Raw genomic sequence first — 55,595 nt, forward strand, 5'->3', positions numbered from 1 at the left:
TCCGAAGATGGTGGCAAAGCTTATTTCAATGACCTGTTTTCGCGCTGCGCGAAAGTGATGATGTCGATCCAGTCCCTACCCCAGCCCGTCATCGCACAGGTCCACGGCATTGCAACCGCCGCCGGGTGTCAGCTGGTAGCCACCTGTGACATGGCCGTCGCCGCGGAAGGCACAAGGTTTGGGGTGAACGGCGTCAATATCGGTTTGTTCTGCTCGACACCAATGGTGGCCCTCAGCCGCAATATCCCCAGAAAGCAGGCATTTGAAATGCTGACGACTGGTGAATTCATATCAGCCGAACGTGCGGCTAATTTGGGTTTGGTCAACCGCGTTGTCCCCGAGACGCGTCTTGAACACGAAGCCAATGCGCTGGCAGAACTGGTTGCTTCCAAGCTGGGATCCGCTGTCAAAATCGGTAAAGAGGCGTTTTATCAACAGCTTCTTATGCCGCTGGATCAGGCTTATGCCTATGCCGGTGACGTAATGGCGCAGAACATGCTGTACCGGGATACAGAAGAAGGCATTTCAGCCTTTATCGAAAAACGTCCCCCAAATTGGTCCCAATAATGCAATTGTTTTGCACATTTTTCGCCACTGTTTTGAATTTTGCACTTTCCAAAAGGGCGACACTGTGGCAAAGCTGGGTCGAGGCCAAGGCCTCAGGACACTTTTGGGTCGCCGTGGGCGGAAGGTCCCTCCAGCTGGTCTCTCTCACCAGCGCTGACAATCCCGCAGCGGCGACCCCAAGACCCCTTCTATAAAATTCGTGAAACCGCTTTGCCTCAGTTGCGCCCGATTGTGGTCTGCCCTATGTGGCATCGCATGACACAAGTTTTGCATATTGTAGGCGGCGGCATGGCCGGGTCAGAGGCGGCCTGGCAAGTTGCTGAAATGGGCGTGGATGTTGTGATCCACGAAATGCGTCCGACCATCGGCACCTTTGCACATCAGACCGGCAATTTGGCGGAAATGGTGTGCTCGAACTCGTTCCGCTCGGATGATGATGAGCAGAACGCAGTGGGTCTGCTGCATTGGGAAATGCGTGCCGCCAATGGGTTGATCATGACAACAGCCGATGAACACCGCCTGCCAGCCGGTGGCGCGCTGGCTGTGGACCGTGACCCGTTTGCAGAAAGTGTGACCACAAAACTTCGCGCCCACCCACGCGTGACGGTAACCGACGAAGAAGTGACGACCCTGCCCAGCGATGGCCAGTGGATATTTGCGACCGGCCCCCTGACGTCGCCCGCGCTGGGTCAGTCCATCCAGGCCGAGACAGGGTCTGACGCACTTGCCTTTTTCGACGCCATCGCACCGATCGTCTATGCCGAAAGCATCGACATGAGCAAAGCGTGGATGCAATCACGCTACGACAAGGGCGAGACCGAAGAAGAGCGGACGGCCTATCTGAACTGCCCGATGGACCGGGATCAGTACGAGGCCTTCATAGACGCGCTTCTGGCAGCAGAAAAAACCGAATTTCACGAAGGCGAGGCAGCAAGTTACTTCGACGGCTGTCTACCCATCGAGGTTATGGCCGAACGCGGTCGCGAAACGCTGCGCCATGGTCCGATGAAACCGGTCGGGCTGACCAACCCGCATGAGCCCGGCGTGAAACCACATGCAGTGGTGCAGTTGCGCCGCGATAACGCATTGGGCACCTTGTTTAACATCGTGGGTTTCCAGACAAAGATGAAATACGGCGCCCAGACCGACGTGTTCCGTATGATCCCTGGGTTGGAAAATGCCAGCTTTGCCCGGTTGGGCGGCATTCACCGCAATACGTTCATCAACTCTCCCACGCTTCTGGATTCGCAAATGCGGTTGAAATCCAAACCCAACATTCGGTTTGCTGGACAGATCACGGGTGTGGAAGGCTATGTAGAAAGCGCCGCGATGGGGTTGCTGGCTGGTCGGTTTGCCGCTGCTCAGATTTTGGGGCGTGACCTGCCCGCTGTTCCGCAAGACAGCGCAATGGGTGCTTTGATTCACCACATTACGGGTGGTGCCGAGGCCAAGACCTTTCAGCCGATGAACGTGAATTTCGGCCTGTTTCGCCCCGTGGATGGCCTGAAAGGCGGGCGTCGGGGTCGTAAAGACCGGTACAAGGCCTATACCGACCGGGCCAAAGCTGAATGGAGTACCTGGTTGGAACATTGCTGACTGGACGCGTAATGCGGACTCGGCCTAGCATGCTGGAATGAACGACACGTTTCTGAACAGCACATACAACCTCGGCACGCCTGAAGCGACTGAAGCGCACTATCAGAACTGGGCTGCAACCTATGAAAAGGAAGTCGGTGAACACGGTTACGCCACGCCGGGCCGTGTAGCAGCGGCTTTGTGGTCTTTCGCACCGAAGCCGCAGACCCCAATTCTGGACTACGGCTGCGGCACCGGGTTGTCGGGGCTTGCCCTGCGCGCTGTTGGCTTTGAAGTCATCGATGGGATGGACCCAACAGAGAACATGCTTCAGGAAGCCGCCAGCAAGGGCGTTTATCGAACACTGACCGGATTCGATATCGCCAAGCCCGCGCCGTTGAAGCGTGGGGAGTACACGATGATTACTGCCATAGGAGTGATCGGAAAAGGTGCTGCCCCGCCCGAGACACTGGATTTGTTGATGCACGCGTTGCCCAAGGGTGGTTTGCTTGGCTTTTCGCTGAACGATCATGCGTTGGCGGACCATAAATTCACCTGCCGTCTGACGGATTGGGTCGACATGGGGGCCGCACGTTTGTTATTTCGTGAACACGGCCCCCACCTGCCCGGTATCAACCTTAACTCTGACGTGTATGTATTAGAAAAAGCGTGACTCTCGTAACGCGCTTTGCGCCATCCCCAACAGGCCCCCTTCACCTTGGGCACGCATATTCTGCGCTGGTTGCCAGCGATCGGGCTGCTTCTGAAAGCGGCCGGTTCCTGCTGCGAATTGAGGATATCGATCAATCCCGCTCGCGACAGCTATGGGAGGATCAGATTTACCACGACCTCAGATGGTTGGGGCTGACATGGCCGGAGCCCGTGATGCGCCAATCGGATCGTTTGGGCTTTTACCACAAGGCGCTGGATCAGCTATGGGCGCAGGGTCTTTTGTATCCATGCACGTGTAATCGCAAAGATATCGCCGCTGCAACCAGTGCGCCGCAGGAAGGCGCACCTATGCTTGGACCCGACGGGCTTGTTTACCCTGGGACTTGTCGAAAAAGGTTTGTTGGCAAAGATTTATCGGAACTTCCTCGTCCAACTCAGGACCCATTGCGATTGGACGTGGTCAAGGCGTGTCAGGCGGTCCGCAACCCCGACAGGTATCAGTTTCTTGAGCTGGGTTCGGGTCCGGGCGGCGAAACCGGCATTGTCACCTTTTCGCCTGATGAGTTGATTGCCACCATAGGTGATGTTGTTCTGTCCCGCCGTGACATGGGGACGTCGTATCATTTGTCCGTCGTACTTGACGACGCGGCTCAGGGTATAACACAGGTGGTACGGGGACGGGACTTGTTTGACGCGACCCGCATCCACGTTCTGTTGCAGGTGTTACTGAACCTGCCGACACCCGAGTATTTCCACCACGACCTGATCCGCGATGATGCAGGCAAACGGCTGGCCAAACGCGATGATGCCCGCGCGATCTCAAAATACCGGGCCGAAGGGGCTAGCCCGGGCGACATACGCCGAATGGTTGGGCTTTGACCCCTACTCCATTGGCGCCATCAGTTCAGCCTCGACCCCATCCCGAACGGCGGTAAAAAAACAGGTTCGTCGGTTGGTATGGCAGGCTGCACCGGTTTGACGGACCAGAACCAATAGACAATCCCGGTCGCAATCGATCCGGAAATCCACCAGTTCCTGCACATGGCCCGAGGTTTCGCCCTTGATCCAGAAGGCCTGCCGGGAGCGCGACCAATAGGTTACCCGCCCGGTTTCGAGGGTCTTTTCAACCGCCTGCACGTTCATCCAGGCCATCATCAGAACCTCGCCTGATGCTTCATCCTGCGCAATCGCCGGGATCAGACCCGCCGCATTAAATCTCAATTTAGAGGGGTCAAACACGACTGGGTCGGACATCTGAAAAACCTTTTGCATCCGGTGGGCTGGCCACTATGTATGGGTAACACACGACGAGGGAAAGCCATGAGCGGCGAGAACGATCTGATTAAGCTGTATTCCGGGCGCATTCTGGCGCTGGCTGCGGATATTCCGCATCTTGAGCGACTGGAAGATCCCGACGCAACCGTCAAGAAACGCTCACCTTTATGCGGATCGACTGTAACTGTCGACATCAAGGTTCGCGACGGTCAGATCAGTGCCTTTGGTCAGGACGTCAAGGCCTGTGCTTTGGGGCAAGCGTCTGCCTCGGTCGTTGGGGATGCAATAATTGGCGCGTCGCGGGCGCAGGTCGAAGCTGCGCGCGATCAGTTGGCGGCCATGCTCAAGAATGGCGGTCCTGCACCCGATGCACCTTTTGACGGGCTTGAGGTGCTGATGCCCGCTCGGGATTATAAGAACCGCCATGCGTCGATCCTGCTGGTACTGGATGCCACGGCTGAGGCCATGGCGAAGGCTGAACAGGCAAACTGCGCCTGATTATAGCTATTTGGCGGAAACCCGTTTACCCTCTGCCAAGATTTCAGGAGGGATGGGTTTGAATAATTTGCTCGAGCATTTCGTGACGCTTTGGGTCGTTATCGACCCGATTGGAACAATTCCCGTTTTCATCGCCGTTACTGCGGGATTGGACGCGGCAGGCCGGCGGCGGACAGCGCTGTTAGCAGCCGTGATAAGTGCTGCCGTATTGCTGTTTTTCCTTGTATTTGGTCAGGTGCTGATCGAAGCGCTGGATATCGGGCTTAATTCGTTTCAGGTCGCTGGCGGCATTATCCTGTTTCTGTTTGCCCTGACGATGATCTTTGGTGAAAGCAAACAAGAGGTCGAACAACGGCAAGCCGAAGAAGATCGTGAAGACGCGTATCACCAGCAGAACCCGGCGATATTCCCGCTGGCCGTGCCTTCACTGGCATCCCCTGGCGCGATGCTGGCAATCGTTATCCTGACCGACAACCACCGTTACAGTATCGCTGATCAGGGTATCACAGCGCTTGTCATGCTTTCTGTATTGCTGGTTGCGTTTGTACTGATGCTATTGGCCGAGCCCATCATTCGGCTGATCGGCCATTCAGGCGCGGCGATCATCAGCCGTGTAATGGGGATGATTTTGGCCTCGGTTGCTGCCAACTCAGTCCTGTCCGCACTGTTGGAAATCTTCAAAACCGGCCAATTGTAAAAAAAGCCGCCGCGCTTTCCGGGCGAAAGGGCGGCGGCAGGTATTGCGTGTCTCGCGTGGGGTCCGGTGTACCGCGCGGGGCCGAGGCATGGCCCCTCAAGGGGTTTGGGACAGGCAGGTCACCCTTGACTGAAATGGGGATGACAGCGCGGATATTTCGGCACGAGATCGCAGGCAGAAAGGCTTAGAAACCAACTGGCAGGTGAAGGGCCACCATCAGCATCACGACCAAGGACAACACGCCAACGGCATCTTGCAGGATGGTCGATTGCGCGCGGCTGAAAGCGGTCTTGATCTGGGTCAGCATAGGGTCACCTCCGGTCAGAGTTTTAATCCTTTGTTGACCTTTTGTTCTCATATTTCCAAGCGCAGGTAAAGAACTTTTTGAGAACATTTGTGAACCTTAGAGAACATTACAGCTAACCCACTGAAATCAAACGGATCGCCTGATCCTGTTTCATCAACCACAACAGTACGCGTGCGGCCCGTCCCCTGTCCGAGGTCAGTTTGGGATCGGTCGTTAGCAGCGCCCGCGCATCGGATTGGGCGACGGCCATCAATCCTGCCTGACGTTCCAGGTCCGCGATATGGAATTTTGGCAACCCGGATTGCGCAGTCCCGATCAGATCGCCCGCGCCTCGCATGTCAAGGTCAGTTTCCGAGATTCGGAAGCCATCTTCTGTCTCGCGCAGAACCTCCAGCCGCTTGCGCCCTCCCTCGCTGAGCGGTGGTTGATACATCAGCAAACAAGTGGATTCCGCATCCCCGCGCCCGACGCGCCCCCGCAACTGGTGCAATTGCGCCAGCCCAAAGATCTCGGCCCGTTCAATGACCATGATCGTTGCGTTGGGTACGTTCACGCCGACCTCGATCACCGTCGTGGCAACAAGGACCTTTGTTTGCCCGTTCTGAAACGCGCTCATCGCGGCGTCTTTGTCGGCGGGTGGCATCTGTCCGTGAACCAGTCCCACCACTCCCTCGCCTAAAATGGCCCGCAAACGTTTGAAGCGTTCCTCGGCCGCCGTCAGGTCCGAAACTTCGGATTCGTCGACCAGAGGGCACACCCAGTAACACTGTCGCCCTTCATCAATCGCTCGCCGCAGGTGGGCGATGACTTCGTCCATGCGCTGTGTGTTGACAATCGCCGTTTTGATCGGTTTTCGCCCCGGAGGCTTTTCATCCAGCACCGAAACATCCATGTCGCCATATTGCGCCAGCGCAAGACTACGTGGGATCGGAGTGGCGGTCATTACCAGAACATCGGCCCCCTTGCCTTTTTCCGACAATTCCATTCTCTGCCGCACGCCAAACCGGTGCTGTTCGTCGACGATGGCCAATCTCAGCGCCTTGAATTCAACATCACTTTGAAACACTGCATGTGTGCCAACCAGAATGTGAATATCGCCTTGTTTAAGTGCCTCAAGCTTGGCACGCCGCTCAGCGCCCTTATCACGTCCGGTAAGCAGTTCCAGAACCACTCCGGCCTGCTCGGCCAGTGGGCGCAACCCTTCCAGATGCTGGCGTGCCAGAATTTCGGTCGGGGCCATCATCACGCCCTGCCCGCCTGCCTCAACGGCGATCAGAAGCGCCATGAAGGCCACCAGCGTCTTACCGGCGCCGACGTCGCCCTGTAACAGTCGGTTCATTCGGGCGTCAGACGCCATATCAGCCGAAATCTCATCAATAGCGCGCGTTTGTGCATCAGTCGGGCGATAGGGAAGGCTTGCCAGCACTTTAGATTGCAGTGCCCCGGTTCCCACGCTGACTATCCCCCGCGACTTGCGCTCTCGCTGCCGGGCCAGAGCGAGCGTCAGCTGATGCGCAAACAATTCGTCATACGCCAATCTCTGACGCGCAGGGGCAAACGGCGCGACATCATCAGCGCCGCGCGGATTGTGACCGGCGTGAATGGCCGCAGACCAGCTCGGCCAGTTTTGCTGTGACACCTGCGCCGGATCGATCCATTCCTCTAGCTTGGGTGCGCGTGCCAATGCGCTGCGGCTGGCCTTGAACGCTGTTTTCTGGGTCAGCCCTTGCGTCAGGTGGTAGACCGGTTCGAATTCCGGGATATCTCCGGCTTGTTCAACGGGCAGCATGTGGTCAGGGTGCACCATCTGCGCCATGCCGTCGAACAGTTCCAACTTGCCGGAAACCACGCGGCGAGATCCTTGCGGCAAAACTTTTTTCAGATATTCACCACGTGCGTGGAAAAAGACCAGCTGGAAATCGGCCTGACTGTCTTCGACATGAACGCGATAAGCCCCTCCCTTGTTGTGAGGCGGCCTGTGCGGGCCGACTGTCACTTCCACGGTCAGAGTGGCTGGCAGGTCCACCCCCTGAATTGTATCCCGCCTGCGCCGATCCACCACGGCATAAGGCAGGCTGAACAGAACATCGCGCGGGGATTCCACCCCGGTCTGCGCCATGGCCTGTGCCGTCTTGGGGCCGACGCCATCCAACGTTTCCAGCCCCGCAAATAGCGGGAAAAGCTGTTCGGGGCGTCCGCTCATGCGCCTTCTATCAGCTGAAGCCAGCCATCCTCGTCCAAAGTTTCGATCCCAAGTTCCGCCGCCTTTTTCGCCTTTGACCCTGCCCCGGGCCCCGCGACCAGAATATCGGTTTTCTTGCTGACAGAGCCAGAAACCTTAGCGCCCAACGCCTCGGCTCGCGCTTTGGCTTCGGCGCGGGTCATCTTTTCCAGCGTTCCGGTGAACACTACGGTTTTACCCGCCACCGGACTGTCCGAGGCTGGCGCGTCGGGGGCGATAACCGTCAATTCGCTGCGCAGCGTGTCGAAAGCCCGTCGTTCCTCTTCATTGGCAAATGCTTCCGACAGTGAAAGGCCAAGCGTTGCGCCAATTCCGTCTATGCCGATCAGCTCTGCCCAGGCGGCATTGGCATCGGCTGCGACATTGGCGTCCGCGATGGCTGCGTCCCGCACTTCTTTCACGCGCGCGCGACGCCCTTCAAGCTGCGCTGCCGCACGCTCTGCATCTTCCGCCTCATCGGCCTGCCGTTGGGCCAGCGCGGCCGGGCGCGCAGTGTCCAACGCGAGTGCCATCGCATCCCAGTCGCGGTAAAAAAGCGCCAGATCGCGCGCACCCACTTCGCCAACATGCCGAATGCCCAGTGCGAACAACAAGCGCGCAAAGGGAATTTTCCGCTTTTCATCAATGGCTTCGAACAGGTTCCTGGCGGATGTTTCGCCCCACCCGTCCCGGTTTTTTAACCGCGTCAGACTGGCTGCGTCCCGTTGTTCCAGCGTGAAGATATCAGCTGGCGCATTGATCGGAAGGGTTGGATCACCATAGAACATTTCAATCTGTTTTGCACCCAGCCCTTCTATATCAAAGGCTTTGCGCGACACGAAATGTTTCAGTTTTTCAACGGCCTGCGCGGGACAGATCAGGCCGCCGGTGCACCGTCGAACCGCGTCGCCTTCTTCGCGGATCGCATCACTCCCGCATTCGGGGCAATGTGTCGGAAAGGCAAAGGGGCGTGCATCGGCGGGGCGTTTGGACAAGTCGATATCCGACAGTTTGGGGATCACGTCGCCAGCGCGATAGACCTGAACCCAATCGCCCACTCGGATATCTTTTCCATCACGGATCGCGCCGCCTTTGGCATCGCGCCCTGCGATGTAATCTTCGTTGTGCAATGTGGCATTGGAGACGACCACTCCGCCAACCGTTACAGGATGCAACCGTGCCACGGGGCTAAGCGCCCCTGTTCGACCAACCTGAATGTCAATCGCCTCCAATCTGGTCCAGGCCAGTTCGGCTGGGAACTTATGCGCAATTGCCCATCTTGGCGTCGTTGAGCGGAAACCCAGACGTGCCTGCAAAGACAGATCGTTTACCTTGTAGACGACCCCATCGATGTCATACCCCAAGGTCGCACGCTGCGCTTCGATATCCCGGTAATGAGCGATCATGTCCTCAGTCGTGGCACATAGGCGCGTCAAGGAATTCGTGGGAAAGCCAAGGGTCGCAAGACGCTCAATTGCTCCAATCTGAGTATCTGCCAAAGGTTCTGACAGTTCACCCCATGCATAGGCGAAGAAGCGCAATGGGCGGGAACGGGTAATTTCCGAATCCAGCTGGCGCAGTGACCCTGCCGCTGCATTGCGCGGGTTGGCAAAGGGTTTGCCCCCCCGTTCAGCCTGCCGCTCATTCAACGCTTCAAAATCGGAATGAGACATGTAAATCTCGCCCCGGACCTCAAGAATTTGGGGCGCGTTCTCGATCAGCTGTGGAATATCAGAGACTGTGCAGGCGTTGGCCGTCACGTTCTCGCCAACTTCACCGTCACCCCGCGTCGCGGCCTGAACCAGCTGTCCGTTCTCATATCGCAAGGACAAAGACAGGCCGTCAATCTTGGGTTCAGCTGTGAAAGCCAGTCGCGCGCCTGCATCAAAGCCCAGATATTTTCGAATCGAGATGTCGAAATCGGCAATGTCCCCATCGTCGAACGCATTTCCCAGTGACATCATTCGGACGGCATGAGTAACTTTTGAAAACCCGTCCGCCGGTTTGGCCCCGACTTGCTCTGTCGGGCTGTCAGCACGTTTCAGGTGGGGGAAACGCGCCTCGATCTCGGCGTTTCTGCGTTTGAGGGCATCATAATCCGCATCCGACAACTCGGGCGCATCTTCTGCGTGATACAGAGTGTTGGCTCGCGACAGGATGTCCGCCAACCGCGCCAGTTCGGCACGCGCCTCATCATCCGTCAGGTCTGATATGGGAATGGAATTGCTCATGGCCTCGCCCTGTCACGCGTTCTTGGACCTCAGTGATAGGGCGAGGCCATGGCCAGGTCCAGATGTGCTGAGCCGTGAGTGCAAAGTGCCGCCCTGGACTACCAGCGACACAAACGGTTCAATTTAGAGGCCGACCGCCATTCGCGTCTCGTCCAATGTGTTGCTTTGCGGGTCGCGCAACACGTAACCCCGGCCCCAAACGGTTTCGATATAATTCTCACCACCGGTTGCGTTGCTGAGCTTTTTGCGCAGTTTGCAGATGAAGACGTCGATGATCTTCAGCTCGGGTTCGTCCATGCCGCCATATAGGTGGTTCAGAAACATTTCCTTGGTCAGAGTCGTACCCTTGCGCAAGCTGAGCAATTCCAGCATCTGGTACTCTTTTCCTGTCAGGTGTACGGTTTTTCCGTCCACCTCGACGGTTTTGGCGTCCAGGTTAACGGCCACGCGACCTGTGTGGATGATGGACTGCGAATGCCCTTTCGACCGGCGGATGATGGCATGGATACGGGCCACCAGTTCTTCACGGTGGAAGGGCTTGGTCAGGTAGTCATCCGCGCCAAACCCGAAGCCTTTGATCTTGCTGTCCGTATCATCTGCACCCGATAGGATCAGGATCGGTGTTTCCACCCTGGCAATCCGCAACTGGCGCAACACTTCATGCCCGTTCATGTCCGGCAGATTTAGGTCCAGCAAGATCAGGTCGTAATCGTAGAGCTTTGCCAGATCGATACCTTCTTCTCCAAGATCCGTTGCATAGACGTTAAGGTTCGCATGCGTCAGCATCAGTTCGATGCTTTTGGACGTGGTCGGATCATCCTCGACAAGAAGTATACGCATTTTCACTGCTCCAATTCGGGTCAATAATTCCAATTAAAATTAAACCTGACCAAGAATGGTTAATCTGACGTTACCGTTGAATCATTTTTTCCCGCTCACCTATAGGTTGTCTATACTTTTTTAAGGCCGTGGCTTTCAAAGCCTCGACACCGTGTTCTGCGACCAGGGAAACCCAGCCGTTGAATTCTTCGTCGCTGATCCCGTATTTCTGTTTTGCCTCAGACAGGCTGATCAGCCCGTAAAGTACCCCACGCACGACCAGAATCTTGCGCGAGGCCACCCACCGCCTTGTGCTTGACGGCGGCAGATCGGCGCGTGTCAGTATGGACCCATCCGGCAGAGAAACAGACCTTGGCCCTTCCACTTTGTGCAAATACATCGCTTTACCCTCTTTGCTGCATCAAAGCTGGCACCAGCCTACTTAAGGTCGTATGAAACCGCCTCTTGAGAGTGTGTAGAATTTTCCTATATTCTGCCGGTCTTTCTTAACCCGGACAGGAACCGCCAATGGCCCTCGACACCGAGCCCCCGCTGAACTCGCTTGGCTTTGCCAAACCGCCCTCGGAAACGCGGGTGGTTGTGGCCATGTCGGGGGGCGTCGATAGCTCTGTTGCCGCAGCCTATCTGGCCGATCAGGGCTATGACGTGGTCGGTGTGACACTGCAACTCTATGATCATGGAGCGGCTCTGGCCAAGAAAGGGGCGTGCTGTGCCGGGATCGATATCCACGATGCGCGCCGCGTGGCAGAAGAGCGTGGGTTTCCCCACTATGTTCTGGACTACGAAAACATCTTCAAGGACGCGGTGATCGATGAGTTTGCAGAAAGCTATCTGGCAGGCGCAACACCCGTACCCTGCATTCGCTGCAACGAGCGGGTAAAATTCAAGGACCTGCTGGAAACCGCCAAGGATCTTGAGGCTGACTGTATGGCCACCGGGCACTATATCCAGCGCAAGATGGGGCCAAACGGCCCGGAACTGCACAGCGCGGAAGATGCCAACCGGGATCAATCCTATTTCCTGTTCTCGACAACGCCGGAACAGCTTGATTTCCTGCGCTTCCCGCTTGGCCACCTGCCCTCAAAAGACGCGACCCGCGAAATGGCGGCTCAATATGGGTTGTCTGTGGCGGACAAGCCTGACAGTCAGGACATCTGCTTTGTGCCCGATGGCAATTATGCCAGCGTTATAGAAAAGCTGCGCCCCGGTGCTGCAGAGCCGGGCGAGATTGTTCATGCCGATGGCCGCGTTCTGGCACAGCATAACGGTGTGATCCATTACACGATCGGCCAAAGGCGCGGCTTGGGCATCGGCGGTCTGAGCGAACCGCTTTATGTGGTCAAGCTGGACGTGGACAAGAAACAGGTCGTTGTCGGCCCCAAAGAGATGCTGGCAACGCGTGTCGTCCCCGTGCGTGAGATCAACTGGCTGGGCGATGAACCCTTCACTTCTCGCGAAGAATGGCACCTGTCAGTCAAGGTCCGTTCGACCCGCCCCCCGCGTGAAGCCATTATTCGACCGCTGTCCGACACCACTGCTGAGGTTGAATTGCTGACACCCGAAGAAGGCATCTCGCCCGGTCAGGCCTGCGTCTTCTATGCCTCAGAAGGCAGCCGCATCTTTGGCGGCGGTTGGATCTGGCGCGGGTACTAGGCTGAAACCGGTTCAACCTCCGGTTCGATCTGGATCTGAAGCGCATCGTTGAACCGGTTGAATGCACCGCACAAAGCGATGCGCCAGGTTAACTCGACAATCTGGGCATCGCTGAACCAATCCCGCAAGTTGGAAACCTCGGCGTCGCGCATGCGGCCTGATCGTGTCGTTACCGCCTCGGCGTATCGCACGACGGCCTTGTCGCACGCGTCCAGCTCGGGGTGGTTGTCAACATCTGGCAAACGCGCCGCGCCTTCGGGGCTGAGACCAGCAACTGTCAACAGCGGAGTATGATGCGAGACGCAGTAGTCACAGGCGTTCAGTTTGGAAACCGTCACCATGGCCAGTTCCAGCGCACGACGCGGCAAGGTCTGCTGTTCCCGTAACGCTGTTAGCATCCCTGCGACATGTTCCAGAACCGGTGGACAATGTGCGGCGACCCGGGCCCAATTGTCGAACGGACCATAAGCGCCCAAAGCCGCATGAGACGCGCGTGTCTCGTCTGCCATCTCGGCGTCTGACAAAGGGGGAATGCGGGTCATGATGAAAGCTCCTTTTTTAGAGAGGATACTTTAAGTCCGCACCGCTGCAACAGACGGTCGCGGATCACAAACCCGAGACGGAACGCCGGAACAAATTTCTTACAGGGCGTCCGTAGGCGAATTGAAGAGGATATAGAGCCCAACGCAGACCATGATATATGGGGCGACCCTATCCATTCGGGCGACGCGTGGCCCCAGGCTTTTGGCCCGAGGGGCGCCCCAGGCGGCGGTAAAGACCAGCACGGAAGCGGCCAGTGCTGCGCCAATCAAGGCGGCAACGCGGTATGAGGGGGTAGAATCCGCCAATAACGGTGTCATGACCGCGAAACTGTCAATCGACAGGCTCAGGAACAGGGTAACCACCGAGGTCACGGCCCCTTTTGCCTCGGTTCCTTCAGAATTGGCCCCGAAAAGCTGCCTCCAGATACCGCGCAGACCAAAGGCCAGTGGCACAAGACCCAGAAACCCGATCCAAAACGGCGCGCCGCTCTGGTCAACGCCCAAAGCGACGGTCATGGCCAATGTCAGAACAATTGTTTGCGCGACGGCAAAGCCAATGATGGCGCGGCGCTGCTCGATCACCAGTATCAAACCCAGCAAGACGGCCAGATTGTCCAGATTGGTGGAAATCATGGCAATCCCGGCTGAAGCGGCGAACAGCGTGTGATCAAGCATGCTCAATCTGCATTCTGTCCAGCACAGCTAGTGCCGCCCGCAATCCCGGAGCTTCTCCTCCGCGCCCCAACCTTTCCATTGTCAGGTTCATCGCAAGTTGCTGAGCGTCGGGGGCATTGGTCACATCATGCAGGGCCTTGGCGATCTTTTCTGGCTGGCAATCGTTCAGCAGGCATTCAGGCACGGCGCGTGTTTCAGATACCAGGTTGACCAATGTAACAGTGTCCAGCTTGACCATGCGTTCAGCCATTTTCTGGGTCAGCCAATTGAGCTTGTAGGCGATCACCATGGGTGTATTCTGCGCGGCCAGTTCCAAAGATACCGTACCCGAAGCGGCCAGCGCAATACGTGCTGTGCCAAAGGCCGCGCGTTTTTCGATGGTGGCTTGCCCGGCCCCGATTTGGCGCGGGTCGAGCACTATTGGTGCGCCCGGCCAGTTTTGCGTCATATCGTTGACCAGATCAGTTGTTGCACCTACGGTTGGAACTACGACGCGATAACTGGGATGATCCGTCAAAAACAGCCGCAATGCCTCACCAAACGTGTCTGCCAGACGCTCGATCTCACCCCGGCGCGATCCGGGCAGAGCCAGCAGGACTGGTGCATCCCCTAGGTCGTACCTGCTCCGGATTGCTGCAATCTCAGCCTGTGTTGCCGTCGGTTCGCTGGCAACTGGATGGCCAACAAAGTCACACTCCATCCCTGCCCGCTCCATGTATGGCGGCTCGAACGGAAGCAGTGCCAGCACATGGTCGATGACCTTTGCCATTTTATCCGCTCGCCCCGGACGCCAGGCCCAGACACTGGGCGCGACGTAATGCACGGTGCGGATATCACTGGCGGCTTTGACGATTTTGGCGACACGCAGGCTGAAATCGGGGCTGTCGATGGTTATCAGAACGTCCGGCCGCGTGTCCAACACTGCTTGCGCGGTCTCCGAGATTCGACGCTTGAGGTGGAAAAACTTCGGCAGAACCTCGATCAAACCCATCACCGAAAGTTCCGACATCGGAAACCGGCTGGTCAGCCCCTGAACCGCCATCAAAGGTCCGCCCACCCCGTCGAATTCAATATCGGGGATCAGGGTCTTCAGCCCCTCCATCAACGCGGCGCCCAGCCGGTCGCCCGAAGGTTCACCGGCGACCAGAAAAACACGCATCAGACCGCTCGCTCGCGGATATACAGGAACAGCCCAAGACGGTTACATTCGGCGATGACCTGTTCTTTTTCCAAAACCAGCACACCGCCCTTTTCCAGAACGATGCCAGACAAGCCTGCCGCGACCGCATCCGTGACGGTGTCGGGCCCGATGGCAGGCAGATCAGCACGCCGATCTTGATCGGGCTTTGGGCCTTTGAACAGTATGCCGCCCCCCGCATCCGGGCGTTGTGTCAGGGACTGAAGCATCCAGGCGGTTCCAAAGATGCCTTCGATTGCCAACACCTGCCCTTTTGAGACTGCACAGGCCTGACCAATATCCGCAGCCCCCATGGCCCGCAGAATTCCGGCAGCGCGGTCTGCATCTGCCATATCACTCTCGGATGGGTGCACATCAGTCAGACAGCCCAAAGGCGGCAACAGGCCAGGGGCGATTTCATGCGCGGCGCACACCCGCAATCCTGCGCCTTCCAACAGGCCAATGACAGCCCGCAAGGCTCCGTCATCACCCGACAGCATGGCCTGCTGGATCACCGGAACCAATGGCATCGTTGCCGCGTCAATACGTTTAGGATCAACCTTCGGGCGCCGAACTGCGCCGGCCATGCAGATCTCGGTCACGCCCTTCGCCTGAAGCCCGGCGATAAAACTGCCAAGCTGTTCAAGCGGAAACACGATATCTGCGACCAGATCATCCGGCAGGAAACCTTCCATCGCGCAGATCAGCGGACGTTCCGCCAATTGGGCAACCAATTCGGTCGGCAGCGCCCCGGTTCCCGCAATCAACGCAAGCATGTTCCTATTTCCTCGGTGTCAGGAACGACCGATCGCTGTGTCCGGTGACAAAATCAACGATCCGCTGCACATAGTCGCTGTCGTTACCCTGACCAAGACGGTAGGCGCGATCCATGAACGTTCCTTCGCCTTCAGACAACTCCTTGAACGCGGCACGCAGTGCAGAGATGTCTTCGCGCGAAACACCTTTACGCTTGAGACCCACGAGGTTCAGACCTTCAAGCTCACCCCTGGATGCTTGTACCAGTCCGTAGGGAATGACGTCTTTGGGCACCATGGTGAGCGCACCGATGATAGCCCCACGTCCAACGCGCACCCATTGGTGCAGGCCCGAAATGCCACCGACGATTACATCATCCTCGACGATACAGTGACCAGCTGCGCCCGCGTGGTTCACCATGATAACCCGGTTGCCGATCTGTACGTCATGGGCCACATGAACACCTGCCATAAGCAGGCAATCATCCCCGATCCGGGTTACGCCACCGCCGCCTTCGGTTCCGGTGTTGATCGTTACATGCTCGCGAATGCGGTTGCGCTGACCGATTTCAAGGCGTGTGTTTTCACCGCCGAATTTCAGGTCCTGAGGAATCTCACCGATCACCGAAAAATTAAAGATCACGGTGTCTTCGCCAATCGATGTATCACCGGTCACAACGACATGAGACTTCAACTCGACCCGATCAGCCAGTTTTACATTGGCGCCCACATAGCTGAAAGGACCGATGATGCAATCCTGCCCGATCTGCGCTCCGTCTTCGATAATCGCGCTGGGATGGATACCGCTCATGTTGTTTTTTCCATATCCCAATCGACATAGGCCGAGAATTCTGCCTCGGCGGCCACTTCACCATCAACAGTTGCGCGGCCGTTGAATTTGAAAAGCTTGCCACCCTTTTTGCCGCGAACCGTTTCGACATGCATTTCTAGCACGTCGCCAGGAACAACTTTCCGGCGGAATTTACACTTGTCGATGCTCATGAAATAGATCAGCAACTCGGTGTCGATGACATCCATACCCACGCCCAGCATCACGCCTGCGGTCTGCGCCATCGCCTCAACGATGGTAACACCTGGCATGATCGGAGTTCCCGGAAAATGCCCCTGGAAATGCGGCTCGTTCATGGTGACGTTCTTGATACCGCGGGCCGATTGATAGCCAGAGATGTCAACCACCTTATCGACCAGCAAAAACGGATAACGATGCGGCAGGATCCTTTGGATCAACTGAATATCGGCGCTTTTGGGTTCCGTTGTCATGATGCAGGTATCCCGTTCTGAATGTTTCTTTTTCAGCGTGGTTAGCAATACAGCCTCGTAAGGGCAAGCGAACCTATTCGCTCTTGTCTTTTTGCAGCCCGCTGCCATCGCCAATTGCCGTGTTTACACGGGTTATCGCAGCTTCTGTGATATCTGACGTGCTTACAACGACATTGGAACGTTCGATGATCACGCTGGCCCCAAAGTCGCGCAGCAAATCAACAAGGATCGGACGAACTATTTCAAAGAACGTCTGTTGCGCCTCTTCGCTGCGACGCGCCAACGCGTCAAGCTTTGCTCTTTGCCCATCACGGTGGGACTGCACCTTGACATCGAACGCTTCGGCCAGAGGTCGAAACTCTTCGGCTGGCATGGTTGCACGCTTTTCAGTCAGGTCTTTTTCCTCGCGGCTGAGTTCCGCGACGATCCGTTCATTTTCTTCCGCAAGCATCGCGCTTTCTTTTTCGATCTCGCGCAAAACACGCTGCCCGAATGCCGAATTCTTGAACAGCTGCTCGCCGGACAATGTGACCACGCTGGCTTGCGGAACACCCAGTTGCTGTGCTTCAGCCGAAGGGGCCTGAAACAGCATCAAAAATGCACACAGGGCCCAAAGCGGGCCCTGTATCAAGGTAAAGAACCTGTTCGTCATCGCAGATCAGAACCGTGCCTGAATGGTCAGGTCAAAGTTCTGTTCCTTGTCGAACGTTTCCTTTTTCAGAGCCTTCGAGAAGTTGAACTGCAAAGGTCCAAACGGTGTTTCCCACAGGACCGAGATGCCGATTACGTGACGAATGGACCCGTCTGCACCAACGATATTTGCCCCTGCGGTGTTCACATCGTTGATGTTGTATAGGTTTCCAACATCATAGAACAGACCGCCCCGCAGGCCCAGCTCCTCGGGCAGACCCAAGGGGAAATCGGTTTCAAAACGCGCGACCCAGTAATAGTTGCCACCGATTGCATCATCCTGGCCATTGGACAAATCACGCGGGCCAATACCGGCCGGTTCAAACCCGCGGAAGGTACGAGGCCCCAAAACAAAGCGGTCAACAGCGCGGCTGAAACCATCGCCAGTCCAATTAAACGCACCCAGTTCCAGTGTTGCACGCAGAACGACTTCTTCGTTCCAGACCCGTGTTTGGGCGATCCCGCGAGCGGTGGTTTTGAAGTATTTGTTATCGCCACCAAGACCCGCCGCGTCGACGCCAACCTCGAACAGAACGCCTGAATTCGGGTCCAGACCACCGATCCGGCTGTCATAGATGTATGACAGTCCCAGCGAGCTGGATGTCCGTTTCCCCTGCGCAATCTCAGACGCAATCACCGCACCGCTGACCTGATCGCTCTGCTGGGTCATCTCGCTGCGGTCCCAATCATAGCGCAACCGAAGAGCAGATAGTTCGCCGATTGCATAGGTCAGTTGAGGTGTGAAAAACAACGAGCTCGTGTCGTAACTCGCAAAGCCGGAATTGGTTGCCGACAGACCCAGTCCAAGGTCGAAACGCAGCTTTCGGCCCAGCAAATAGGGCTCGGTAAAGTTAATCGTGTATTGTTCTGAATCCTGTGCTGTCGAGATGGACACACCAAGATTCTGACCGCGTCCCAGGAAGTTCGCCTCGTTCAGGCCGATTGCAATCCCGAAGCCGTCTGTGACCGAGTAGCTGCCGCCAAGGCTCAGAGAGCCGGTAGGCTGTTCTTCGACATCCACATCCAGAATGACCTGGCTGGGTGACGACCCTTCCCGAGGCTCAACTTCCGCAACCGCAAAGAACCCAAGCGCATTGATGCGTTCCGCGGCCTGACGGATTTCACGCGGGTTGAACGGGTCACCTTCGACGGTGTCGAATTGACGACGGATCACACGGTCCAGCGTGGTGGTGTTGCCCTCGATATCGATCCGCTCAACAAAAATACGCGGACCCTTCGTCAGAACAAATTCGACGTCCAGGGTAAGATCTCGGTCATTGCGCGTCACACGCGGTTCAACACGCAGGAAATCAACGCCCTGCTTCAACCCAAGGCGCTCTTGCCGCGCGATCGAGTTTTCCACCAGCGTCGGCGTATAGGTCACGCCAGGTTTGATTTTCAGCGCATCCTGATACGGCGCCGCATCGACACCGGCGATTTCGCTAACCGTCGTTATCTTTCCAAACGAGAATTTTTGGCCTTCGGTGACGTTCATCACCAGAAAGAAGGCATCCCGTTCGCGGGTAAATTCGACGTTGGCGCTGTTCACACGGAAATCGATATAGCCCCGCGACAGGTAGAAATCGCGAATGACTTGTTTGTCGAATTCGATGCGGTCGCCGATAAACGTGTCGTTGCGGAAGAATGTCCGCAGAAACGTTGCCTGTTTGGTTTCCAGTACCCGGCGCAGCCTCCGGTCCGAAAAGGCGCGGTTGCCGACAAAGCTGACGCGCTCGACCTCAATGGTCGTGCCTTCTGCCACTTCAAAGACCAGATCGACCCGGTTGTCGCTGCGACGGATGATGCGAGGAATGACAGTTGCCGCGACACGACCCTGGGCCGAATACACTTCGGCGATCGTGTCAGCATCCGCTTCGGCAGCCTGAGGCGTAAAAACCCGGCGTGGTTGCGACGAGATCACGTCCAGAAGAACGTCGTCTTTGACGCGAGCATTCCCTTCAATGCTGATCTGGTTGATCGTTGGGTATTCCTGAACCTGAATGACCAGAGTCGTGCCGCGCGGTGTCAGTTCGACTGTTTCAAATACACCACTGTCAAGCAAACGCTGATAGGCATCGTTAAGCTGTCCGGCCGTTACGGTCTGGCCCGGTTCGATTCCGGTACGAGCGATGATTGTCCCGGTTTCGATCCGGCGATTCCCCTCAACATCAAACGAGTTGATCGTGTAGCTTTGCGCCGATGCCGCATGTGGAAACGCCAGTAAGCTTACCGCAACAAAAAGGAAAAAAACCGTTAGCGCCTGCCACAAAATATTGTTTATCGGCTTATGCCCCCCGCAGGATGTGCCTGCGTCTCGCCTGTCAGTCATTTTATGCTCTACCCAGAATTTTGAGACTTTAATGCTGAGTAACGGGATTGAATGAGCTTGTCAAAAGGCGATATCGAAGCAGTCAGGCAGACAGCCACGGGACAACAGACCTACGATTTTCCCGAGAATCACATTCCCGCCAGATAGGCGGCCCCAGCCATTGCCAACGCTGTAACGGCAAAGCTCAGCATAACGTCCCAATTCAACATGAACAGGAAGCTAAAGCTTTGATACGATTTTTTCAGCGTTTTGGACATGACTGTTCCCTTTTGACGGGAATACTGTAGCGCTGAAATATGGCGGGAATGCGGCCGGAATTTGCTCCAGCCGCCACATTCAGCAGAACAGGTCGTTGCTGACCGAAAACAGCATCAGCGTCAGAATGATCGCAATTCCAATGCCCATGAGTATGCGCAACGCCCGGTCGCTGGGTGGTTTCCCGGCAATGGCCTCGTAGGCGTAGAAAATCAGATGCCCGCCATCCAGCGCCGGAATGGGAAACAGGTTCAACAAGCCTACGGCCGTCGAAAGGACAGCAATGAAGAAGATAAAGTTCTGCGCCCCCTGGCTGGCCATCGCCCCCGAGGTTTCGGCAATTCCGATTGGCCCCGAGATGTTGCAGGTGCTGATTGCGCCCGTCACCATGTGCCACATGCCGGACAAGGACCCTTCGATGATGCGGCCTGTCTGGATGACACCGCCCTTTAGGGAATCGAAAAGACCAGCCGGTACCGTAGCAGGCTCCAGCATCATGCCACCGACGATTCCGATGCGCCAATGGGTGACAAAACCACCATCAGGCTGCGGTTCATCCGTGCGCCGGGGCGCTAGGGCAAATTCCAACTCGGACCCATCCCGCCAGACTTCAAGCAGCAAGACGCGGCCGTCCGATCCTTCGACATGATCCTTTAGCTGTTCGAAGGCAAAGATCGGTTCACCATTGACCGAGGTGATGACATCCCCTTGCTTCAGTTGGATATCCATAGCCGCGCTGCGCGGGGCAACCTGACGGATCAGCGGCGGAAGCATCCAGGGGGCCTGAACCTCAAGGGGGTGGCCATCGCGGATCACGGAATAATCCAGAACCGGTTGAACAGGCAGTTGGTCGATGAATTCCTTCCATGCGACTTCTTCGTCATAGTCCGGTGTCGGACGACCGGCGATAGCCGTAATCACATCTCCCTCGCGCAATTCCTGCACGGTGCCTGGCAAAGGCTGCAACGCGCCAACGGTCAGGGGTTCACGCGAAACGCCCTGTGACCAGAAGATCAGGCCAAAAACCAGAATGGACATGGCGAAATTAAAGACCGGGCCAGCCGCGACAGTTGCTGCCCGTGCCCATAGCGGGGCGCCGTGCATGGTGCGGCGCAACTCCTCAGGACTTTGGGTCGCGATGTCTTCCATCGCCTCTTCATCCTTGCCCGAGGCCGCATTGGCATCGCCCAGAAACTTTACATATCCACCAAAAGGCAATGCTGCGATCTGCCACTTGGTTCCGCGCTTATCCTTGCGGCTCCAGAGCACCGGCCCGAACCCGAGCGAGAAGACTTCGGCATGGATACCCGACCACCTGCCCACAATGTAGTGGCCATATTCATGCACGGCCACAATGACCGACAGCGCAATAACAAAGGCAACAATCGTCCACAGCAGATTGCCGAATTGCGGGATCAGGGAAAGTACGTCCAAAATTCTATCCTGCTCGTTCCATCACAGTGTTATCGACCCACTGACGTGCCAGATGGTCGGTTTGCTGTACGTTATCAAGTGTCATCGGGGCATCAATAAGGCCACCCGTTGCGTCAAACCTGTCCAATACGGCAGAAACGGTGTCCGCCATATCAAGAAAGCCGATCCGGCGCGCAATGAAGTGATCCAGCGCGCGTTCCTTGGCGGCATTGAATACCGCGCCGGCCAGCCCACCGCGCTCCATTACGTCCCAAGCAAGTTTTAGGGCTGGATAGCGTGTGAGATCCGGTTCGTTAAAGCGCAGCTGAGCCAGCTTTGCCAGGTCCAGCCGCTGAACCGGCAGCTTCTGCCTTTCCGGCCAGTGCAACGCATACCCTATGGCATGGCGCATATCGGGGGCGCCCATATGTGCCATCATTGCGCCATCTCGAAACCCGACCATTGCATGGACAATGGATTCAGGATGAACCAAAACTTCGATTTGATCCGGAGATACTCCGAAATATTCTTTTGTTTCTATTACTTCCAACGCCTTGTTGAACATCGAGGCACTGTCGATTGTGATCCGCTGTCCCATATCCCAATTCGGATGGCTGGACGCTTGTTCGACGGTGGCGTTTGCCAGATCCTTCAGCGGCCAGTCGCGGAACGCTCCGCCACTTGCGGTGATAATCACGCGTTCGACCGTTTTGATATCTTCGCCAACCAGCGCCTGAAACACGGCAGAATGCTCACTGTCGACCGGAAGCAAACGCGCGTCATGGTTTTTGGCAGTTTCCAGAACCAGTGATCCGGCGCAGACCAGTGTTTCCTTGTTGGCCAAGGCCAGTGTCGTCCCTTGTTTCAGGGCTTCGATCCCAGGCGCAAGGCCCGCTGCCCCAACGATTGCTGACATGACCCAATCCGCCGGACGCGCGGCAGCCTCGGCAATTGCGTGCGGCCCGGCCGCCACTTCGACCCCACTGCCTGCCAAGGCGACGCGCAGGTCCTCCAACCTGTCTTCGTGTGCCGTGACAGCCAGATCGGCGCGCAACCGACGAGCGTCATCGGCAAGTTGTTGAATATTCGCACCGCCGGTAAGCGCCACCACATCATAGCCTTCGGGATTACGCGAAATCAGATCAAGCGTGTTTTGCCCGATCGAACCCGTGGCGCCAAGAACGGAAATCCGTCGCATTACATCTCACCCGGCGTGTACAGAAGCCCTGCGATCAGAACAAACACCGCAGCCCCCATCATGCCGTCGAATCTATCCAGAAAGCCGCCATGGCCGGGGATCAGGTTCGAACTGTCCTTGACCCCGAACTTACGTTTGATCGCGCTTTCGATTATGTCACCCGCCTGGCTGGCCATTGATGCGAAAACGGAAACAACAACAAAGGCAAATCCGAAACCCGCGTGGCTTGCGAAGGCGATACCGACACAGGCCGCGGCAGCCCATCCGCCTGCCGTTCCAGACCATGTTTTCTTGGGGCTGACCTTTGGCCAGAACTTGGGCCCTCCGACCATTTTGCCCACAAAATAGCCCGCCACATCCGTGGCCACCACCACCGCTATCAGCCAGACCATCCAGCCAAATCCCGAGTTTTCGCGAATGGAAATGAATCCCAGACCAGCCGCAACAATCCAGACCGCGAACAAGCCGTATAAGGTTTTCGAACGACCGATCTGTCCCATACCCACCAAAGCTGGCGCAAGCACGACAGGGAGCGTGTATAGCGCCGGCAGGTGGTAGCTGAGGATAACGGCAAACGCAGTCAGAACGCCCAACTGCACGGCCACACCCTGGCTTTCAGGGTCAATCATCCGGACCAGTTCCCAGGTCATCAGGCCACAAGCAGCTGCAATGAAGACCTCGAACCAGAGACCGCCAAGCCAGACTTCGATGGCCCCTATCGCAACCAGAACGGCGGCAGAAAGGACCCGGCTCGTCAGATCAGACCACCGGCCATCACTCATGCCAGAACCGCCCCGTACCGGCGCTCTCTGGCCCCATAGTTGCGACATAGCCTTTCGAGTTCTGCCGCGGTGAAATCCGGCCACAACGTATCTATAAATTCATACTCGGAATAGGCGGACTGCCACAGCAGAAAATTTGAAATCCGTGCTTCGCCACTGGTTCGAATGACAAGGTCGGGATCCGGAAGAACGCGTGTATCCAGATACTTAGGCAACGTTTCTTCATCCACATCCTCGGGTTTAAGCTGCCCGTCGGCCACATCCCGCGCGAGACGTTTGGTGGCGCGCGCTACCTCGTCCCGACCGCCATAATTCAGGGCGACCGTCAGATGAACAAGGTCGTTGTCCTTGGTTTCTTCTTCCAGTGAATCCATCAATTCGATCAGTTTTGAATCCAACCTTACCCGATCACCTATGAACCGAACCCGGATGCCATTATCTGCCAGGGTCCGTGTCTCCTTGATGATGTAGCGCCGAAACAGGCTCATCAACCCGGCCACCTCAACCTGCGTTCGCTTCCAGTTCTCGGTCGAGAATGCAAACACAGTCAGGTACTTGATCCCCAGATGTGGACAGGCCTCGACAACCTCGCGAACACGCCGCGCACCGGCATGGTGCCCAAACAGCCTGGGGCGACCACGCGCCTGCGCCCAGCGGCCATTGCCATCCATGATGATAGCGACATGGCGCGGGCCGCAGACCGGATCGGTTTGGGGATCTTTCGGCATCAGACCAGATCAGACCTGCATGATTTCAGTTTGCTTGGTTTCAAGCGCCGCATCTACAGCCTTGATCATCGCATCCGTCAGATCCTGCACTTCGCTTTCCCACAGCTTCTGGTCGTCTTCAGACATACCGTCCGCTTTTGCCTTCTTGATCTGATCCATGCCGTCCCGGCGCACATTGCGGATCGCGATCCGGGCGCTTTCCGCATATTGGCCAGCGACCTTGCCCAGTTCACGGCGACGCTCTTCGTTCAACTCGGGAATCGGCAGCATTATGATTGTGCCGTTCAGCTGCGGGTTGATGCCCAATCCGCTTTCGCGAATGGCCTTTTCAACCTTTCCTACCAATGACTTATCCCACACATTTATAGTGACCATGCGCGGCTCTGGGACGTTGACGGTGCCCACCTGGTTGATCGGTGTCGTCGAGCCGTAAGCGTCTACCATAATAGGCTCAAGCATCGAAGCCGAGGCGCGCCCGGTTCTCAGCGAGGCAAATTCGGTTCTCAGATTGGCCATTGCGCCATCCATGCGGCGTTTCAGGTCATCGGTGTCCAGTTCGAAGTCGTCAGACATGCTGCTCACTCCCCGTATTCAGGTACTCTTTGGATGGGTCTTACGCCATCACATTTGGGATGTATAGCAATCATGAGGCGGTTTTGTACCAATGGCCAGAGGTGTTGCGATCATTTTGTACCAAACGCGCCTTCGCAAAACCCGACACGGCATCGTATCGGGTTTAGGCTGTCATCTGCGCTCAGGCATTCACATCGACAACAACGCGCCCTTTGACCTGCCCTTTCAGGATATCGGCACCCAGTTGCGGAAGATCAGACAAGGCCGCCGGTTGAACCATCGACTCGAGCTTGTCCATGGGCAGGTCGGTGGCGATCCTTTTCCAGGCACGAACCCGGTTTTCATAGGGCTGCATGACACTGTCGATGCCCAAAAGATTCACACCGCGCAGCAGGAAGGGAATCACCGTTGCAGGCAACGCCGCACCGCCCGCCAGACCCACGGCCGCGACCGAGCAGCCGTATTTCATTTGCCCAAGCACACGCGCCAGCATCGCACCGCCCACAGCATCCACGCAGCCTGCCCAGGTTTCACTTTCCAGCGGGCGCTTGGTTGTCTCATTCAGCTCATCACGGGGCACTATTGTCGTTGCACCCAGCGATTTCAGATAATCTCCGGTTTCGGGTCGCCCGGTCACGGCAGCCACCTGATAGCCGAGATGACCCAGAATGGCAGTGGCCACCGACCCGACACCACCGGCCGCCCCGGTTACCAGAACCGGGCCGCGATCGGGGGTCAGCCCGTGATCCTCCAACGCCATCACGGCCAGCATCGCGGTAAACCCGGCGGTACCAACAGCCATCGCCTGCCGGGTATCAAGCCCATCCGGCAGAGGCACAAGCCAGTCCGCTTTGGCACTGGCTTTCTGCGAATAACCACCCCAATGCGCCTCGCCTACCCGCCACCCGGTCAGAACAACCTTGTCACCCGGCTTGTAACGCGCATCGGTCGATGCCTCGACAGTACCGGCATAATCAATTCCGGGGACATGCGGATACGCCCGCACCAAACCGCCCCCCTTGGGGGACAGACACAGACCGTCCTTGTAGTTCACTGTGGAATATTCAACCGCGACCGTGACGTCGCCATGCGGCAGATCATCCAGCGTGAGTTGCCTGACCGACGCGCTCGCCAAACCGCTTTCTTCGTCCTTGTCCATCACAAGTGCATTGAACATCTCTCAATTCCTTTCGTGTTTCTGTAACCGGCCCGTTGCTTCACCTGGCCCCAAATATCCCGGGGGAGTCGCGCAGCGACGGGGGCAGCGCCCCCAAAACCCCCCTTTAAATCCAGAAATGCGGCTGCACGGTCGCGCGGCGCATTCCATCTGGTGTTTCTACGTCCAGCTCCGTTCCCGCATCCCAATGGCTCAGGCGTACCATGCCAATGGCGACGTTGGTGTTGAAATCGGGTGACCACGCGGCCGAGGTCACCTGCCCCACACGCTTGCCGTCCGCGTAAAGGCCCCATGGGCGGTCGCAGCCCGGTACAGGATCGCCGGCAATGGCGACGGGGCGGATTTGCTGAACAGGCCCTTCCTTGGCCACACGCAGCAACGCGTCCCGACCGATACAGCCAATCGCGGTATGTGTGTTGCAGAACTTGCCCAAACCGCACTCATGCGGGGTGTTGTCGTCGGTCATGTCATTGCCATAAGACAAAAGGCCGCCTTCAATCCGTTCGATCACGTTCGGGCATCCGGCGCGCACCTGCAAATCTTCCCCTGCTGCAAACAGGGCGTTCCACAGGGGCATGCCGATATCGCTGCCTTCCACATAAATCTCGAACCCGCCTTGTTTGGAATAGCCCGATCGCGCCACAGCCAGATCGCGACCTTCAAACTGGAACATATCGAATTTGAAGAACCGGATGTCGCGCACCCGGTCGCCAAAGACACGCGCCATCAGGTCGTCGGCTTTGGGACCCTGAACAGCAAGAGGTGACACATCCGGTTCGTCCACCAGCACATCCAGACGATATCCAACGGCGATTCCCTTGACCCACAACAACAGGTCGCTGTCAGCGATTGAAATCCACCAGCGGTCTTCGGACAGTTTTACCGCAACCGGGTCATTCAGCATGCCTCCGGTTTCGTCCACGATGGGGACATAGAAACATTGCCCCGGCAACATCCCCCGTAAATCGCGCGGGGTCAGCATCTGCATCAAGCGCGCGGCGTCCGGTCCGCGCAGCTCGATCTGCCGCTCGCATGCGACATCCCAGACCTGCACATGGGATTTCAGATGCCGGTAATCGGCTTCGATGCTGTCGAAGACCGTGGGTAACAGCATGCGGTTGTAAACCGTGTATCCCTTGACCCCTGCGGCCTCGACCCCTTCTGAAAACGGTGTGCGCCGCAAGCGGCGAGAGGCGGAAATCTGCGGCATTCAAACCTCCTTGGGCATAAAGACGATGTCGCTGACGGGCGTTTGCGAACCAACTTCGGTCAGCATTTTGTGCAATTGATCCCGGTGGTGGGTCTGATGGTTGAAGATATGGATGACACAGTTTTCGTAAGACATTGTGATGTCGACCTCTTTTACGACTAAGCACCTTTTGATTGGCCCAATCAACAGTCAGTTTCTGATGCGACAACTATTGCAGAAACTCGGCCAACTGCGAGTTTTGCCAGTGATTTTACCGCGCCATCTCTTGCGCAAGCGCGCCTGTGATCATCACTTGGGCCCGTGCCAATCGATCGGACAGATTTCAGCGGACTTGCCGCCAAAATCCCAAACGCGCCCGTAGTCGCGCACTTTCGACTTGGTGCCGCGCGCCACGATGATGTCAGGACCCATCCAGTATTTGGAGTTTGAAACCATCACGGGATGTTCGGGGTCTTTGCCCGCCAGCATCTCGATCTCACCCTGAATCTTGCGGCCGATCATGATGCGGCGCTTGGTGCCGTCACGCTCGATCTGAACCGGTGCCCGTTCGGCCCCGATGATTTCGCTGACGAGCATGGTGAACAGACCGGTGGTACCGCCCGCCTGCCCGCTGAAGATTTGCAGCAGCCCGTTATAGGCTTTGCCGCTGGCGCGCTCATCTACGTAAGCCGCCACTTTCCACTGGCCTTCGCCCATCCGGCCGGGAATATCGACCAGAAGGCCGACATTCAGACCCGACAGGTCCTCGCCCTCGTAATGGCCCTCATCAACGACAATACCCATCCAGGCATGACAATGCCCTTCGGTCGGAGGGTGCGCGCCCAGTGAAACGACGCAGGGACAGAACACATCACACGAGCAGTTCAGGATCAACTCACCCTTGATGGCCCAGTCCGTCGGGCTCATCTCGCGCCGTTTCGGATTAGGCACCCGGCTGTCGATACGCTGGCTGACAGGCAACCGGTCGGCATCTGGTTTTCTGTTCTTTGCCATCGGCTTATCCTCCGTAGTTAATAGGGTAAACGAGCAGGACAAGACCGCCCGCAATCAATACAATTCCCACCGGTCGGGTCACGGCGTGCCCGATCTGGGGAAGTTTCTCCAAAACCATGAATAGGGTCGCAAGACCCATCCACAAAAGGCTCATGACACCGCCCACAAAACCAAGCGCCATGAAACCCCAGCAGCATCCGACGCAGAAGGCACCAAGGCCCAGCCCCATGCGAACACCGCCCGCAAATCCGGTTCTCCAATGGCCTAGGAAATAGGCCATAGGGGCGTGGCACACACCATGGCAGACCTCTTTGGCGCGCGAGAACTGAAACGCGCCAACTACGATCATCAACCCGCCCGCAACCCAGCCGGACCTGGCAATGCCCAGCATATCAATCACGCCACCAAACAGCAGGGCCCGCTGCGTTCCCGCGATCACAGCCGCAAACCCGACCCAAACCAACGAATACCCTGCAAGTACACCCAGCCAACCGGCACGGGTGCCATTGGCACCGTGGATCAGGTCGTCATAGCTGCGCAGGGTTGGCACAAGTGTCGGCAGCATCATGGCCGCCATCATGATCGCCCACATCCAGAACAGCGTGCCAAACTCGGCCATCGGCATGTACATATCCATGCGCGGGTCCATCGCAGCCATCGCCTGCCCCATGGGCCCCGGACGACCAATCAGGTCAAGGTCCATGTCGCGGCCCATCGCGAACATGACCCACCATGCCCACAGGATCAGGACATAAAAGCCCAGCCACATTCCGCTGCGCAGCCAAGTACGACTCACTTCGGCCTCCCGACTCAACTCTCTTGCTTTTCAAATGTCAGACTTTTAAATGTCAGACAAATAAAAATTTGCTCAGGGTCTTCTGAACATGAAAACCGCACCTCGGAAAACCGCCGACCTGTCTGCCCAGATTGCGCAAGCCATCCGGGACGCGATTGTTTCAGGCGAGTTGATCGTGGATGCGCGCCTGCCCTCGGAAGCGGAACTTTCCGAGCAATTTCAGGTCTCGCGCCCAACGGTGCGTGAGGCTTTGAAACGACTGGCGGCGCAGTCCCTGATCCGCACGCAGCGTGGCGCTACCGGAGGTGCGTTCGTGAACCGCCTGAGTTTCGAAGATGCCTATTCGCAGCAGATCACAACCTCGACCCTGCTGCTGTCGATGAACGCGGTCAGCTTTGATACGGCCTGCGAGGCCCGCTATGCGCTGGAGCGCGCCTGTGCCCCCCTGTCTGCCCAAAGACGAACGGCGGATCAGCTTGCCACGATGCGGGCGGAAATTTTTCGCCAGTCCCAGCCCGGCCTGACGGATGAGGCATTTTGTGCCTCAGACGTCACGTTCCACAGGGCCCTGGTGGACGGGGCCGACAACCCGGTCCTGTCCTATCAACTGGCTGGCGCGGTCGAGGCGATGCAGCCTTTGATGAACATGATTACCTTCACGGCACGTTCGCGCGAAGAAATCATCGCATTGCACACCAGAATTGCAGACGCGCTTGAGGCCAGAGACGCAGATACCGTCGACGCCGCGCTGGTCGATCTGGAACATTACACACAGCAACTGGCCCACGATGTGGCCGAACGCAAACGGAAACCGGCCTGAGGGCTTAAACGGAAACAAACTTTCAAAGGCAAAGGTACGAGCAGGCAGAATGTCATCCGGCGTCAAGACCGGAACTCTCAATAAGAATTGAATGACAATGATTTACGGGAGGACGTTATGAACAAAAGACCGGACCCAACCTTTTATCCGTCAGCCAAGCTGGCAATGGAAGGCCCTGCTGAAACGCTTGCTTTCACGCTGATGCTCAGCCCCGACTTTTCGCAACCTGACGGGCTGGCAGTTGTGAATGTCAATCCATCCTCGGCCGATTTCGGGAAGATCGTGCATCAGGTGATCATGCCCGAAAAAGGCGACGAGTTTCACCATTTCGGTTGGAATGCCTGTTCCTCATCGCTGTCACCGCTCAGCGGTCATGCGTTTCTGGAACGTCGCTATCTGATCATCCCCGGTATCCGTTCCAGCCGGATATACATCATCGATGTAAAGAACCCGCTTGAGGCGAAGATTCACAAGATCATCGAACCCGAGGAAGTCTTTGATAAAACCGGGTATTCACGACCGCACACGATCCATTGCGGGCCGGAAGGCATCTATGTCAGCACGCTGGGCGGCGGCGGCGAGGACGGCACGGATGGTCCTCCGGGTATTTTCATCATGGATTGTGAAAGCTTCGAGATCATCGGGCGCTATGAGATCGAGCGCGGCGTGCAGGACAAGCATTATGATTTCTGGTGGAATCTGCCACGCGATTACATGGTCAGTTCCGAATGGGGCCTTCCCCCACAATTTGAAAACGGGCTGGTGGCAGAGGATCTGCTTTCGAACAAATACGGTCATCGCATCCATTTCTGGAACCTGCGCAACCGGACCAATATTCAGACCATCGATCTGGGCGAAAACCACCAGATGGCGTTGGAAATCCGGCCCGCGCATGACCCGGTCAAACAACACGGGTTCTGCGGCGTTGTCGTTGATACCACCAACCTTCAAGGCGCAATCTTTACGTGGTGGCGCAATGACGACGGCACGTTCGAAGCCAAGAAAACGATCACCATCGACCCGCAACCCGCTGATCCAGATGATCTTCCTGATCTTCTCAAGGGGTTTGCCGCCGTACCACCACTGGTCACCGATATCGACCTGAGTCTGGATGACAAATACCTCTATGTCGCCTGCTGGGGCACCGGCGAGATGCATCAATATGATGTGTCCGATCCGATGAACCCGACCCTTGCCGGGAAGGTCGAAATCGGAGGGATTGTCAAAAAGACCAAACATCCGAACGGTCAGACTTTTGGCTATGGGCCGCAAATGGTCGAGATCAGCCGCGATGGTAAACGCGTCTATTGGACCAATTCGCTTTATTCCACGTGGGACGATCAGTTCTATCCCGAAGAAGGCGGTGCGGCCATGGTCAAGGCGGATGTGGGCGAGAATGGCGGGCTGGTTTTGGACCCGAAATTCTGGGTCGATTTCCCCAAAGGATATCGCAGCCACCAAATCCGGCTGGAGGGCGGAGATTGTTCAACCGACAGTTTCTGTTACCCCTCGGTCTGAATTGGAAACCCTGATGACATCAACGGCTGGCCTTTGGCTGGCCGTTGTTCTGAGCGGCGCGTATCACGGGCTGAACCCCGGGATGGGCTGGCCGCTGGCGGTTTCCTCGGCCCTGATGGAGCAGCGCCAATCCGCCCTGTGGCGCGCACTGGCGGCCTTGGCCGGTGGGCATTTCGTTGCCATGCTGGGTGTCCTTCTGCCCTTTGCGCTGATGGCCGTTCTGGTCGATTATCAAAAGGAAATCCGCATCGGGGCTGCGTTGATTGTCATCGCGATGGGGCTATACATTGCGATCACCCGCCGTCATCCCCGTTTTCTGTCGCGCATACCGCCCAGCAAACTGGCGCTGTGGTCGTTTCTGGTGGCGCTTGCCCACGGGGCCGCCCTTATGCTGGTTCCGATCTATCTTGGTCTGTGCCAGCTGGATGAACTGGATGCCGGTCATCAGGCGATCTCCAAAATCATGACAACAAACGGTCTGCTGGTTCTGGGAGTTGCGGCCTTGCACACCGCCGCCATGGTTCTGGTCGGAGGGTTTCTGGCCTTCGCTGTTTATCGTTGGCTGGGGCTGCGTTTCCTGTCCCGCAGCTGGTTCAACCTTGAACTCATCTGGGCGCTCAGCCTTGTTTTAGTTGGTCTTTTGGGGCTGTGGTCGGCGGTTTAATCGCTTTCCTTTGGGCCGCAACACACTATCCTCAGGTGCTGATATTACAATTCAATGAGGCCCGGATGATCACGACCCTGAATGTCATTGCCGCGTTGCTGACAATCGGTTTTGGCCTGTTCGGCTTTCTGGCGCCAGTTCATACCGCCAACGCGCTGGATCTGGCACCCACCAACAGCACCATGGGTCTGAGCGAGCTGCGCGCTTCGGTCGGAGGGCTGTTTGTGGTCTCGGGCATTGCTGTCATCTGGCTGAATGCTCCGATGGCCTACACGATGCTGGGCATAGTCTATGCGGGTGCCGCATTGGGCCGCTTCCTGTCACTGGCGCTGGATAACCCGCCTTTTGTGAAGGCAGCAACCTTTGGTGGAATCGAACTGGTGCTGGCGATATGGTTGATCGCCGCCAACTTCAACAGGGACGCGTAACGCTTTGTAATTAAAGCTAACAAAGATGTGCATTCCGGGTTTGCATCCGCAGCTCTCCTCACCTATATATGAGGTGTCCTTCGGGACTATGGACATAAACGCGCTCGTAATAAGCGGATCGGACCCGGGGGCGGTACCCGGCGGCTCCACCAAAATCCTTCGTTTGAGGATCACGGGGCCGAAACAGGATCGACGAACGTCTAAAGGGGTAAGCTTTGTCTCGGCTGTCTGCCACCGTTACCGGCGAAAACAGTACAATTGCAAACGACAATCGTGCTCCGGTTGCAGTTGCTGCGTAAGCAGTAACAAGACCGAAACTTAAGCCCTTGCGCCTAGCCGCGTAAGGCGGGGTTCGCAGGTACCTGGCAACAGAAACCTGCACTTCCCCCCAATATGTCTGATATTTATACCGCCTTTGCGCAGATTCAGAGTTTGTTCATTCCTTTTTGCCATCGTGTTCGCAGTTGGACAGGAGCGTTGGGATGACGAATTCAGAGATACTCAGATCCTGGTATTCTGAGGTTTGGGAAAACGGAAACACCGAGGCAATCGATCAGTTCTTTGCGCCCGAAACCATGGCCGAGGGGCTGATCCCCGAAATGCAGGTGGGTGCAGACGATTTTCGAGACCTCGTAACGGCGTTTCGTCATGTCTTGGGGGATATCAAGGTGGATTTGCCCAAGATCATCGAAAATGGCGATTGGGTATCCGCAATCCTGCATGTGCAGACGTGCCGGGCCGATAACGGTGCCCCTTTGGAGGTGACCGGTCAGGTCATGGCCCGGTTTAAAGACAATAAGATGGTCGAAGCGTATAATCATTTCGATTTCATCTCGTTCTTTGAGGAGATGGGCCAGTTTCCCGCCGACACCCTTCCCGTGTGTATGACCGGTCAGCGGCTCGACTGGGCCTGACGGTACAAACCGCAAACTTGACCACCTATGTTCTTGCGCGGTAGCACTGGCTCAGGGGGTCAGCTTGCGAACACCCCGTGAGGCGTCAGCCCAAGCTTCGCATGGATCCGAATGACTAAAGGAGACATGCTATGGCTGCCCTTAACGCCATCACACTGACCCAATTGAGCCGGTTAATCGGAACGCCTCAGGCGCCGGGTCTGATCGATATACGCACCAATGCGGATTTCAGCGACGATCCGCGGCTGATTCCGGGGTCAATTCGCTGCCCGCACACGGAAATCGACGCAATAAGCCGTCTGATTGGCAACGACCCTTGTGTAATTATTTGCCACAAAGGCAAAAAGCTGAGTCAGGGGGTGGCGTCCTGGCTGCGCGGGAAGGGCAAAAACGCCGAACATCTGGAAGGCGGGTTTGAAGGGTGGCACGAACAGCGCGAGGCGCCGTTGGTCCCACAGTCGATTCTGCCGGCGCCCATTAATGGCAGCACATTGTGGGTTACGCGCCAAAGGCCCAAAATTGACCGTATCGCCTGCCCCTGGCTGATCCGCCGGTTTGTTGATCGCAATGCACGGTTCCTTTTCGTCGCGTCGGAAGAAGTTCAGGGAGTCGTTGATCACTTTGGTGCCACCCCCTTTGACGTTCCGAATACATTTTGGACGCATCAGGACAGCGGCTGCACATTTGACACGATGATCCGGGCATTTGACCTGCGAACCGAGGCGCTTGAGCGTATGGCCCGGATCATTCACGCTGCAGATACCGACCAGCATGATCTGGCCCCGGAAGCCGCTGGGTTGCTGGCGTTCTCGGTCGGTTTGTCCCGCCAGTATCGCGATGATCATGCTCAGCTTGAAGCCGGATTGCACCTTTATGATGCTCTGTTTCGCTGGGCACGCGACGGGTTTGATGAAAAGCATGACTGGCCATCGGGTCATGGCGCATGAGACCTTCGGCACTGGACCTTTTCAAGGTATTCGGACGGATCGGCCTGTTGTCATTTGGCGGCCCCGCCGCCCAGATCTCGCTGATGCATCAAGAACTGGTCGAGCGCAGGCCCTGGCTGGATGAACAGACCTATCTGCGCGCGCTTTCCTTGTGCATGTTGCTGCCCGGTCCAGAGGCAATGCAATTGGCAACCTATGCAGGCTGGCGCTTGCGCGGTGTCGTGGGCGGGCTGATTGCGGGCAGCCTGTTCGTTTTGCCGGGGGCGTTTGTCATTGCTTTTCTAGTCGCGCTTTATTCAGCATTTGGCGACGTTCCACTGGTGCAATCCGCATTTACCGGCATCAAGGCGACCGTCATCGTGATCGTCCTGCAAGCCCTGCGCAAGCTGTCAGGTAAGGCGCTGACGGATATGGAACATCGTGTCATCGCGGGCCTGTCGTTTCTGTCGATCTTTCTGTTCAACCTGCCCTTCCCGCTGATCATTCTGATCGCGGCCCTGTGGGGGTATTTGCGTCATCAAGGACCCACTGAGGCAGCCACGGCTCAGGACACGCCGCACCTTGCCCGCTCGGCCCGGACGATAGCGATCTGGTTGCCGCTTTGGCTGGGGCCGCTTGTTGCGTTGACACTCAGCGGGCATCAATTGCTCAGCGATTTGGGGTGGTTCTTTGCCCGTCTGGCCGTTGTGACCTTTGGTGGTGCCTATGCCGTTCTGGCCTATATGTCGCAAACCGTTGTGGATCGGTACCACTGGATCAGTGCAGACCAGATGATCGACGGATTGGGGCTGGCGGAAACCACCCCCGGACCATTGATACTGGTTACACAGTTTGTCGCCATGCTGGCGGGGCAGATCAACGGTGGATTCTCACTGGCGCTTGCTGCGGGCGCTGTCGCACTATGGGCAACGTTCGTGCCCTGCTTTTTGTGGATTTTCCTGACGGCCCCCTATCTTGACCGTTTGGCCACGCGTCCCCGCCTGTCTGCCGCCCTTCACGGCATCACCGCCGCTGTTGTCGGAGTGATTCTCAACCTTTCCGTGTGGTTTGCCCTGAATGTTCTTTTCGAATCGGTGCCAGATATGAATTTGGGTCCGGCGGCAATACCCGTGCCCCGACTGTCCTCGCTCGATATCCCGGCGCTTGCGTTAACCTTTATTGCTGGAATATTGATATTTAGACTAAAATTGGGGATCGGTACGGTGCTGGTTCTGATGTCACTGGCAGGGCTGGCTGCGCATAATATCTGACCAATCCGATCATACCTGCCCTTTCGTTTCCGAACAAAACCCCTATGCTGAGCTTAACCACTTTTGAGGATGACACATGTCGCAAGGCATCGACTATGGCAACCTGATGCACACCGCCATGCGCGGGCTTATCAAGACTGTGCTGACGGATGTATCGAAATCCGGTCTGCCCGGAGCGCATCACTTTTTCATTACCTTCGACACACGCGAAGATGGCGTGGACATCGCGGATTGGCTGCGCGACCGGTATCCGGAAGAAATGACAATCGTCATGCAGCACTGGTTTGAAAACCTCGAAGTCGGAGAGAACGGATTCGCCATTACTCTCAATTTCGGGGACGCACCGGAACCGCTCTATATTCCTTATGGCGCGATCAAGACCTTTGTCGATCCATCGGTGGAATTTGGACTGCGGTTCGAAAGCCCGGACGACGAAGATGATGACGATTATGTTGCAGATGACTTGATCGAGGTCGAAGAGGAAGAAGAGGCACATCACGACGCCGATGTCGTGTCGCTGGACAGCTTCCGCAAATAAGCCTTTGAGCCCCGCCCGGCGCGGGGTTCAGCGTTTCATCAGAAATGTTTCGACTGATCGGGATTTCTGGCCGTCTATGAAGCGTGAAAATGACAGGTTCAGCCCGTCTTCGGCTAGTGTTCGGTCGAACTGCTGCAATTCATATCCGCCGTCCACGTCGATGAACAACGAAAACACGGTCAGTGTGTCGCCAACGATACGTCCCCATACGAAGGGTTCACCTTTCATCGGGTCCAGCGGAACCTCATGACCGAACACATTGCGTTTCATCGCGGCCGAGAACACATCCGGGCGGTCCGAGGGCACGAAGTCAATCGAGAACTGCTGTTCTTTTACCCGCCCGTCTAGCTTGTAGGTGGTGGTTTGCCAGCTGACGTTGAACCCGTTTTTGGTCTCGAAAATTGAAACGCTCATATCCCTTGGAGTTGAGGTTCCGTCCGCATCCACGACATTTGCCGAGCCCACATAATCCCCCAGGAACGGGGTAATGTCCGCGGCGCGCGCAGATGCGCCCAAAACGGACAGCCACAAAGCACAGACAGCAAATAACACGATCGCTTTTTCAAGCGTAATGCGATGGAAATTCGACATCTTGTCCTCCAAGGCGGCTACTAACCTATTGTAGCTGAGAGGGGGCCGCGCACAATGGCACATTCCCCGACGATAACAATAAAAGTGACGCACCCCGCGCCTATACCTTTGACGCCCTTGGGTTTAAGGTGCGCGCAACTGGCCGATTGCGTCACGGCTTAGCTGCGGCTAAACGGCATACAACAGCATACCAGACGGAGTGACAGATGTCTCAGACCCGCACCGAATCCGACAGCTTTGGCCCGCTCGAGGTTCCTGCCGACAAGTATTGGGGCGCGCAAACGCAGCGTTCAATCATGAACTTTCCGATCGGTTGGGAAAAACAACCCATTGCCATTGTGCGTGCGCTGGGCGTGATCAAGCAAGCCTGCGCGATGGAGAACAAGGCAACCGGCAAGCTGGATTCCAGAATTGCCGATGCCATCATTCAGGCTGCGGGTGAGGTGATCGACGGCCAGTTTGACGACAACTTTCCGCTGGTCGTCTGGCAGACGGGTTCCGGCACCCAATCGAACATGAACTCGAACGAGGTCATCGCGAACCGCGCCATCGAAATTCTGGGCGGTGTCATCGGTTCAAAAGACCCCGTGCATCCGAACGATCACTGCAACATGGGTCAGTCGTCGAATGACACCTTTCCAACTGCGATGCACATTGCCACGGCGATGAGTGTTCGTGACGTCCTTCTGCCCGGGCTTGAAAAGCTGGCCTCTGGTCTTGAGCAGAAGGCTGATGAGTTCAAGGACATCATCAAGATTGGCCGGACCCATACACAGGATGCAACACCTCTGACACTGGGGCAGGAATTCAGCGGTTATGCCCACCAGATCCGTCAGGGGATTGCACGCGTTCACGCAGCGCTTCCCGGCATCTATGAGCTGGCGCAGGGCGGCACCGCCGTAGGCACCGGCCTGAACACCCAAAACGGTTGGAGCGAAGCTGTTGCGGGTCATATGGCGCAGATCACCGGCCTGCCCTTCGTGACTGCGCCAAACAAGTTCGAAGCGCTGGCCGCTCATGACGCCATGGTCTTTATGTCCGGGGCTTTGGCGACCATCGCGGGCAGCTGCTATAAGATCGCCAACGACATCCGTTTCCTGGGCTCTGGCCCGCGTTCGGGGCTTGGCGAACTGATCCTGCCCGAAAACGAGCCCGGTTCCTCGATCATGCCCGGCAAGGTGAACCCGACCCAGGCCGAGGCTCTGACACAGGTTGCTGCGCATGTGATGGGCAACAACGCCGCGATGAATTTTGCAGGCAGTCAGGGCCATTTCGAGCTGAACGTCTATAACCCGATGATGTCCTACAACCTGTTGCAATCGATCCAGCTGCTGGGCGACGCCGCCGACAGCTTTACCGAGCGGATGTTGCTGGGCATCAAGGCCAATGAGCCGCGCATCGACAAGCTGATGAAGGAATCGCTGATGCTGGTGACGGCGCTGGCCCCGACCATCGGCTATGACAACGCCACCACGGTCGCCAAGACCGCGCATAAGAACGGCACAACCCTCAAGGAAGAAGCCATTGCGCTGGGGTTTGTGGACGAGGCAACCTTTGATGCCGTTGTACGCCCCGAACAGATGATCGGCCCGAAAGACTAATGGGCAAGCCGGTCAACCTGAACCGGTATCGAAAAGAAAAGGCGCGGGCCGAGAAGAAGGCCCGCGCAGATGAGAATGCCGTCGCCTTTGGGCGCACCAAGTCCGAGAAAGCAATTGTCAGGCTTCAGCAGGACAAGCAGAAGCGTGACCTTGACAATCACGAGCTGGATGAATGAGCGGTCGGCCGATAAAACGTTCATTGACCCTCAAGGGCCACCGGACATCTGTCTCGCTTGAAGATGAATTCTGGCGGGCATTTCTCGACATTGCGAAAGAAAAAGATCAGCCAATCAATTCACTGGCCGCGCAGATTGATGTTGACCGCGACCCGGAAACCGGATTGGCCTCGGCTATTCGCGTGTTTATTCTGAACTGGTACCAAGACAAGGTTTAACACTTGTCAAATCTTGGTCGTTGGGTGTAACGTCCCCGAGGAACAAAAGGGGTACATTCATGAGCAACACAGTATTGGGGCCAGACGGTCAACCTCGGTGTTCCTGGTGCCAGGCCGCGCCGGAATTCTTTGACTATCATGACAACGAATGGGGCTTTCCGGTCTCGGATGATCAGCGGTTATTCGAGAAACTGTGCCTGGAAAGTTTTCAGTCGGGTCTTAGCTGGCGCACGATCCTGAACAAGCGCGAGAATTTCCGAGAAGCGTTTTATGGATTTGATTTCTACAAGATGGCCGAATTCTCTGAAGTTGATGTTGAACGTCTGCTGCAAAATGATGCGATCATTCGCCACCGAGGCAAGATCGAGGCGGTGATCAATAACGCCCGCCGCGCGCAGGAACTGGTGGCGTCGGAAGGATCGCTGGCAGCTTATGTCTGGCGGTATGAGGCGGAAACCCCGCCGCCCCCGCAATCGGCATCCACATCGCCCGAGTCGGTGGCGATGTCGAAGGACCTCAAGAAACGGGGCTGGAAATTTGTTGGCCCCACGACGGTGTTTGCGTTCATGCAGGCCATGGGACTGGTCAATGACCATGCCGAGGGCTGTATCAGCAGAAAAAAAGCGGCACAGTTGCGCCGCTCTTTCACGAAACCCGTCTGAGGATCAGACAGAGGCTTTGAAAATCTTGTCGATATTGCCGCCCAAAGCGGCGTTGAATTCGGCGTCTGACTGCTGTTTCGAGAGACCTTCGGTCAGTGCGCGAGAGAAAGACGCGATCATTTTGCCGTTTTGACCCAGCAGGTTACAGGCCTCTTCGGTCGAATACCCGCCTGACAGCGCGACAACGCGCAGAACGCGCGGATGGTCGGCCAGTTCGTCATACAGGTTTGCCTGTGTCGGGATCGTCAGCTTCAGCATGACCTCCTGCCCTTCGACCAGCTGGTCGAGGTTCTTCAGGATTTCAGCTTTCAGAATCTCCTCGGCCTCGGCTTTGGTTTCTGAATGAATGTTGACCTCCGGCTCGACGATTGGAACCATCCCGGCTTCAGTCACTTCACGGGCTACGTCGAATTGCTGGGCGACCACGGCCGCGATGCCTTCGGCATTAGCCTCGTGGATGACCGAACGTTCCTTGGTGCCGAATACGCCTTCTGCCTTTGCCAGCGTGTCGGCCAGACCGGGGATCGGCTTCATCAGCTGAACGCCGTTGGCCTGATCCTCGAGGCCCTTGTCGATTTTCAGAAAAGGCACGATGCCTTTGACCGACCAAAGGTAATCTGCGACCTTGCGGCCCTCGATCTCTTCCCCGAGGGTGCGTTCGAACAGGATCGCACCGATGACTTTGTCCTTGGTGAAGTCATTTGCCAGAATGATCCGCGCGCGCATCTTTTGTATTTCACCGAACATCTCAGCGTCCGAACTGTAGGTCGACGCGTCAACGCCGTACAACGCCAAAGCTTTCGGGGTCGAGCCGCCGCTTTGATCCAATGCCGCGATAAAGCCTGCGCCGTTGATCATCTGCACGCGCTGTTCTGCTTTGGCCATAGTGTTTTCCCGTTCAATGATGATTCCGATGTCTCCCCCCGCATACATCACAGTCAGGACCGATGGTAGTTTGTTAGCGCTCAATCAGCCGCAACCATATGCCATCCCTGGATCGAACGGTCAGGTGGGCCACCGGAACCGGCGTTTTGCCGCTGATTGTTTCGAATTTGAAGTTTCGCACCAGCATCGACAGGATCAGCGGCCCTTCGACCATGGCAAACCCGGCCCCGGTACAAACGCGGGGACCTGCGGAGAAAGGGATATATGCTTCGCGCTGGCATGTCTTGCCGTTTTCACTGTTCCAGCGAGTCGGGTCAAAGCCGTCGGGGTTGTCCCATAACCGTTCGTGACGGTGCAGGTGCCAGGGGCTGATTACGATTTGTGACCTTTTGGGAACGTCCCTGTTTCGAAAACGGTGTGGGCCCGTGGCCTCTCGCACCATCATGGGAACCGGTGGGTAAAGGCGCAGTGCCTCGCGAAACACGTCGCGGCTGATCTTGAGTTTGGAAACCGAGGCAAATGTCGGATCGTCCAGAGCGGCAGATTCGTCAGCAATCCTTTCCTGCCATTCGGGATAAATTGCCAGCAGATACAATGTCCACGCCAGAGCCGATGCGCTGGTCTCATGGCCTGCCAGAAAGAAGATCGCGACCTGATCAACCATCTCCTCGGGCCCGAAAAACTGGCCGGTTTCAGGATCAGCGGTCGTCATGATCTTGGTTGCCAGATCATCGGGGGCGGTTCCGGCCTTGATCGCCTCAGCCCGCTCATGGGTCAGGTCAGTGATCAGGTTACGAATATCTTCGGCGTTTTTCCGTGTCGTCCGGGAGTGAAACCGAGGCATCCATTTGGGCAGCGGAACGAAGGCTGCAAGGTTCAGCAGAGGTTGTTCGCGCTGGTAGTTGCGGAACTTTTCAAACACCTTGCTGGCTATGGCGTGGTCAATTGGCACCGAAAACAAGGTGCGAAAAATCACATCCGCTGCGGCGTGGCTTGTTTGTTCTTCGACTTCGATCTGTTTGCCGACATGGGGCCGCAACCGCTCAACACATGCGTCTGCCGCGGCCAGCATGGCGGGAAACGTGTCTTTCAGCCGCCCGCCCTCAAATGCCGGGTCAATGATGCGCCGCTGACGTTTCCACGTCTCTCCATTGGTTAGAAACACCGAATTTCCAAGCAAGGGGCGCAGGCCTTCGCGGATCCGGCCCGATTTAGGGAAATCTTCGGGGCGTTTCCTGAGGACGGTGTCAATCAGGTCCGGTTGATTGATCAGGAAAGATCGAAAGAAGGGTGTCCTGAATTCGGCCATCCACGCGCGATAAAGGCGCGCTGGCTGCGCAGACAGCAGATCCTGACGAAACAGTTTCAGATAGCGCAGTAGGGAAACCTTGTCTGCGCGTGGCTGGGGCTTGGGCGGGGTCATAGGTGCACTGACGTGTATTTGGACACTGGCGTCTCAATCCGGCTGCGCGAGGGTGTGCGCCCAAGGAACCGCTGTTTCAGCGTCAAAGGGCCTGCCGTTATCCGAAAATAGTCGTACAGACCCGGCTTATCGAAGGCGCAAAGGTACTGAAAATGCAGTCGGAAGAACCGCCAGCGCAGGGCTTTCCAACGTTCAGGCGCCAGGGTTTGGGTAAAGGCGGTTGAAAGGACAAGCGGCCAGCGTTTGTCCGGCCCGGCCACCCCTGTGACGGCCACCGGATCACACAGCGCAAATGCGCAGCCATCCCCGGGGGCCGAGACATCGACCCACGTGATGTCTGAACTGGAGGACAGGAATTGAAGGTCGGACCGAAGGCCATGCGCATTTGGCAGAAAGGATACCATAGGCATCACCTGCCCCAGGCTTAGGAACGACAACTCTGCCCCCTGTTTCGGCACAGCCCTGTCGCGGATCAGGTCGGCCAGAACAGACACCCCCATATGCGCGCCCGAACTGTGGCCCACGACCAGTACCTCATCCACACCGGATATCAGAGCGGCTTCAATCGCCTTGCGGAATACGGCCAGTCTGTCCTTCAGTTTAAGCGGAGTTTCCCCCTTCAGCTGCGCTGAATAGGCGTAATCATGCATCAGGTAATAGGCAAACAGCCGGTTGTCGATCTTGCGGAACCACAGCATCAGCGCAACCGCAACGGCGATACCCGGAAACAGACCCCACCAGCCAGCCATCGCCACACATGCCCACACGACTGCAAACGCAACCAGCAGCTGAGACACCAACATCGCCACCGGATAGAGCGCCGCAATCACCGGGCCCTTGCGCAACCGCATCAGGCGCCACAAAGCGCCGGTCGAAATGTATATCCACGCCGTGTGGGCCAACTGCGCGTAGGTTGCAGGGATCGACGCGGACATGCTGTCGCGCACGATGTCTGACCAGACCAGAACTTCGATTTCTGTCTCAACAGACGCACCGTCCTGCAATGATGTCACGGACCAGCCGAACAGACCTTTTGCGGACTTGGGGGCCATGGCGATCTCATATCCCGAGATCCGGGCCTGCGCCTGCGACTCGGTTCGGTAAAGCTCGCGATATCGTCGCGGCGGCATCGGGTCATAACCGGGGATGTAGAACACCCGGCGTTTGCGAACCTGTGACTGATTTCTCTGACTGCTCATGCCTTTACCTTCTGCCGCGCAGGTTAACGCAGGCTTTAGGTCAAGGTAAGGGGGGCAGACGCTCAGCCGAAATTCGCAAGCGCCGGGAAGGTTTCAAGCAACCACCAGCTGAAGCGGGTGAACAGGCCTGTGATCAGCATGATGCCCACGAACAGCAGCAGCCCTCCCATGACCTTTTCGATCACGCCCATATAGGGCTTGATCCGGTTCATCACGGTCATAGAGCGGTTGAGAAACATGGCTGCCAGCAGAAACGGAATACCCAATCCGGCTGCATAAACACCCAGCAACAGCGTGCCGCGCGCCACCGAGGCCTCGGTTGCCGCAAGGGACAGGATCGCGCCCAGCTGGGGGCCGATACAGGGCGTCCAGCCGAAAGCAAAGGCCAACCCAAGAATATAAGCACCAAAGACCGAGCCACCGGAATCGCCGGTTTCGATCCGCGCTTCGCGGTCCAGAAAGGGGATGCGGAAGACATTCAGGAAATGCAGACCAAAGACAATGACAACGGCACCGGACAGTTTGGCAAAAAGAACCTGATTTTGCAGCACGAACACTCCAAAGGCAGATGCGGTAAATCCCAACAGCAGAAAAACCGTCGACAGGCCCAGCACAAAGAACAGCGCTGACATGGTTGCCTTGCGCCGGGCGCGGGCCTCATCCTGCATTTCGTTGATCGTGACGCCGCTCATATATGCCAGATAGGGCGGCACGATGGGCAGCACACAAGGCGACAGAAAGCTAATCAGGCCACCCAGCAGGGCAACAAACATGGCGGGCAGCAGCCCCGCGTCTATGATTTCTATTCCGAACATGTCTAAGCACATAAGTGATGAATGGCGGTCCGTCACGGGGCCAATGAGTCACATCCTCGTGCTTGGAATCTGGACAATATTACAACTTCGCCCTATCCCGAAAATCATGTCAGAGATTACAGATACGCTGGATGCGCTGGGCCTTCTTTGCCCCCTGCCCGTCCTCAAGGCCCGCAAACGGCTGAAATCCATGCCGCAAGGTTCTGTGTTGCGTGTACTGGCTGATGACCCGGCAGCCATCATCGATGTCCCGCATTTTTGCGCCGAAGCTGGCCACACATTGCTGTCTCAGGATTTGGATGGCGAACATCAGGTCTATCTGATCCGAAAAACCGACTGACTTTGTGATATAAAAAAGGCGGGCAAATCTGCCCGCCCTTTCATCAGTTGCCCAGCGACCACCATCCGCGCCGTTTGGGCCTGTCGGATTCTGGCTCAGGTTCATCTGCCACAGTTTCAAGCACCGGTTCAGGTTCTGCTGCCATGGGTGTTTCTTCCACGGGTGCGTCTTCGATCGGCTCATCGGCAGATTGAACTTCAGGTTCTTCCACCGCAACGATCGCTTCAGCTTGTGCGACTTCCTCAGTCTGCTCGGCAAACTCTGTTGCTTCCGGCGCAGCGTCAACAGCCTCAGCGGCTTCGCTTTGCTCGGCGACAGCCGCCTCGGCAGGTTCGGCTTCTGCGTCTGAGGCCGCCTCTTCAACCGCCGGTGCATCGGCCCCGGCATCGGTGTCCGGTGCTTCCGACTGTTCCGCACCCTCTTCTGCTACCGCATCTTTCTTACGACGACGCGGAGCGCGCTTACGCTTGGGCTTGGCGGGTTTTTCCTCTTCCGTTGCTTCGGCTTCGGTTGTCTCGACAGCGGTTTCCGTTTCAGCGGATTCGCCTACGGCATCCTCCTGCTCTGACCCTTCGCCGTCATCCGCGCCCTGTTCCGCCGCGTCACCGTTGCCCGCGCCTTTCTTGCGACGACGACGGCGGCGCTTGCGCTTGGGTTTGGTATCATCTTCAATCGACGCGATATCCTCTTCGGCTTTCTCCTCTTCCGAAGAATCCACCAGATCCATCAGCGAGGCATCGACCGACACGACAGGAGCTGTCGCTTCGGGAACAATGCGGCTGGCGGTCTTGAATTTCTCCATCGAGAAATCCGGGCTGACCAGATGCACATCGCCTTCGATCCGTACAGACAGGCCATAGCGCGATTCGATCTGGGCAATATGCTCGCGCTTCTGGTTCATCAGGAAGTTCGCGATACTGACCGGGCAGCGCACCAGAACCTCGCGCGAGCGGCGGCGCGTGCCTTCTTCTTCGATCTGACGCAGGATCGACAGCGCCATGTTGTCGTCCGAACGGATCAGGCCGGTGCCATGGCATGCCGGGCATGGCTGCGTGGTCGCCTCGATCATACCCGGGCGCAGCCTCTGACGGCTCATCTCGAGCAGGCCAAAACCCGAAATCCGGCCGACCTGAATGCGGGCACGGTCGGTTTTCAGCTTGTCCTTAAGACGCTTTTCAACCGACGCATTGTTCTTGCGCTCGTCCATGTCGATGAAATCGATGACAATCAGACCGGCAAGGTCACGCAGACGCAACTGACGCGCCACTTCTTCCGCGGCTTCCAGATTGGTTTTCAGCGCCGTTTCCTCGATCGAGCCTTCTTTCGTGGCCCGGCCCGAGTTCACGTCGATTGCCACCAGCGCTTCGGTCACGCCGATCACGATATACCCGCCAGATTTCAGCTGAACGGTCGGGTTGAACATCCCCGCCAGATAGCTTTCCACCTGATAGCGCGCAAACAGCGGCAGCGCGTCCTCGTACCGTTTCACATTCTTGGCATGGGACGGCATGATCATCTTCATGAAGTCCTTGGCGATGCGGTATCCGCCCTCGCCCTCGACCAGAACCTCGTCGATATCGCGGTTATACAGGTCCCGGATCGACCGTTTGATCAGATCGCCTTCTTCATAGATCTTCGCAGGCGCAATGGATTCCAGGGTCAATGCCCGGATCTGCTCCCACAGGCGTTGCAGGTATTCATAGTCGCGCTTGATTTCCGATTTTGTGCGCTTGGCGCCTGCAGTCCGGATAATCAAACCCGCCCCTGTCGGAACATCAATATCCGCCGCGATCTCTTTCAGCTTTTTGCGGTCAACTGCGTTGGTGATCTTGCGGCTGATCCCACCGCCACGCGCGGTGTTCGGCATCAAAACACAATAGCGACCGGCCAGCGACAGATAGGTCGTCAGGGCTGCCCCCTTGTTGCCGCGTTCTTCCTTGACGACCTGCACCAGCAGCACCTGGCGCACTTTGATCACTTCCTGAATCTTATACCGGCGTGGGCGTGGCTTGCGCTGAGGGCGGATGTCCTCGCTGTCGTCTTCCTCGGCTACGGTTTCAATCGTGTCATCTTTCGCGGCTGCGTCAGCGTGTTCCTCATCCGCATCGCCATCATCTGCGTCCGGGTCATCCTCAGACAATTCAGACAATTCAGACGCTTCATCGCCATCGTCAGCGATTGAAGCATCCGCCGCGTCATCAGAATCCCCTGCTGCATCGTCTTGTGAAGACACAACCGTTTCAGCCTGAGCCTCGTCTTCCGAAGCCGTTTCCTCAGCAGTGTCATCTGACACAGCTTCCGGCGCTTCGTTGTCCGCAGGCTCCTCAACAGGTGTTTCACCGACGATTTCCATAGGCGATGTCCCCTCGGGCACCTCCATGTCGGCATCGTCAAGGTCGATGGTTTCCATACCGGTCGGCTCGGTCGAAACTTCCATCGTTTCGACCAGATCGTCCGATTTAAGATCCGCAGCCTTTGATCGGGCGCGCGAACGCCGCTTTTTCGGCTTGCCCTCGTCGGCCTCATCCCGCGCCTTCATGGCCTCGGCATAGGCGCGATCTTCCTCCATCAGCGCCTCGCGGTCGGCGATGGGGATCTGGTAATAGTCCGGGTGAATTTCCGAAAACGCCAGGAAGCCGTGCCGGTTCCCGCCATAATCCACAAAGGCCGCCTGGAGCGACGGCTCAACCCGTGTTACTTTTGCAAGATAGATGTTGCCAGCAAGCTGGCGCTTGTTTTCGGATTCAAAATCGAACTCCTCGACCTTGTTTCCGTCGACCACCACGACGCGGGTTTCCTCCGCGTGGGTGGCATCGATAAGCATTTTCTTAGCCATGAGTCCTTGGTGCACCGCGCCAAACGCGTTGTCCTGACCCGTCCAGGTGGACAGGCACATTTGGGGAGGTGTCTTGTCAGGGCGATATCGGACGGCGCGCGGCAGGGTCTGGCGCTGTGGCCCCCTGCCCGGTCACTCAATCGTTGCGCGCGCGTCATCGCGGTTCTTCTCCGACAGGCGCGTTAGCCGCAGCCTGCCCATTTATTCCTTTCGCCCAGACGTTCCGGGCTCAGGTACTACATTGCCCCGAAAGGGGCACAATCGGTCTGCTTTGCGGCGAATAATATGTCATCACCTTCAGCAAAGCAGCGAAACTCAATGATTCGGGGCTTATGGACACAAAACTGGCCCGGCCCGTCCGGACACAATAAAAGCAGTCCTGTGGAAAAGACAATGGGCAAACTGCACCGCCCCCAACCGTGGCATGCGGGATCGCCTTCATCTGGCCAAAAATATCCCGGGGGAGTCGCCAAAGGCGACGGGGGCAGAGCCCCCGTCACAAAGTTTACAGATAGTCCGACCGCTGGAGGCCGTATTTGGCCATCTTTTCATTCAGCGTTCGGCGCGGCAGGCACAGTTCATCCATCACAGACGCGATAGATCCTTTGTGCCGCCGCATCGTGTTGTCGATCAGCATCCGTTCAAAGGCTTCGACATATTCCTTCAGCGGCTTGCCTTCGGTGGTCATGACCGGCTGCATTTCCTCGTGATCCGACATCAACAGCGAGGCGATCGTTCCGGACCCACGGCGCGATTGCAGTACCGCGCGTTCGGCAATGTTGATCAACTGGCGCACGTTCCCCGGCCAGGGCGCCTGCAACAGCTGCGCGGCTTCCTGAGCGCTTACCTGAGGCGCATCACAACCGTATTCTTCGGCGAACTGCTCGCTCAGACGGGTAAACAGGGTCAGGATGTCCTCGCCCCTCTGGCGCAGGGGCGGCATGGTGATGCGCAAGGCGGCCAATCGATAGAACAGATCAGGCCGCAAGACATCTTCGGAGGTTTTTCCGGCCTCTTGCAGGTTCGAGATCGCTACGATGCGTGTCTCGGCCGGCGTGCCCTGCTCGTTCATCACGCTGAGCAGCTTGGCTTGCAGGGAATCGCTGAGCGCTTCGACATCTTCCAAAACCAGCGTTCCGCCCCGCGCCTCTTCGATGGCGGGCAATTGGGCGTCTTCAGGCATCATCGGCCCAAACAGACGTTTGGCCAACGCGTCTTCCTCGTGCGCCGCGCAGGACACCAGCACGAATTTCTTGCCGGCACGGCTTCCAACCGCATGCAGGGCGTGTGCGACAAGCGTCTTTCCGGTCCCTGTCTCTCCGTCGATCAGCACATGGCCATCTGCCTGACCTAGATCGAGGATATCCTCGCGCAGGCGTTCCATAACCGGGCTGGCACCGATCAGTTTGTTCATGATCTGGGTGCCGCCGGACAATTCCCGGCGCAGCGCGCGGTTGTCCAATGTGAGACGCCGCGCATTGCTGGCCCGTTTGGCCAGTTCAGACATGCGGTCGGGGTTGAAGGGTTTTTCAAGGAAATCGAATGCACCGACACGCATCGCCTCGACAGCCATCGGAACATCGCCGTGACCGGTGATCATGATCACGGGCAAGGTGCTGTCAGCGCCCATCAGCTTTTTGAGAAGCTGAATGCCGTCCATTCCGGGCATCTTGATGTCCGAAATCACTATCCCCGGATAATCCGGACCCAACACCTTGAGCGCATCTTCCGCGCTGGCGAAGGTTTCCGTGTCATAGCCGGACAAAGCGAGCCACTGGCTGATCGATTGGCGCATGTCCTGTTCATCGTCAACAATGGCAATTTTCATGGCTTGTGCCATAGTCATTCCTCGTTATTCCGCGGCTTCAAGGCCGTCGCTTCCCAGTGCAGGCAACTGCATTTCAAACACCGCACCGCCATATTGGCCGTTGCGTGCAGTCAGCCGTCCCCCATGGTCGTTCACGATCCCTGACGAGATGGCAAGCCCCAGACCAACACCGTCTCCGGGCTGTTTGGTTGTGTAGAACGGCTCGAACAGGTTTTCGATATCCTCGATTCCGTGCCCGTTGTCGCGTACGGTCAACACAGCCGTGTCACCAGCTGCCAGGATGATTTCCACATCCGGCTCCGCCACTGATTTGGTGGCGTCCAGCGCGTTTCGCAAGAGGTTGACCATGACCTGTTCGATGCGCATTCGGTCCCCCATCACGATCACGGGTTCCTCTGGTACGATCTGTGTGATCTTCACGTGTCGCTGACGCAGTTGCGGCTCCATCATCGACAGAGACGAGGCCAGCGCTTCACCAAGATTTACTGGTGAAAACGCATCCGCACCCTTGCGCGCATAAGACTTGAGCTGCCGGGTAATTGCCCCCATCCGTTCGATCAGACCATCGATGCGGCCAAAGCTGGCAAGGGCCTCTTCCGGGCGGTTGCGGCGCAGCAACAGGCGGGCCCCGGCCAGATAGGTTTTCATCGCCGCCAGTGGCTGGTTCAACTCGTGACTGACCGCCGCCGACATCTCGCCCAGGGCAGCCAGTTTCGAGCTTTGCGCAAGAGTCTGTTCGGCCAAATCCAGCGTCTTTTCAACCCGTTCACGTTCAGCGATTTCCCGCTGCAGCCGTGCGTTCAATGCGCGAAGCTCTGCCGACTCGCGCTGGAACAGGGTCATGCGCAACGTGGCACGGCGGCTCAACGCATAGAACGCAAGCGCCAGAAGAATCGCAAACCCCATGATTTCCAGCGCCAGAACGCTGTTCACCTTTTCCCGGATCGAGGCATAGGTCGTGAACGAGGTCATCTGCCAGCCGCGGAACGGAATACGCGTCTCGATCCGCATCACCGCTTCGCCCTGAAGATAGGCATCAGGCGGCAGCGCGGTCCAATCGGTTGTTGCCCGGATGGCGCGCTGGATCGCCCCTTGTGGCGGTTGGCGCAGCATCGCCGTGTTCTCATCCAGCCCGCGCCAGCGGGGTTCCGTGGACAAAATGATGTTGCCGGTGCTGTCGGTAACCATCACCGCATCCGAGATACCTGCCCAAGCGCGTTCGAACTTTTGCAGGTCAACCTCGACGACGATTACCCCCAGAAACTCCGCCCCGTTCTCCAACCGGCGCGAATACACAAAGCTGTATCCGCCTGCGTCCTTGGGAATAACGGAGAAGATCGTTGCGTTCGAGCGGATCGCATCCACAAAATAAGGCGTGTTCCGATGTCCTTCGCCCAACCTGTTCCGGTCGGTCGCGGCAACTGTGCGCCCGTCGCTGTCCAGCAAAACCAGTGAGGCCGCGCCGATCTCTTCCACGAATGAAATAAGGCGTTGGGTAGACAGGGTGTAATCGCCTGACTGCAATGCCGAAATCAACGTCGGGTCGCGGGCCAGCAATTGCGGAACAATCGAGTTGCGGCGCAATTCACTCAGCAAGTTGCCCGAATACAGCGTCAGTCGCAGCTCTGCCCGGTTGCGCGTGGATTCGGTGAACCTGTCGGTCAACAGCCGGTTCGTGACCCAGACCGTTGCAATTGTCGCGACCAGCAGAACAAGAACCGCCAGCCGCAACCGCCAGCCCAGCGGCGCACCACGAAACGGTTTCAACATATTTGACCAGCCAGATCGAACTTCTGTGTTCATGGCAAAAGGTTACGCCCCGGCGGGCGAGACCTCAAGTCACGCCGCTTCAAACACACCTGACAATGCGCGGAACAACGCCACCCCGTCTGTGCCGCCATGACCCTGATCGGCTGCGCGTTCGGGGTGCGGCATCATGCCAAGAACGCGGCGGTTTTCCGACAGGATTCCGGCGATATCCCCGATCGAGCCGTTCGGGTTTTCGGCATAGGTAAAAGCGATCCGGTCCTGATCTTTTAGCGCGGCCAGCGTCGCGTCATCCGCAAAATAGTTGCCATCGTGGTGCGCAATCGGAATACCGATCACATCGCCTGAGTTGTAGCCGCTGGTAAACGCGCAGTCGCTGGTCTCAACCTTTAGGCCAACGGTCTTGCAGATGTATTTCAGCCCAGCATTGCGCAGCAACGCGCCCGGCAAAATGCCGGTTTCGGTCAGAACCTGAAAACCGTTGCAAATGCCTACGGCATAACCGCCACGCTGCGTGTGTTCGACGACGGCCTTGCAAATCGGCGATTGCGCCGCGATTGCGCCGCAACGCAGGTAATCTCCGTAAGAGAACCCACCCGGCACACCCACGATATCAATACCTTCGGGCAAAGCCGCGTCTTTGTGCCAGACCATATCGACCTGAAAACCGGCCTGCTCAAAGGCGACGGCAAGATCTCGGTCACAGTTGGATCCGGGGAAAACGATTACGGCTGCACGCATGGCGGGCCCTCCTACGAGACAAAATCTGTGACAACCGCAACACCAGGAGGCATTGGATGGTCAAAAGCGGCAAGCTCGGCGCTTACCTGGTTCAGGGTTATTTTCCGGGTCACCAGCGGACTCAGGTCGACCCCTTGGCCCGCGATCAGCGACAACAGCGACGGATAGCGCCAGCTTGGCATCCCACGGGTGCCAAATACGGAGAGCTGACCAGAATAGAGCACATCCATCGGCAACGACATCTGCGCATGGTCCCCCGTGGGCATTCCGATTTGCACCATGCGCCCCATTTTGCGCAGGGATCGCATGGCGGAAACGGTCGTGGCTTCGACGCCAAGCGCCTCGATCGCAACATCGGCACCGCCACCGGTGATGTCTTTCACCGCCTTTGGGGCATCACATGTCACGGCATTGACCACCGCGTCGGCGCCCAGAGTTTTGGCATAGGCCAGCTTGTCCTCGGCGATATCGACTACGATAACACGCGTGCCGAGCGCCTTGCCCAGAAGAAGCGTTGATATTCCGACACCGCCACCGCCAAAGACAGCGATCCACTCACCACCCTGCACCTGCGCCCGGCCAACAAGCGCCTGCCATGCTGTGGTTACGCGGCACCCCAATGCGGCGGCTATTTCAGGCGCGATGCTGTCGGGCAAAGATGTCAGGTTGGCATCGGCATGAGCCACGGCAACATATTCAGCAAAAGCCCCGTCACAGGTAAAGCCGGGCACGACCTGGTTCGGACAGATTGTCTGATGACCCTTTGCGCAGTCCGGGCAATGCCCACAGGCAAGGATAAAGGGCGCAATCACCCGGTCCCCAACACGCCACCGTTTAACGCGCGCACCGACCGAGACCACCTCGCCGCAAAACTCGTGACCGGGTGTCATGGGCAGGACAACGTCCGGGTCTGAGCCCGACCACGCGTGCCAGTCGGACCGGCACACACCGCAGGCCAGCACTCGCACCACAACACCGTCTTCGGCGGGAACCGGATCGGGGATCGTCGACACCTCAAGCGGTTGACGATAGGTGATCAGACGCGCGGCCCGCATCAATCAGACCAGTTCGATCTCGTAGCGTTCGATGACGGTGTTGGCCAAAAGCTTTTCGCACATCTCGGTCACGTCTGCCTCGGTTGCGCTATCGGCAAGCTCAAGATCGATGACTTTGCCCTGACGTACGCCTTCGACCTGATCAAAGCCCATTGCACCCAATGCGTGCCGTACTGCTTCGCCCTGCGGGTCCAGCACCCCGTTCTTGAGCATCACATGAACCCGTGCTTTCATTTTGGCAACTCCAACTGAGGGCCGCATACAAGGCCCATTTCGTTGCGCGGGGGATAGCGCGCCTGATGGGTTTCGACAACCCTGTTTCAAACGCAGTTTGCCGCAGGTAGGTGACGATCCTGCGCTGTCAGATGGACCTGAGCAGTTTTGCCGGCAAGGTGGCTGGAAACTTCGGAATAGTCATCTGATCAAACGGCCCGGCCACACGCAAACACCCTGCTCTGCCAACAACTTGGCAAAGGCAAAACGCCACCCTGAGGGGGCGGCGTTTCTAAGGCGTGGTATTTAGTTGATCAGCGTCGGCTTGGTGACGTTGCTGGCAGGCAGCACACCCAGCCTTCGGGCGACCTCGGAATAGGCATCTGTCAGGCTGCCCAGATCGCGGCGGAATACATCCTTGTCCAGTTTCTGACCGGTCTTGATATCCCACAGGCGGCAGCTGTCCGGGCTGATTTCATCCGCAACGACCAGCCGCTGATAGTCGCCTTCAAACACGCGCCCGATTTCGATCTTGAAGTCAACCAGACGAATACCCACCGCCAGCATCACGCCGCTCAGGAAATCGTTCACGCGCAGCGCGAGGCTGAGGATGTCGTCCATGTCCTGCTGGCTGGCCCAGCCAAACGCGGCGATATGTTCCTCGGTGACAAGAGGATCGCCCAAAGCATCATCCTTGAAGCAATATTCAACGATCGGACGTGGCAATTGCGTCCCTTCTGCGATGCCAAGACGTTTCGACATCGAACCGGCCGCGTAATTGCGCACGATCACTTCCAGTGGAATGATCTCGCAGTTGCGCACCAGCTGTTCGCGCATATTCAGGCGCCGGATGAAGTGGTTCGGAATACCAATCTGGGTCAGCCCGGTCATGAAGAACTCGGACAAACGGTTGTTCAGCACGCCTTTGCCGTCAATCACGTCTTTCTTTTCGGCATTGAACGCGGTGGCGTCATCCTTGAAATACTGTACGATGGTGCCCGGTTCGGGGCCTTCATACAGAATTTTGGCCTTGCCTTCGTAGATTTTCTTGCGACGCGCCATAAGCGACCTTTCCAGACTGGCGAAAGGGAATGAGTCCCTTCACGTTGGCGTCCTCATAGTGCAAGCCCTGCGTTCCCGCAAGTTCGCTGCCCCGAGGGCCTTTGACGCAGCGCAAATACCTTGCACCCAGAGTGTCCTATTGTCATATCATCAGTGAGAAACGGTAATCCAAGGGGTCCCCAACCAATGACCACATTCGACGAACGTGAAGCCGCGTTTGAAAGCAAATTCGCCCATGACGAAAAGATGCAGTTCATCGCTCGGATGCGCCGCAACCGCTTTATGGCTGTCTGGGCGTCTGCGCTGAAGGGCGAAACTGTTGAACAGGCACGGAAATACGGCCAGGAACTGGTTCATACCGACCTACAGCATGTCGGCGAAGACGATGTTGTCGAGGCGGTCAAAGCCTACTTGGGTGATCTTGCGGATGAAGCCACGATCCGTTCGAAAATGGCCGAGCTTCTGGTTGAAGCCAAAGAACAGGTGATGGTGGAAGGCGAGCACTGATTGCCTGAAATGCAAAATTCATGATCTTCATGAGTTTTATGAAATTGATTTGACGCCCTGGTCATGAGACACGGGGCGTCTCTGTTTTTTCGCAGCGTTTATACGCTTTTTCTGGAATAACCCTATGACAAACGCGCTGAGCAAACTTCTGGACACCAAAGACGCCATTCTTGCGGACGGTGCAACGGGGACCAACTTATTTAACATGGGTCTGCAATCAGGTGACGCGCCTGAGCTGTGGAATGTGGATGCTCCGGACAAGATCAGGGCGCTTTACCAGGGTTCCGTCGACGCGGGCAGCGACCTGTTTCTGACCAACACGTTTGGAGGCACTGCGGCGCGTCTGAAACTGCATGATGCGCAGAACCGCGTGGGCGAGCTGAACCGTATCGGCGCAGAACTTGGACGTGAAATCGCGGACAAAGCCGGGCGCCCTATTGTCGTGGCCGGATCGGTTGGACCCACCGGCGAGATTATGGAACCGGTCGGCAGCCTATCGCATTCCGACGCGGTTGAAATGTTCCATGAACAGGCCGAGGCTTTGAAAGCGGGCGGAGTTGACGTTCTTTGGGTGGAAACCATCAGCGCGCCAGAGGAATTCCGCGCGGCAGCCGAGGCCTTTGCGCTGGCCGACATGCCCTGGTGCGGCACGATGAGCTTTGACACGGCCGGGCGCACGATGATGGGTGTCACCTCGGCCGATCTTGCGCTTTTGGTTGAAACCTTGCCAAACCCACCGATCGCTTTTGGGGCCAATTGTGGTACCGGCGCGTCGGATATCCTGCGCACGGTTCTGGGTTTTGCAGCGCAAGGCACCGAGCGCCCGCTGATCTCAAAGGGCAATGCGGGCATTCCGAAATACGTGGATGGCCATATCCACTATGACGGGACACCCGAACTGATGGGTCGGTATGCCACCATGGCGCGGGATTCGGGCGCAACAATCATCGGCGGGTGCTGCGGGACCATGCCCGATCATCTGCGCAAAATGCGCGAAGCGCTGGATACCACTTCGCGCGGCGAGCGTCCGACACTGGATCAGATCACCGAGGCACTGGGGCCGTTTTCGTCGGCTTCGGACGGAACCGAGGGAGACGCAGGCCCCGAACGCCGCACGCGTCGCCGTCGCCGCGCCTAACGTTTATCAACGCCCTTCGAATTTCGGAGGGCGTTTTTCCATGAACGCCACCACGCCTTCTGCAAAATCCCGCGACCGGCCACATTCACCTTGAAGATGCGCTTCGGTCGCAAGCTGCTGCTGCAATGTGTTTTCATACGTCCCGCGAATGGCACGTTTGATCGCGCCATAGGCGGCAGTTGGACCTTTGGCCAGATATTCTGCCCTTTTGTGCCAATGTGCGGCAAACGCATCATCGGGGACAGCTTCCCAGATCATGCCCCATTCTTCGGCCTGCCGGGCGCTGATCTTGTCAGCAAACAAGGCGGCCCCCATTGCTTTGGCCAAGCCCATCTGACGCGGCATGAAC

At 57.2% G+C, this 55,595-nt stretch carries 60 protein-coding genes and 1 other RNA gene (2 of these 61 only partly in view); 23 read left to right on the forward strand and 38 right to left on the reverse strand.

The window, feature by feature from the left end:
- From ACR0ID_RS03080 to gluQRS, 4 genes are all read left to right on the forward strand, one after another.
- A protein-coding gene (locus tag ACR0ID_RS03080) for an enoyl-CoA hydratase (protein WP_480516986.1) crosses the window boundary here: on the forward strand, positions 1–567 show its 3' portion. 219 nt of this gene lie to the left of the window's left edge; 567 of the gene's 786 nt are visible here — the last part of the coding sequence; its start codon lies beyond the left edge, outside the window; it ends in the stop codon at positions 565–567.
- A gap of 255 nt (positions 568–822) precedes the next feature.
- Positions 823–2,163 (forward strand): methylenetetrahydrofolate--tRNA-(uracil(54)-C(5))-methyltransferase (FADH(2)-oxidizing) TrmFO, encoded by a 1,341-nt coding sequence (gene trmFO / locus ACR0ID_RS03085; protein ID WP_480603652.1) that lies wholly within the window; start codon positions 823–825, stop codon positions 2,161–2,163.
- A 37-nt stretch (positions 2,164–2,200) separates the two neighbouring features.
- Positions 2,201–2,815 carry a class I SAM-dependent DNA methyltransferase gene (locus tag ACR0ID_RS03090; protein ID WP_480505215.1) on the forward strand — a complete coding sequence of 205 codons (615 nt, stop codon included), beginning with the start codon at positions 2,201–2,203 and terminating at the stop codon, positions 2,813–2,815.
- Positions 2,812–3,693, forward strand: coding sequence for a tRNA glutamyl-Q(34) synthetase GluQRS (gene gluQRS / locus ACR0ID_RS03095; protein ID WP_480603656.1), 882 nt, complete (start codon positions 2,812–2,814; stop codon positions 3,691–3,693). Before ACR0ID_RS03090 ends, gluQRS begins: the two co-directional genes overlap by 4 nt.
- A gap of 3 nt (positions 3,694–3,696) precedes the next feature.
- Here the strand turns inward: gluQRS and hisI are convergent, their stop codons facing one another.
- The gene (gene hisI / locus ACR0ID_RS03100; protein ID WP_480603659.1) at positions 3,697–4,086 is read right to left on the reverse strand and encodes a phosphoribosyl-AMP cyclohydrolase; all 390 of its coding nucleotides are present in this window, start codon (positions 4,084–4,086) and stop codon (positions 3,697–3,699) included.
- A 48-nt stretch (positions 4,087–4,134) separates the two neighbouring features.
- Here hisI and ACR0ID_RS03105 point away from each other — a divergent pair, with 48 nt between their 5' ends.
- Both ACR0ID_RS03105 and ACR0ID_RS03110 read left to right on the forward strand, forming a co-directional pair.
- On the forward strand, positions 4,135–4,587 hold the full coding sequence (locus ACR0ID_RS03105) for an iron-sulfur cluster assembly scaffold protein (RefSeq protein ID WP_480516979.1): 453 nt from the start codon (positions 4,135–4,137) through the stop codon (positions 4,585–4,587).
- A gap of 58 nt (positions 4,588–4,645) precedes the next feature.
- Positions 4,646–5,284, forward strand: coding sequence for a MarC family protein (locus ACR0ID_RS03110; protein WP_209596212.1), 639 nt, complete (start codon positions 4,646–4,648; stop codon positions 5,282–5,284).
- Positions 5,285–5,468: 184 nt separating this feature from the next.
- Here the strand turns inward: ACR0ID_RS03110 and ACR0ID_RS03115 are convergent, their stop codons facing one another.
- The 5 genes from ACR0ID_RS03115 to sciP all read right to left on the reverse strand — a co-directional run bounded on the left by ACR0ID_RS03115 (position 5,469) and on the right by sciP (position 11,262).
- Positions 5,469–5,591 (reverse strand): hypothetical protein, encoded by a 123-nt coding sequence (locus ACR0ID_RS03115; RefSeq protein ID WP_267366389.1) that lies wholly within the window; start codon positions 5,589–5,591, stop codon positions 5,469–5,471.
- A gap of 112 nt (positions 5,592–5,703) precedes the next feature.
- Positions 5,704–7,794 carry an ATP-dependent DNA helicase RecG gene (recG, locus tag ACR0ID_RS03120; RefSeq protein ID WP_480603660.1) on the reverse strand — a complete coding sequence of 697 codons (2,091 nt, stop codon included), beginning with the start codon at positions 7,792–7,794 and terminating at the stop codon, positions 5,704–5,706.
- Entirely contained in the window at positions 7,791–10,043 is a 2,253-nt protein-coding gene (gene ligA / locus ACR0ID_RS03125) for an NAD-dependent DNA ligase LigA (protein WP_480603662.1), read from the reverse strand. Before ligA ends, recG begins: the two co-directional genes overlap by 4 nt.
- 123 nt (positions 10,044–10,166) lie before the next feature.
- Positions 10,167–10,883 (reverse strand): response regulator transcription factor CtrA, encoded by a 717-nt coding sequence (ctrA, locus tag ACR0ID_RS03130; RefSeq protein WP_267364745.1) that lies wholly within the window; start codon positions 10,881–10,883, stop codon positions 10,167–10,169.
- A gap of 70 nt (positions 10,884–10,953) precedes the next feature.
- A complete protein-coding gene (gene sciP, locus ACR0ID_RS03135) occupies positions 10,954–11,262 on the reverse strand; it encodes a CtrA inhibitor SciP (protein ID WP_480603664.1) in 309 nt (102 codons plus the stop codon).
- Between the two features lie 128 nt (positions 11,263–11,390).
- Between sciP and mnmA the strand changes: the two genes are divergently transcribed.
- Positions 11,391–12,536, forward strand: coding sequence for a tRNA 2-thiouridine(34) synthase MnmA (mnmA, locus tag ACR0ID_RS03140; protein WP_480516971.1), 1,146 nt, complete (start codon positions 11,391–11,393; stop codon positions 12,534–12,536).
- Here the strand turns inward: mnmA and ACR0ID_RS03145 are convergent.
- The 19 genes from ACR0ID_RS03145 to ACR0ID_RS03235 all read right to left on the reverse strand — a co-directional run bounded on the left by ACR0ID_RS03145 (position 12,533) and on the right by ACR0ID_RS03235 (position 29,083).
- Positions 12,533–13,078: a carboxymuconolactone decarboxylase family protein gene (locus tag ACR0ID_RS03145; protein WP_480516969.1), complete on the reverse strand. Its 546-nt coding sequence runs from the start codon at positions 13,076–13,078 to the stop codon at positions 12,533–12,535. The two genes, mnmA and ACR0ID_RS03145, sit on opposite strands and share 4 nt — an antisense overlap.
- A gap of 99 nt (positions 13,079–13,177) precedes the next feature.
- Positions 13,178–13,753: a hypothetical protein gene (locus ACR0ID_RS03150; RefSeq protein WP_480516967.1), complete on the reverse strand. Its 576-nt coding sequence runs from the start codon at positions 13,751–13,753 to the stop codon at positions 13,178–13,180.
- Positions 13,746–14,912, reverse strand: a complete 1,167-nt coding sequence (gene lpxB, locus ACR0ID_RS03155; RefSeq protein WP_480603666.1) for a lipid-A-disaccharide synthase — start codon at positions 14,910–14,912, stop codon at positions 13,746–13,748. Before lpxB ends, ACR0ID_RS03150 begins: the two co-directional genes overlap by 8 nt.
- The gene (locus ACR0ID_RS03160) at positions 14,912–15,706 is read right to left on the reverse strand and encodes an LpxI family protein (RefSeq protein ID WP_480603668.1); all 795 of its coding nucleotides are present in this window, start codon (positions 15,704–15,706) and stop codon (positions 14,912–14,914) included. Before ACR0ID_RS03160 ends, lpxB begins: the two co-directional genes overlap by 1 nt.
- Before the next feature lie 4 nt (positions 15,707–15,710).
- Positions 15,711–16,496, reverse strand: a complete 786-nt coding sequence (lpxA, locus tag ACR0ID_RS03165) for an acyl-ACP--UDP-N-acetylglucosamine O-acyltransferase (protein ID WP_480516961.1) — start codon at positions 16,494–16,496, stop codon at positions 15,711–15,713.
- Complete coding sequence (fabZ, locus tag ACR0ID_RS03170) at positions 16,493–16,966, reverse strand: 3-hydroxyacyl-ACP dehydratase FabZ (protein ID WP_267364735.1); 474 nt, start codon at positions 16,964–16,966, stop codon at positions 16,493–16,495. The genes lpxA and fabZ overlap by 4 nt, the downstream gene beginning before the upstream one ends.
- A gap of 73 nt (positions 16,967–17,039) precedes the next feature.
- Entirely contained in the window at positions 17,040–17,618 is a 579-nt protein-coding gene (locus ACR0ID_RS03175; protein WP_480493217.1) for an OmpH/Skp family outer membrane protein, read from the reverse strand.
- A 6-nt stretch (positions 17,619–17,624) separates the two neighbouring features.
- Entirely contained in the window at positions 17,625–19,985 is a 2,361-nt protein-coding gene (gene bamA, locus ACR0ID_RS03180; RefSeq protein WP_480603671.1) for an outer membrane protein assembly factor BamA, read from the reverse strand.
- A gap of 128 nt (positions 19,986–20,113) precedes the next feature.
- A complete protein-coding gene (locus tag ACR0ID_RS03185; RefSeq protein WP_267364732.1) occupies positions 20,114–20,242 on the reverse strand; it encodes a hypothetical protein in 129 nt (42 codons plus the stop codon).
- A gap of 79 nt (positions 20,243–20,321) precedes the next feature.
- Positions 20,322–21,674: an RIP metalloprotease RseP gene (rseP, locus tag ACR0ID_RS03190; RefSeq protein ID WP_480472665.1), complete on the reverse strand. Its 1,353-nt coding sequence runs from the start codon at positions 21,672–21,674 to the stop codon at positions 20,322–20,324.
- Positions 21,675–21,678: 4 nt separating this feature from the next.
- Positions 21,679–22,851 carry a 1-deoxy-D-xylulose-5-phosphate reductoisomerase gene (dxr, locus tag ACR0ID_RS03195; protein WP_480603673.1) on the reverse strand — a complete coding sequence of 391 codons (1,173 nt, stop codon included), beginning with the start codon at positions 22,849–22,851 and terminating at the stop codon, positions 21,679–21,681.
- Positions 22,851–23,633, reverse strand: coding sequence for a phosphatidate cytidylyltransferase (locus tag ACR0ID_RS03200; RefSeq protein ID WP_480545597.1), 783 nt, complete (start codon positions 23,631–23,633; stop codon positions 22,851–22,853). Before ACR0ID_RS03200 ends, dxr begins: the two co-directional genes overlap by 1 nt.
- Entirely contained in the window at positions 23,630–24,361 is a 732-nt protein-coding gene (locus ACR0ID_RS03205; protein WP_480553445.1) for an isoprenyl transferase, read from the reverse strand. The genes ACR0ID_RS03200 and ACR0ID_RS03205 overlap by 4 nt, the downstream gene beginning before the upstream one ends.
- 9 nt (positions 24,362–24,370) lie before the next feature.
- Positions 24,371–24,934 (reverse strand): ribosome recycling factor, encoded by a 564-nt coding sequence (gene frr, locus ACR0ID_RS03210; RefSeq protein ID WP_480472657.1) that lies wholly within the window; start codon positions 24,932–24,934, stop codon positions 24,371–24,373.
- A gap of 181 nt (positions 24,935–25,115) precedes the next feature.
- Positions 25,116–26,111, reverse strand: a complete 996-nt coding sequence (gene acuI, locus ACR0ID_RS03215) for an acryloyl-CoA reductase (protein WP_480485701.1) — start codon at positions 26,109–26,111, stop codon at positions 25,116–25,118.
- Positions 26,112–26,217: 106 nt separating this feature from the next.
- The gene (locus ACR0ID_RS03220) at positions 26,218–27,321 is read right to left on the reverse strand and encodes a dimethylsulfoniopropionate demethylase (RefSeq protein ID WP_480516953.1); all 1,104 of its coding nucleotides are present in this window, start codon (positions 27,319–27,321) and stop codon (positions 26,218–26,220) included.
- Positions 27,322–27,456, reverse strand: coding sequence for a DinB family protein (locus ACR0ID_RS03225; RefSeq protein WP_480472651.1), 135 nt, complete (start codon positions 27,454–27,456; stop codon positions 27,322–27,324).
- 153 nt (positions 27,457–27,609) lie between these two features.
- Positions 27,610–28,314 carry a DUF1326 domain-containing protein gene (locus ACR0ID_RS03230; RefSeq protein WP_480603677.1) on the reverse strand — a complete coding sequence of 235 codons (705 nt, stop codon included), beginning with the start codon at positions 28,312–28,314 and terminating at the stop codon, positions 27,610–27,612.
- 4 nt (positions 28,315–28,318) lie between these two features.
- Positions 28,319–29,083, reverse strand: a complete 765-nt coding sequence (locus ACR0ID_RS03235) for a DUF2182 domain-containing protein (RefSeq protein ID WP_480603883.1) — start codon at positions 29,081–29,083, stop codon at positions 28,319–28,321.
- A 115-nt stretch (positions 29,084–29,198) separates the two neighbouring features.
- Here ACR0ID_RS03235 and ACR0ID_RS03240 point away from each other — a divergent pair, with 115 nt between their 5' ends.
- The 9 genes from ACR0ID_RS03240 (at position 29,199) to ACR0ID_RS03280 (ending at position 36,189) form a co-directional block, all read left to right on the forward strand.
- On the forward strand, positions 29,199–29,930 hold the full coding sequence (locus tag ACR0ID_RS03240) for a FadR/GntR family transcriptional regulator (RefSeq protein WP_480472647.1): 732 nt from the start codon (positions 29,199–29,201) through the stop codon (positions 29,928–29,930).
- A gap of 117 nt (positions 29,931–30,047) precedes the next feature.
- A complete protein-coding gene (locus tag ACR0ID_RS03245) occupies positions 30,048–31,448 on the forward strand; it encodes a selenium-binding protein SBP56-related protein (protein ID WP_480603678.1) in 1,401 nt (466 codons plus the stop codon).
- A 13-nt stretch (positions 31,449–31,461) separates the two neighbouring features.
- Positions 31,462–32,112 (forward strand): hypothetical protein, encoded by a 651-nt coding sequence (locus ACR0ID_RS03250; RefSeq protein ID WP_480603679.1) that lies wholly within the window; start codon positions 31,462–31,464, stop codon positions 32,110–32,112.
- 65 nt (positions 32,113–32,177) lie between these two features.
- Positions 32,178–32,540 (forward strand): DUF4345 family protein, encoded by a 363-nt coding sequence (locus ACR0ID_RS03255; RefSeq protein ID WP_480505264.1) that lies wholly within the window; start codon positions 32,178–32,180, stop codon positions 32,538–32,540.
- 36 nt (positions 32,541–32,576) lie between these two features.
- Positions 32,577–32,923, forward strand: a transfer-messenger RNA (tmRNA) gene (gene ssrA / locus ACR0ID_RS03260).
- A 99-nt stretch (positions 32,924–33,022) separates the two neighbouring features.
- Complete coding sequence (locus tag ACR0ID_RS03265; protein WP_267364373.1) at positions 33,023–33,454, forward strand: ester cyclase; 432 nt, start codon at positions 33,023–33,025, stop codon at positions 33,452–33,454.
- A gap of 131 nt (positions 33,455–33,585) precedes the next feature.
- Positions 33,586–34,401 (forward strand): chromate resistance protein ChrB domain-containing protein, encoded by an 816-nt coding sequence (locus ACR0ID_RS03270; RefSeq protein WP_480603683.1) that lies wholly within the window; start codon positions 33,586–33,588, stop codon positions 34,399–34,401.
- Positions 34,398–35,651 (forward strand): chromate efflux transporter, encoded by a 1,254-nt coding sequence (gene chrA / locus ACR0ID_RS03275; protein ID WP_480603687.1) that lies wholly within the window; start codon positions 34,398–34,400, stop codon positions 35,649–35,651. The genes ACR0ID_RS03270 and chrA overlap by 4 nt, the downstream gene beginning before the upstream one ends.
- Before the next feature lie 76 nt (positions 35,652–35,727).
- Complete coding sequence (locus ACR0ID_RS03280) at positions 35,728–36,189, forward strand: SspB family protein (protein WP_480472635.1); 462 nt, start codon at positions 35,728–35,730, stop codon at positions 36,187–36,189.
- 27 nt (positions 36,190–36,216) lie between these two features.
- Here ACR0ID_RS03280 and ACR0ID_RS03285 read toward each other — a convergent pair whose 3' ends face one another.
- Positions 36,217–36,780 (reverse strand): hypothetical protein, encoded by a 564-nt coding sequence (locus ACR0ID_RS03285; RefSeq protein WP_480472633.1) that lies wholly within the window; start codon positions 36,778–36,780, stop codon positions 36,217–36,219.
- 206 nt (positions 36,781–36,986) lie between these two features.
- Here ACR0ID_RS03285 and fumC point away from each other — a divergent pair, with 206 nt between their 5' ends.
- From fumC to ACR0ID_RS03305, 4 genes are read left to right on the forward strand one after another with little or no spacing between them, the layout of a single operon-like run.
- Positions 36,987–38,381, forward strand: a complete 1,395-nt coding sequence (gene fumC, locus ACR0ID_RS03290; RefSeq protein WP_480603689.1) for a class II fumarate hydratase — start codon at positions 36,987–36,989, stop codon at positions 38,379–38,381.
- Positions 38,381–38,557 carry a DUF4169 family protein gene (locus ACR0ID_RS03295; RefSeq protein ID WP_480516943.1) on the forward strand — a complete coding sequence of 59 codons (177 nt, stop codon included), beginning with the start codon at positions 38,381–38,383 and terminating at the stop codon, positions 38,555–38,557. Before fumC ends, ACR0ID_RS03295 begins: the two co-directional genes overlap by 1 nt.
- Entirely contained in the window at positions 38,554–38,775 is a 222-nt protein-coding gene (locus tag ACR0ID_RS03300; RefSeq protein WP_480603692.1) for a ribbon-helix-helix domain-containing protein, read from the forward strand. The genes ACR0ID_RS03295 and ACR0ID_RS03300 overlap by 4 nt, the downstream gene beginning before the upstream one ends.
- A gap of 59 nt (positions 38,776–38,834) precedes the next feature.
- The gene (locus ACR0ID_RS03305) at positions 38,835–39,437 is read left to right on the forward strand and encodes a DNA-3-methyladenine glycosylase I (RefSeq protein WP_480603695.1); all 603 of its coding nucleotides are present in this window, start codon (positions 38,835–38,837) and stop codon (positions 39,435–39,437) included.
- A 3-nt stretch (positions 39,438–39,440) separates the two neighbouring features.
- On the opposite strand, the gene ACR0ID_RS03310 is transcribed toward ACR0ID_RS03305, so the two are convergent.
- The 4 genes from ACR0ID_RS03310 to ACR0ID_RS03325 all read right to left on the reverse strand — a co-directional run bounded on the left by ACR0ID_RS03310 (position 39,441) and on the right by ACR0ID_RS03325 (position 43,759).
- Positions 39,441–40,322 carry a fructose bisphosphate aldolase gene (locus ACR0ID_RS03310; protein WP_480603698.1) on the reverse strand — a complete coding sequence of 294 codons (882 nt, stop codon included), beginning with the start codon at positions 40,320–40,322 and terminating at the stop codon, positions 39,441–39,443.
- A 73-nt stretch (positions 40,323–40,395) separates the two neighbouring features.
- Positions 40,396–41,745: a cytochrome P450 gene (locus tag ACR0ID_RS03315; protein WP_480603701.1), complete on the reverse strand. Its 1,350-nt coding sequence runs from the start codon at positions 41,743–41,745 to the stop codon at positions 40,396–40,398.
- Positions 41,742–42,944 carry a hypothetical protein gene (locus ACR0ID_RS03320; RefSeq protein WP_480603704.1) on the reverse strand — a complete coding sequence of 401 codons (1,203 nt, stop codon included), beginning with the start codon at positions 42,942–42,944 and terminating at the stop codon, positions 41,742–41,744. Before ACR0ID_RS03320 ends, ACR0ID_RS03315 begins: the two co-directional genes overlap by 4 nt.
- A 62-nt stretch (positions 42,945–43,006) precedes the next feature.
- A complete protein-coding gene (locus tag ACR0ID_RS03325; protein WP_480493245.1) occupies positions 43,007–43,759 on the reverse strand; it encodes a cytochrome c biogenesis CcdA family protein in 753 nt (250 codons plus the stop codon).
- Positions 43,760–43,865: 106 nt separating this feature from the next.
- Between ACR0ID_RS03325 and ACR0ID_RS03330 the strand changes: the two genes are divergently transcribed.
- Positions 43,866–44,099: a sulfurtransferase TusA family protein gene (locus ACR0ID_RS03330; protein WP_480472617.1), complete on the forward strand. Its 234-nt coding sequence runs from the start codon at positions 43,866–43,868 to the stop codon at positions 44,097–44,099.
- Between the two features lie 43 nt (positions 44,100–44,142).
- Here the strand turns inward: ACR0ID_RS03330 and ACR0ID_RS03335 are convergent, their stop codons facing one another.
- From ACR0ID_RS03335 to purC, 7 genes are all read right to left on the reverse strand, one after another.
- A complete protein-coding gene (locus ACR0ID_RS03335) occupies positions 44,143–46,935 on the reverse strand; it encodes an Rne/Rng family ribonuclease (protein ID WP_480603707.1) in 2,793 nt (930 codons plus the stop codon).
- A gap of 505 nt (positions 46,936–47,440) precedes the next feature.
- Positions 47,441–48,775, reverse strand: coding sequence for a sigma-54-dependent transcriptional regulator (locus ACR0ID_RS03340; RefSeq protein ID WP_480553879.1), 1,335 nt, complete (start codon positions 48,773–48,775; stop codon positions 47,441–47,443).
- 12 nt (positions 48,776–48,787) lie between these two features.
- Positions 48,788–50,533: a sensor histidine kinase gene (locus ACR0ID_RS03345; protein WP_480481076.1), complete on the reverse strand. Its 1,746-nt coding sequence runs from the start codon at positions 50,531–50,533 to the stop codon at positions 48,788–48,790.
- 69 nt (positions 50,534–50,602) lie between these two features.
- Positions 50,603–51,271, reverse strand: coding sequence for a phosphoribosylformylglycinamidine synthase subunit PurQ (gene purQ / locus ACR0ID_RS03350; protein WP_480603710.1), 669 nt, complete (start codon positions 51,269–51,271; stop codon positions 50,603–50,605).
- Between the two features lie 11 nt (positions 51,272–51,282).
- Positions 51,283–52,326 carry a zinc-dependent alcohol dehydrogenase family protein gene (locus ACR0ID_RS03355; protein ID WP_480603712.1) on the reverse strand — a complete coding sequence of 348 codons (1,044 nt, stop codon included), beginning with the start codon at positions 52,324–52,326 and terminating at the stop codon, positions 51,283–51,285.
- 3 nt (positions 52,327–52,329) lie between these two features.
- Positions 52,330–52,560, reverse strand: coding sequence for a phosphoribosylformylglycinamidine synthase subunit PurS (gene purS, locus ACR0ID_RS03360; RefSeq protein ID WP_480603715.1), 231 nt, complete (start codon positions 52,558–52,560; stop codon positions 52,330–52,332).
- A 285-nt stretch (positions 52,561–52,845) separates the two neighbouring features.
- Positions 52,846–53,601 carry a phosphoribosylaminoimidazolesuccinocarboxamide synthase gene (gene purC / locus ACR0ID_RS03365; RefSeq protein WP_209504015.1) on the reverse strand — a complete coding sequence of 252 codons (756 nt, stop codon included), beginning with the start codon at positions 53,599–53,601 and terminating at the stop codon, positions 52,846–52,848.
- Between the two features lie 186 nt (positions 53,602–53,787).
- Between purC and ACR0ID_RS03370 the strand changes: the two genes are divergently transcribed.
- Together ACR0ID_RS03370 and bmt are read left to right on the forward strand one after the other, a co-directional pair.
- Positions 53,788–54,108: a DUF1476 domain-containing protein gene (locus ACR0ID_RS03370; RefSeq protein ID WP_480472609.1), complete on the forward strand. Its 321-nt coding sequence runs from the start codon at positions 53,788–53,790 to the stop codon at positions 54,106–54,108.
- 124 nt (positions 54,109–54,232) lie between these two features.
- Positions 54,233–55,246 (forward strand): betaine--homocysteine S-methyltransferase, encoded by a 1,014-nt coding sequence (bmt, locus tag ACR0ID_RS03375; protein WP_480603718.1) that lies wholly within the window; start codon positions 54,233–54,235, stop codon positions 55,244–55,246.
- A 6-nt stretch (positions 55,247–55,252) separates the two neighbouring features.
- On the opposite strand, the gene ACR0ID_RS03380 is transcribed toward bmt, so the two are convergent.
- A protein-coding gene (locus ACR0ID_RS03380; RefSeq protein WP_480472605.1) for an enoyl-CoA hydratase-related protein crosses the window boundary here: on the reverse strand, positions 55,253–55,595 show its 3' portion. The gene runs 434 nt beyond the window's last position; the window shows 343 of its 777 coding nt (coding positions 435–777); the start codon falls outside the window, past its right edge — the gene reads right to left on this strand; the stop codon is at positions 55,253–55,255.

This window comes from Ruegeria sp. AL2 (genome assembly GCF_056540845.1).

Coding starts and splice junctions, on each gene's coding strand:
- ACR0ID_RS03105 (WP_480516979.1), top strand. CDS start 4,135: ATGAGCGGCGAGAACGATCTGATTAAGCTGTATTCCGGGCGCATTCTG.
- ACR0ID_RS03295 (WP_480516943.1), top strand. CDS start 38,381: ATGGGCAAGCCGGTCAACCTGAACCGGTATCGAAAAGAAAAGGCGCGG.
- ACR0ID_RS03115 (WP_267366389.1), bottom strand. CDS start 5,591: ATGCTGACCCAGATCAAGACCGCTTTCAGCCGCGCGCAATCGACCATC.
- ACR0ID_RS03270 (WP_480603683.1), top strand. CDS start 33,586: ATGGCTGCCCTTAACGCCATCACACTGACCCAATTGAGCCGGTTAATC.
- hisI (WP_480603659.1), bottom strand. CDS start 4,086: ATGCAAAAGGTTTTTCAGATGTCCGACCCAGTCGTGTTTGACCCCTCT.
- ACR0ID_RS03310 (WP_480603698.1), bottom strand. CDS start 40,322: ATGGCCAAAGCAGAACAGCGCGTGCAGATGATCAACGGCGCAGGCTTT.
- ACR0ID_RS03370 (WP_480472609.1), top strand. CDS start 53,788: ATGACCACATTCGACGAACGTGAAGCCGCGTTTGAAAGCAAATTCGCC.
- ACR0ID_RS03225 (WP_480472651.1), bottom strand. CDS start 27,456: ATGTCTTACGAAAACTGTGTCATCCATATCTTCAACCATCAGACCCAC.
- ACR0ID_RS03305 (WP_480603695.1), top strand. CDS start 38,835: ATGAGCAACACAGTATTGGGGCCAGACGGTCAACCTCGGTGTTCCTGG.
- ACR0ID_RS03265 (WP_267364373.1), top strand. CDS start 33,023: ATGACGAATTCAGAGATACTCAGATCCTGGTATTCTGAGGTTTGGGAA.
- ACR0ID_RS03355 (WP_480603712.1), bottom strand. CDS start 52,326: ATGCGGGCCGCGCGTCTGATCACCTATCGTCAACCGCTTGAGGTGTCG.
- ACR0ID_RS03250 (WP_480603679.1), top strand. CDS start 31,462: ATGACATCAACGGCTGGCCTTTGGCTGGCCGTTGTTCTGAGCGGCGCG.
- ACR0ID_RS03330 (WP_480472617.1), top strand. CDS start 43,866: ATGTCAGAGATTACAGATACGCTGGATGCGCTGGGCCTTCTTTGCCCC.
- chrA (WP_480603687.1), top strand. CDS start 34,398: ATGAGACCTTCGGCACTGGACCTTTTCAAGGTATTCGGACGGATCGGC.
- ACR0ID_RS03255 (WP_480505264.1), top strand. CDS start 32,178: ATGATCACGACCCTGAATGTCATTGCCGCGTTGCTGACAATCGGTTTT.
- ACR0ID_RS03280 (WP_480472635.1), top strand. CDS start 35,728: ATGTCGCAAGGCATCGACTATGGCAACCTGATGCACACCGCCATGCGC.
- recG (WP_480603660.1), bottom strand. CDS start 7,794: ATGAGCGGACGCCCCGAACAGCTTTTCCCGCTATTTGCGGGGCTGGAA.
- ACR0ID_RS03340 (WP_480553879.1), bottom strand. CDS start 48,775: ATGGCACAAGCCATGAAAATTGCCATTGTTGACGATGAACAGGACATG.
- ligA (WP_480603662.1), bottom strand. CDS start 10,043: ATGAGCAATTCCATTCCCATATCAGACCTGACGGATGATGAGGCGCGT.
- fabZ (WP_267364735.1), bottom strand. CDS start 16,966: ATGACAACGGAACCCAAAAGCGCCGATATTCAGTTGATCCAAAGGATC.
- ACR0ID_RS03315 (WP_480603701.1), bottom strand. CDS start 41,745: ATGACCCCGCCCAAGCCCCAGCCACGCGCAGACAAGGTTTCCCTACTG.
- ACR0ID_RS03220 (WP_480516953.1), bottom strand. CDS start 27,321: ATGCCGCAGATTTCCGCCTCTCGCCGCTTGCGGCGCACACCGTTTTCA.
- lpxB (WP_480603666.1), bottom strand. CDS start 14,912: ATGCGTGTTTTTCTGGTCGCCGGTGAACCTTCGGGCGACCGGCTGGGC.
- ACR0ID_RS03090 (WP_480505215.1), top strand. CDS start 2,201: ATGAACGACACGTTTCTGAACAGCACATACAACCTCGGCACGCCTGAA.
- ACR0ID_RS03240 (WP_480472647.1), top strand. CDS start 29,199: ATGAAAACCGCACCTCGGAAAACCGCCGACCTGTCTGCCCAGATTGCG.
- ACR0ID_RS03335 (WP_480603707.1), bottom strand. CDS start 46,935: ATGGCTAAGAAAATGCTTATCGATGCCACCCACGCGGAGGAAACCCGC.
- ACR0ID_RS03230 (WP_480603677.1), bottom strand. CDS start 28,314: ATGGCAAAGAACAGAAAACCAGATGCCGACCGGTTGCCTGTCAGCCAG.
- ACR0ID_RS03150 (WP_480516967.1), bottom strand. CDS start 13,753: ATGCTTGATCACACGCTGTTCGCCGCTTCAGCCGGGATTGCCATGATT.
- bamA (WP_480603671.1), bottom strand. CDS start 19,985: ATGACTGACAGGCGAGACGCAGGCACATCCTGCGGGGGGCATAAGCCG.
- ACR0ID_RS03160 (WP_480603668.1), bottom strand. CDS start 15,706: ATGCTTGCGTTGATTGCGGGAACCGGGGCGCTGCCGACCGAATTGGTT.
- trmFO (WP_480603652.1), top strand. CDS start 823: ATGACACAAGTTTTGCATATTGTAGGCGGCGGCATGGCCGGGTCAGAG.
- purQ (WP_480603710.1), bottom strand. CDS start 51,271: ATGCGTGCAGCCGTAATCGTTTTCCCCGGATCCAACTGTGACCGAGAT.
- ACR0ID_RS03145 (WP_480516969.1), bottom strand. CDS start 13,078: ATGACCCGCATTCCCCCTTTGTCAGACGCCGAGATGGCAGACGAGACA.
- lpxA (WP_480516961.1), bottom strand. CDS start 16,496: ATGAGCGGTATCCATCCCAGCGCGATTATCGAAGACGGAGCGCAGATC.
- mnmA (WP_480516971.1), top strand. CDS start 11,391: ATGGCCCTCGACACCGAGCCCCCGCTGAACTCGCTTGGCTTTGCCAAA.
- ACR0ID_RS03320 (WP_480603704.1), bottom strand. CDS start 42,944: ATGAGCAGTCAGAGAAATCAGTCACAGGTTCGCAAACGCCGGGTGTTC.
- purC (WP_209504015.1), bottom strand. CDS start 53,601: ATGGCGCGTCGCAAGAAAATCTACGAAGGCAAGGCCAAAATTCTGTAT.
- ACR0ID_RS03235 (WP_480603883.1), bottom strand. CDS start 29,083: ATGTGGCTGGGCTTTTATGTCCTGATCCTGTGGGCATGGTGGGTCATG.
- ctrA (WP_267364745.1), bottom strand. CDS start 10,883: ATGCGTATACTTCTTGTCGAGGATGATCCGACCACGTCCAAAAGCATC.
- ACR0ID_RS03285 (WP_480472633.1), bottom strand. CDS start 36,780: ATGTCGAATTTCCATCGCATTACGCTTGAAAAAGCGATCGTGTTATTT.
- dxr (WP_480603673.1), bottom strand. CDS start 22,851: ATGCGACGGATTTCCGTTCTTGGCGCCACGGGTTCGATCGGGCAAAAC.
- ACR0ID_RS03175 (WP_480493217.1), bottom strand. CDS start 17,618: ATGACGAACAGGTTCTTTACCTTGATACAGGGCCCGCTTTGGGCCCTG.
- ACR0ID_RS03185 (WP_267364732.1), bottom strand. CDS start 20,242: ATGTCCAAAACGCTGAAAAAATCGTATCAAAGCTTTAGCTTCCTGTTC.
- ACR0ID_RS03205 (WP_480553445.1), bottom strand. CDS start 24,361: ATGCCGAAAGATCCCCAAACCGATCCGGTCTGCGGCCCGCGCCATGTC.
- ACR0ID_RS03300 (WP_480603692.1), top strand. CDS start 38,554: ATGAGCGGTCGGCCGATAAAACGTTCATTGACCCTCAAGGGCCACCGG.
- purS (WP_480603715.1), bottom strand. CDS start 52,560: ATGAAAGCACGGGTTCATGTGATGCTCAAGAACGGGGTGCTGGACCCG.
- sciP (WP_480603664.1), bottom strand. CDS start 11,262: ATGTATTTGCACAAAGTGGAAGGGCCAAGGTCTGTTTCTCTGCCGGAT.
- ACR0ID_RS03325 (WP_480493245.1), bottom strand. CDS start 43,759: ATGTTCGGAATAGAAATCATAGACGCGGGGCTGCTGCCCGCCATGTTT.
- frr (WP_480472657.1), bottom strand. CDS start 24,934: ATGTCTGACGACTTCGAACTGGACACCGATGACCTGAAACGCCGCATG.
- ACR0ID_RS03345 (WP_480481076.1), bottom strand. CDS start 50,533: ATGTTGAAACCGTTTCGTGGTGCGCCGCTGGGCTGGCGGTTGCGGCTG.
- acuI (WP_480485701.1), bottom strand. CDS start 26,111: ATGTTCAATGCACTTGTGATGGACAAGGACGAAGAAAGCGGTTTGGCG.
- ACR0ID_RS03200 (WP_480545597.1), bottom strand. CDS start 23,633: ATGAGTGATGGCCGGTGGTCTGATCTGACGAGCCGGGTCCTTTCTGCC.
- ACR0ID_RS03245 (WP_480603678.1), top strand. CDS start 30,048: ATGAACAAAAGACCGGACCCAACCTTTTATCCGTCAGCCAAGCTGGCA.
- fumC (WP_480603689.1), top strand. CDS start 36,987: ATGTCTCAGACCCGCACCGAATCCGACAGCTTTGGCCCGCTCGAGGTT.
- bmt (WP_480603718.1), top strand. CDS start 54,233: ATGACAAACGCGCTGAGCAAACTTCTGGACACCAAAGACGCCATTCTT.